A 57671-nucleotide genomic window follows, 5' to 3' on the forward strand; every position below is an offset into this window, starting at 1 on the left:
TTGCCCGATATCCTTGCCGCTCGTATCCTTCGAGATGATCTGTTTCCATTTTTTAAGCAGCAGCAATATGCAGCCGGGCTGCAGGCTGCTGTTCAAAAAATCACTGCAATCATGATCCGCAATGAACCCGCGGAGATACCGCCGGTTGGGAGCGAAGAGTTTCCCATTATCGTTGTGATTCTACTGTTCTTCGTTACGTCACTGTCTTACGCGACAGGAGTGCGTGTTCGGTCGAGCGGTGTGATGAGTGCCGTTCCAAGTGCCCTTTTTCCGGTGGGACTGGTCGGAGTTACCGGACTGTTTGGACACCCGATTGCTTCGTTCATTCTGGGCATGTTCGGGACGATCACGTTTTTCGCTGGGTTAATAAATGGTCCACAACGTTCCGGGCGAGGCGGACGACGTCGGTCAGGTGGATCTGGCGGCTGGATGATCGGTCCGTCTTGGGGCGGATCAGGCTGGAGCGGTGGCGGGTTCTCTGGCGGCGGTGGTGGCAGCTGGGGAGGCTTCAGTGGTGGAAGCTCCGGGGGTGGCGGCGCAAGTGGAGGTTGGTGAGGTGCTGAAGCAAAAATTGACAACTCCGGAGTTGTTCACGAGTGCGATTCACGGCCTTTTGAAGGAGCGGTTGAAATCGGTGGTCCTCTTCGGTTCCGGGGCGACCGGTGATTTTGTTCAAGGGACTTCTGACTTTGATCTCCTGGTCGTTCTAGATCGGGTGACGCCAGCGGAGTTACGCACTCTCGGTCCGGCGATTAAAAACTGGACGAGTCATGGAAACCCACTTCCGCTGATCTTTTCCGAACATCAGATTCAAAATTCAGTGGATACTTTCGCTGCTGAGTTCATTGAGATTCAGAATGGCCATCGTGTTCTTTTCGGGACCGATCCGGTTGTCGGGATGGAAATTCATCTTGAGCATGTCCGCATCCATCTCGAACGTGAACTCAAAGGGAAGCTACTCGCGCTGAGAAACCATTACGCACTCGCGTTCGGTCATCGCCAGAAGGTCGCGGATTTGATGACAGAGTCATTCTCGACGTTTTTGTCGCTGTTCCGAATCGCTTTACGGATCTATCAGCCGATTGTTCCACGCGGGAAAATGTGTGCGCTTCGTGTTCTCGCAACCTACATTCCGTTTTCGCTGTCTCCGTTTGAAACGATTGACGCCTTGCGTTGGGGTGGCATTCGATTGAAGGAGATTGATGTCGATCCACTTTTTGAAGAGTATATTCGGGCAGTTGAGTTGATCGTTGATAAGGTTGATACAGTTCTCCATCCACAGAGTTAAGGATTCATGATGCCTCTCCATCAGCAGCATCGCCGAGGGGCCATTGGCACCGCGGCCGTTATTGGAATCGTCGTTGTTGGCGCTCTTCTTGTATTCGGGGCAATGTTCGTTTCTATCGGCAATAACCTTGTCAGCCTGGATGAACGGACAAAAACACAATGGGCTCAGGTGGAAACGTCCTTACAGCGACGCTTCGATCTGATTCCGAATCTTGTTGCGACAGTGAAGGGGTATGCCGAACACGAACAGGAAACACTCACCAAAATTACGGAACTGCGCAGCCAATGGGGGGCCGCGAAGACCGTTGACGAGAAAGCTAAAGTCGCTGGTGAACTGGAAGGATTTCTGGGGCGACTGATGGTTATCTCGGAGAACTACCCGCAATTAAAAGCTGATCAGGGATTCCGCGATTTGCAGGTTCAATTGGAAGGAACGGAGAATCGGATTTCAGTTGAACGACAGCGCTATAACGAGACGCTACGAGAGTACAACACAAAGGTGCGTCAGTTTCCTGCGAGTCTGATCGCTGGCATTAAAGGGATGCATCCCAGTGATGCTTACTTTGAATCAGCGTCAGGAGCTGATGCCGCTCCGAAGGTCGATTTTAAATAGAAATCGATCGACACATAGAAAAAGAGAACAAGCCGCAATTCAGAGTTGCGGCTTGTTCTCTTTTCTCATCTGGAAAAGCCTGTTTCAGGTTCAATCGGAAACGGAATTCGGTACGATCGGGGTTTCGAAGGTTTTGAGACATCACTTTCCCTGAGGAGTCTGGTTATGAAGTGGTGGTTGCTAGGGACGATTCTCCTGGCACATGCGAGTATTGCGAATGCCAACGGGTGGCATGCGTGGCGTGGTCCACATGGCCGAAATATTGCGGATGAAGGTCAAAATCTGCCCGAGCGATTCGATTCTCAACGGCACCTCCTCTGGAAAACTCGACTCCCTGGAAGTGGTCATTCTTCGCCGATTGTTGTGAACGATCATGTGTTCCTCGGCACATCTGATCACGAAAAAGAAACTCAGTCGGTCATTTGCTTGAGCCTGAAGACCGGGCAAGTTGTGTGGCAGAGAGAGGTTAATCAAGGCGGGTTGCCGGAGATCTACGTCACCAACACTCATGCCTCATCAACATTGGCGAGTAACGGGACAGAACTGTTCGCACTCTTTGAAAATCGACAACGACTTCAACTTGTGAAGCTCTCTCTTGATGGCGAAATTCTGGATGACATCACAGCGTCGCCATTCACTCCGAAGCGTTACCGCTTTGGAAGCGGAATGTCCCCGCTGTTGTACGAATCGATGGTGATCGTCGCTGCCGAATTCGAAAAGGGAGCATTGCTTGCCTTTGATCAACACACACTTCAGGAAATCTGGAGAAACCCGCGTGAAAACGTCTCGTACTCATCGCCGATCGTCGCGAACATCGGAGGTCGAGATCAGCTGTTCATGACGGGGAATGAACTGATTCAATCGTATGATCCGAAAACGGGTGAGCTGCTTTGGAGTGTCCCCGGTGCGACAGAAGCAACCTGCGGGACTGTCTGCTGGGATGACGAGATCATCGTGGGAAGTGGTGGGTTTCCTGATGCAGACACGACCGCTGTCCGAGTTACGGAGAATGGTGCGGAGGTCCTTTGGAAGCATCCCGTTCAGTGTTACGAACAATCTCTTCTTGCCTTTGACGGGTACGTCTACGCTGTGAATGAAGCGGGAATCGCGTACTGCTGGCGTGCAGAAGATGGAAAGCAGATGTGGCGCGCCCGACTCTGTGCCGAGACAAGTGCTTCGCCTGTTCTGGCTGATGGTGTGATCTATCAGGTCGATGAAAAAGGGAAGCTGGTCGTTTTCAAAGCGAATCCGAAGAAGTTTGAGAAGGTTTTCGAAACTGTGTTGGGAGGAAGCGCCTACGCGACTCCGACTATCTGCCAGGGACGATTTCTTTGTCGGGTGGCTGATGAAACAGATGAGGGGCGCGTGGAGACGCTATACTGCTTCGGCGCCGAGTAACGATTCCTCGTCAGGATCACGTCGTCATGACGACTGGGAATGTAGGTGAGAGATGATTGATCGCGTCCTGATTGCATGTGCGATGGTACTGCTGGGGGGGACGCCACTTCTAGCGGACTCTCGACCGAATATCGTTTGGATTGTCGTCGATGATATGTCCCCGAACTTTTCGTGTTACGGTGAGAAGACCATTCAGACTCCTCACCTCGATCAATTGGTATCGGAAGGGGTGTTGTTTGAGCGAGCGTTTGTGACGGCACCTGTCTGTTCCGCGTGTCGCTCAGCGCTCATCACCGGGATGTATCAAACATCGATTGGTGCTCACAATCATCGTAGTGGACGCGGGGAGCGGAAGATTCATCTTCCCGAGGGTGTAGAGCCTGTCCCAGCGATTTTTCAGAGAGCCGGCTATTATACTTCAATCGGCAATCTTCAAAACGCGAATAACGGTCTGGGGAAGACGGATTACAATTTTGAGTGGGACCGGTCTATTTACGATGGCAATGATTGGTCTGAGAGGAAGCCGGGACAGCCGTTTTTTGCCCAGATTCAACTTCAAGGAGGGAAGCTCCGTGAAGGGGATGGGTGGCTCAAAAATCGACGGCCGACCTTGGGGGAGTTGACATCTCCAGAAGCGGTGACGCTTCCGCCGTACTATCCACGTGATTCGGTGTTGCTGGAGGATTGGGCCGCGTATCTGGATGCGGTTCGTTTCACTGATCGTCAGGTCGGTGAAGTCGTTGCGAGGTTGAAAGCCGAAGGGATTTTCGACCAAACCATCATTTTCTTTCTGACGGATCATGGGATCAGTCATGCTCGCAGCAAGCAGTTTCTCTATGACGCAGGGACACATGTCGCCCTTGTTGCATGCGGACCTGGCGTCCCTGCAGGTCATCGCAGTACGCAATTAGTCGAGCAGATTGATCTGGCACCGACGTCGCTGCGATTGGCCGGGATTGATGTCTCCCCAACAATTCAGGGGAGAGATCTATTCGATGAGTCCGCTCCACGCTTGGAAGTCTACTCCGCTCGAGATCGCTGCGATGAGACTGTTGACCGAATTCGAAGTGTCCGAACAAAGGATTTCAAATATATCCGCAACAGTTATCCACATCGTCCGCTGCTTCAGCCAAATCGGTACAAGGACAATAAAAAGATTCTTAACGCGCTGCGGCGCTTGTACCAAGCCGGCGAACTGACCGAGTTGCAGGCATCGATCCTTTTCTCCCCGGAGCGAGCAGCGGAAGAGCTGTATGACCTGCGTTCCGATCCAGATGAACTCAAAAATCTGGCAGGCGATCCGGCATTTCAGGATGTTCTAGCGCAGCTACGACAGAAACTCGAAGACTGGGAGGTGGCTACGAATGATCTCGGCCGTGAAGCAGAGTCATCCGAGGTTTACGACCTCGAAATGAAGAGTTTCATGGGGAACGGCCAGGGTGAGCAGCGAAACCGACTGCTCGACAACATCGATCAAATGAAAAAATGGGCTTCTGAAGGGAAGTAGTCCCTGTCGCGATGGTGTGTATCGCGGCGAATGGATGCCGATAATCGTTCAGTCGCTGCGTTTATCGCGGCCCAAACATCACAAACTTGCGAGAGCACTCTCGTTTCTCGAGTTCGAAGTGAATGCCTCGGCGGGGAATTGTTGGTGTCACAGGACCATTCCCCGCCGGGACGTTGAATTCACTGCCAGTTGAAGCCGCTGGCTCGATGATGAAGTTCCGTCGCCGAAGGTTCTATTGAGCAACGCTCGAGCTGAGCACATGCTGAAGATGTGCAAAGCAGAGTTGCGTCGTTTCGTCTGTCCGCTGCTTGATTCTCGCAAGATGCTCTTGAATCATCACCTCGCATTTTTCGGTCGTTTCTTGGGACAGATTCAACTCGCGAAGTGTTTTGCTGGCGGTTGAGAACGCGTTCGCAAAGCCGCCTCCAATGTAAATCCCTGTTTCGACAATGCGGTCGAACGCAGCACGTTGCAGTTGTTCATTGGACTCCTCAACGGATAGGAACCCATCGTGATTGGCATCTCCGTCGATGGCAAAACATCTCATGCGTTCTGGGAGTTCATCCGGGGAAATCGCTCCATCCTGGTTGGCGTCGTATAGGAAAATTCGAGTGGAGAACATCGCGACATCCGCTCCGCTTCCTGCAAGCTGGCCGAATCCCCCAGCCACTGTCGCAAGTCGTTTCGCGAGGAGAGCGATTTCATCCGGAGTGAATGTGCTGTCTTGATTGAGGTCGTATTTCCAAATCTCTGTAAGAGCATCTTCCCGGCTGATCGGAGGATTGGACGCTGTCGGATTGGCTTGCCTGAGTCCATCGACCAGCTGCCTTTGGAATCGATTGAATTCTTCCGGAGTCAGTGTCTCTTGCAGCTTGCGATGTAGCTCCTGGTCCATTTGCCTCGCCTCATCAATCAGGCTGTACCGCGATTCGCTTAGAAATGTACGTGCTGACTGAAGCTGGGAGCCGTTGAGTGGGAAGCGTCCCAGAACACGATCCAGAAAGACTTCTAGTCGTCCGCCTCCGGCCAGTTCGATAAAGCGCGAGAGCGATTCGTAATCCGCGGCTTCCTTCTCGCTGACGTCTCCATCTCCGTCAAAATCACCAACGCCCATCACTTGCGGTGCTATTGCATCACTCTGATTTGGGAGAGCGGGTTGATCGACCGGTGGTTGTGGAGCCCCTGCTGCTCGAGGTCCGCCCGGGGCCGTTCGACCGACGCGGGCAGCCGCAGCGCGAGTGCGACTCCGCTGCGTGAAAATATCTGTTCTTCGAATGATGTCGATGGCCGGCTCAAGCTTAGCTGCTGAGAGCGTGCCACTTTCATCAGTGTCGAGACTCATCAGCCATCGCGTTGTTTCGTCGAGTGAGAGCCCCTCACCGCGATTGAGTCGCTGTTGAATCTCGTCGATCGTTCGATTGCCCGTTCGAGTTACAGTAGTGACATCGCTCGTTTCGGAGAATGTTGGTTCCGTCTCGGTGCTCCAGGGATTGGAAAATCGGACATCGGTCAGCAGTTTTGTGTCACTCAGCGTTTTGAGAAAGTCGACGAGTGCCTGACTCTCCTCTTTGGAGAACTGGAAGCGAACCACTGGACCGAGATTCGGGTGACGATTCACACCGGTGCTGTAATGCTCAATCACATCTTCCAACGTCGCCAAACGTCCATCGTGCATGTAGGGGGCTGTGTGTTCGATATTCCGCAGCGAAGAAGCTTTGAACGAGCCGATTTCACTGGGGTCGAAGGTAATGTCTCCGCGACCACCATCGCGAACCGTTCCGCTTGGATCGATTCCGTTGTTCAGCGAGCGAAACATCGCAAAAATTGCGTTTTGCGGTGCCGTGCCAAGGTGATGGCAAGCTGCACATTTGTCGTAGAATAGACGCTTACCGAGGTTCTCTGAAGCAGTGAAATCCGGGAAATCGTCGGTCGAGTGATTCCCCTTCGTTGCAGCGAGATCGTATCTGGAATTGTAAGACTCGATGGATCGCAAAAACTGAGCGAGTGCCTGGCTGACTCTTTCCGAGGTCACATCTTCTGAGTCGAATGCGTTCTTGAAGAGCGAGGTATAGCGTTCATCCTGCTGAATTCGTTCGATGAGCATTTCTTCATTCAAACCCATTTCAACGTGGCTGAAAAGTGGAATGAGCACCGCATCTTCAAGAGTGGTGGCTCGTTCGTCCCAGAAAAAGCCGGCTCGAACGAACTTCAATTCTCCGGCCGACATTGAATTTCGGTCGGTCTGCTGGCCATCGAATCCAATGCTGAATTGTCGCGGATCGCTGAACGCATGAGACTGCTGATGACAGGACGCACAGGAAGTGCTGCTGTTGGCGGAGAGATTCACATCGTAAAACAAAACCCGTCCGAGAGTCGCACCGGCATTTGTCGTTGGATTCGATTTGGGCGTCGTGTCGAAATTCTCAACTCCGGCAGCCTCGAAGTACTCAGGCTGCGGGGTCGATGTGTAGTCGTAAGAAAACTCTGGGAGGGTCAGCTGACGCTGGGCAGGGAGACCTGCGTTAACGAATTGGCAGAGAAGCAAGAGGGCAACAAACGGGATCGGGCGGAGTCGCAAACGGGACCTCGTAACTGTGCATGAAAACTGACGTCCCGCTCCGAACATATCAACCGATCTCATGGTAAATGTTGGAATCACGATCACCTCTCTCAACGAATTTCTGAGGCGAGGGACCAAACGATTGTATGAGTACTAGTGATCTTCAAAAATGGGATTCGATAATTAAAACTCGCCGACAACCTCGCTGCCATTCCGGGTATGGAGATTGATCACAAGGTCGACGTCCGTGTTCGCGCCAAGGCTTCTCACGCTGCCATCGCCCATCAGAATTGTTGAGGTTCCGGTGTGGAAGCTGTAAATCCCCTCCATGTTGCAGCAGTTGATGATACAGCTACGTTGTCGCTGTGGCGCATTCGAAACGTATCGTTCTCCCTGATCAGTGCATCCCGGAGCATAAGAATACAGGTTGAGTGCATTGGGGCTGGACCATGCTGCCCACCCGGGCTGTCCTGTCTGAGTTGTTCCCTGTGCCACTGAGCCGATGTGAAGGGTTGGTCGTCCTGCAATCTCGTCAATCAGAATGGTGTTCGTCAGTCCGTCGGTGAACTCAGCCAGTCGAGTCTGCTTATTCGACGTCAGCGCTGCTGCTCCGGAGATTCCGTTGCTGTCAACGTGGTTCCCTGACTGCGGTGCTCGAGTGAAGTAGTCGGACGCTGCTCCAAACATGTCTGGTCGGAGCGTGGCTGCTGTTGGGCCGCTGGCGAGTTGAACCATTCGATCGCCATTTGGAGTCGTTGGGCAGGCGAAAAGAGGAATCTTCACTCTCACTACGGGTTGGTTGACCGGATCAAAATGGGGCAGGTTGTAATCGTATTTGTTCGCGATAGTGGCCTGGTCAATGTAGGCCAGTAGCGAAATGGACCAGCCTGACATGACGACGTTTTTCGCGGACCCATCGACAATCTTTGAAGCAGTGATTCGAGAGGGGGGAAACGCGTTATAGACGTCCGCGTAATTGTGGAATGCCAACCCCAATTGTTTCAGGTTGTTTTTGCATTGACTCCGTCGGGCAGCTTCCCGCGCCTGCTGGACGGCTGGCAGGAGAAGCGCAATCAAGACTGCGATAATCGCAATAACCACAAGTAATTCAATCAAAGTGAATGCGTTACGACGATGAAGTGCAGTCATGCGATCAGCTTGCTTCAGGAGAGCGTGACAAGGGGATTGGGATTTTTGTTCCAAGTTCTTCCTGCGAGTTGCAAACGCCGTTCCTCGAAGCGAACGAGTGTTTCAAGGCAGTATTTGGGAAGTTGGCGACCCACTGCAGCGGCGCGTTCGAGATTGCGGCGAGAAATTCGTGACGAAGGGGCGATAAATTCGCCATCGACTTGGCAGGTTTGAGTATGCGAGGTGGAAGAGACCACGACAGAGGGTGTTCATAAGGGAATGGTGACAGCTTTGTTGAAAATTCCGGCGTTTGTTGCAGAAATGCTCTCCTTTGTTATCCTGAATAGAGCCAATGGGTTTCGTCGACCCGATTGTCAAAATAAGCATTCCACATAGAAAAAACGTGTCGATCTCATCAGGTCAGCGGTTCACTGCAGTTCACGGTTTTTGCTGGATTGTTTTTCACTTCAACTTGTTGCTTCTACGGACTGATCTGTCCGATTGGTGATTCAATCGCGGTTGATTCGGTCGGTAATGCATCGCGGGACATGTCCCATCAGATTTGTGTCGAGTTCGTTGACAGGACCATTACATGGAGTTGGTAGAAGCGTTGATCTTCTGGCTGTCGATTCAGCTTGCTTGGGGACTCCGTTCCCTGGTGAGAGGGGTGGAGAAGCTCTGGAGTCGATTCGCTCTCAACTCGCTGTCTTGCAAAACGCTGGGTGTCGGGGGAGTGGAGGCTTCGGCTGATATTTCCGTTGCTGACCGCGTTTTTAGCGTTTTTGTAAGGCATGACGGAACGGAGGCGGATCAGAGTGCAGGAATGCAGCTTCTGAGTCGGCTTCGGTACTGGCTTCCGGATCGAGCGCAGTCTGCTTTGGGTGTCTCTTCTTGATGTGATTGCAATTCAGGATCAATCTTAGCGAGCTGGAGCGAGGCGAAACTGAACTGTTCGGAACGATTCCGGAAGTTGAAATATGCCCCTCGAAATTCTCTATGCCTTTTTCGGCCTCCTGTTTGGGGGTGCGATTGGCTACTTCGTTGATTACGTGATCAAGGGAAAGTCTCACCGCACCGCTGCCGAGTTGGTGGCCGACGCTGAAAAGCACGCGGAAGAGCTCAAACGCAAGGCGGAACTTGACGCCAAGGATGAATTGCTTCAGCGCAAAGACAAACTTGATCGCGAGTTAGAGAAGACTCGTAACGAAATTCGCAACTCAGAGAGGCAACTGGATAAGCGGGAGTCGTCGCTGAACGAGTTGGAGACAGGGCTGAAAAAACGCGAGCGGATGGTCGAGCAGCAGGTTCAGAAGTTCGGCGATCGTGCGAAAGTTCTCGAAGCGCGTGAGCGTGAACTCGATCGAATGCTGCAGGAAGAACAGGAAGAACTGTTCAAAATCAGCGGGCTGTCGAAAGCGGATGCGGAAACCCGACTGCTTGATCGCGTGGAAAAGCAACTGCGAAATGAGACCGGCGGCCTGATTCTCAAGCATCAGGCGGAAGTCAAAGCCGAGCAGGAGAAGATTGCCCGCGAAATTATCGGTATGGCTGTTCAGCGATATGCGTCCACACACACTGCCGAAACAACTGTCTCCACCGTCGATATCCCCAGTGATGAGATGAAGGGGCGAATCATTGGTCGGGAAGGGCGGAATATTCGTGCGTTCGAGAAAGAGACCGGGGTGGACGTCATTGTGGACGACACTCCAGGAGTTGTTGTGGTCTCCGCGTTCGACACCGTCCGCCGGGAAATTGCCAAGATCGCTCTGAACAAACTGATTCAGGATGGTCGTATTCATCCGGCCCGAATCGAAGAGATCGTCAAAGAGACTCGGGCGGAGATGGATGATCGAATTATGCAATTGGGGCGAGAAGCTGCTGAAGAAGCAGGGGTTCCCGGGTTGCACGATAAGCTGTTGTATTTGATGGGGCGTTTGAATTTCCGCGTCAGCTACAGCCAGAACGTTCTGCGTCACTCTATTGAAGTCGCACACCTCGCTGGCATGATGGCAGAGCAATTGGGGCTCGATGCGGATATGGCCCGTCGTTGCGGCTTTACCCACGACATCGGTAAGGCAGCTGATCATGAAATGGAAGGGGGCCACCCCGCCATTGGTGCAGAACTGCTCAAGCGTTACGGCGAAGGCCCTGAAGTGGTTCACTCGGCAGCGGGGCATCACGACGATATTCGGCCAGAATACCTGTATACCGTTCTCACCGCCGCCGCTGACGCCTGCTCGGCATCGCGTCCAGGTTCTCGTCGTGAGACCTTGGAAAAGTACATCAAACGCCTCGAAGAACTCGAAGCGATTGCGTGCGGATTCCCCGGTGTGAACGAAGTTTACGCAATTCAGGCCGGCCGCGAAGTTCGTGTGATTGTCGATCCGAAGCAGGTCAACGATCGAGCTGCCGCGAAAATGGCGCGAGATATTGCTCAGACGGTCGAAGAGACCATGACGTATCCCGGTGAAGTCAAAGTGGTTGTGATGCGAGAAATTCGAACCATCGGGGTTGCTCGCTAATGGGCAGATTTGGGAGGCCTCTGCCCGACTTTTCGGGGGTGGCCTCCACTGGGATTCTCAGAGTCCGTTGACCAATCACTTCCGGACCGATATTCTCTCCAGCTCGAACTTCCGGAAGATCATCCGGAATTATTTTTTTGTCACAATAGATTGAATGCTATCGACATGGGTCGTATCGAAAGATCTCGCGAAATCGCTCGTTCACGCGTCCGTAAGGTCAAAGTCAAAAAGCTGCGTGCACTGTTTGCATCTGCCAAGACTGAAGACGAGAAGAACGCTGTCCGTGCGAAGATGGCTCGCGTTAGCCCGCTGGTTGTACTCGAGTAGTACGCGTCGGCGAAAATTGTTTGCTTGAGGAGCTCGTTCATGGTGCGTGTTTTCGCTGCTGCGCTGTTGGCTCTTGTTGCGGGAGACGCTGTTTTAGCGTCTGAACCGGCAGGAGCATCCGGCCCTGTGTACGAGCTTCGGGTTTACACTTGTGAACCAGGCAAATTGCCTGCATTGGAAGAACGTTTTCGCGACCACACGCTGCGGTTGTTCGAGAAGCACGGGATGAAAAATCTCGGGTACTGGAATCCGGTCAGCGCAGAGGGCGAAAACAACGCTCTGATTTATCTGCTTGAATATCCAAGCCGCGAAGCCGCTGTCGCTTCATGGGAAGGGTTCCGTTCAGATCCAGAATGGCAGGCAGTTGCCGCTGCAAGTCAGGAGAAGCACGGTAAGATTCTGGCCAAGCCGCCCGGATCGACTTATCTCAAGGCGATTGATTTCAGCCCGGAAGTGAGTCTCCCTACCGCTGGCAAACACTACGAACTGCGGACCTATATCGCAGCACCGGGTAAGTTCGAGGCGATGAACGAGCGATTCCGTAAAGATGCGGATCGCCTTCTTCGCAAGCACGGGATGAACTCGATTGGCTATTGGGTGCCGACAGACGCTCCTGAGTCTGAAACAACGCTGATTTACGTGCTCGAGTTTGATTCTCCAGAAGCGGCTCGGAAGAGCTGGGCCAGTTTCTTTGCCGATCCGGAATGGCAACAAGTTTACGCTGAGTCGGAGAAGAACGGCACACTCTTGTCGAAGACTCCTGACTCCGTTTACTTAAACGTGTCGCCAGTCTCTCCGTTGGCAAAGTAGGTTTTGTATCTGCTTTGCTGACCTGAGGTGATGTGCTGAGTTCAATCTCCTCTGAATAGCGAGTCTTGGCCATCTGGCTGACTGCGTCGGTAGGACGCCAGTGCAATCTTCTCGCTTTGAAATTTGAACGGTCGATCGACTGCGCTCTGTCTGATGTCTGAGTCCGGCCAATCGGACTGGACGCCAATCGACTTCGATTACCTTCTTGCGGCGACCAAGGCGAATCGCCTCCGCGAACGCCACCTTGCTGGTTCCATTTTTTCTATCGCCTCGATTGTCGTTCCGATATCGAGATTTACCGGTTGAAAATGTGCCAGAGAGATTCTATTCAATTGGCATGTAAATGATGTTCAATTGAAGTGAAAGAGTTCATCTCCAGTTCATGAACCCTTCATCATTTTACGTTGAGATGCCGAGGCAAAATGCAATCTCGGTTTCAATCATGGCGTTCGCGATGGTGGGGAAAATGCTTTCCTGCCGCAGTCTCTTTTCGGAGTCCATTGACGATGCATTTTTCATCCATCCTGATTCGAGCCTGTTTCGTGGCAGCGTTCAGTATCGGCGCTATCGGAACTGTCACTGCTGCTGACAAAAGTGAAGTCCGGGTGATGTCGTTCAACATCCGGTATGGATCTGCTCAGGATGGCCAGGATTCCTGGGATCATCGCAAGGATTTTCTGGTCGAGACTATTAAGAAATACAGCCCGGATCTGCTGGGAACTCAAGAGACGCTCGCCTTTCAGATGAAGTTCATCTCCGACAATCTCCCTGGCTACACAGCCTTCGGAGTCGGGCGTGAAGATGGTGATAAAAAGGGTGAAATGACAGCGATCTTCTATCGAACAGATCGATTCACCAAACTCGATGGAGGCCATTTCTGGTTGAGTGAAACCCCGGATCAGCCCGGGAGCAAGAGCTGGGATAGCTCATTGCCTCGGATGGTGAGTTGGCTCAAATTGAAGGATAATGTCGCTCCAAACAATCCGGTAATTTACTTTGCGAACACTCACTTCGATCACCGTGGGCAAACGGCTCGTCTCGAAAGCGCCAAGTTGATTCGACAGCGAGTGGAAGTTCTTCCAGCAGGCTCGCGCGTTATTGTCACCGGAGACTTCAATGCGACGTCTGACGATCCTCCCTACGCGGCAATCTTCGGTGAAGTGAATGGAAAGAAGTCTGTTCGCGATGCATATCGCATCGCGAACCCCAAAGTTCTAGAGAACGAAGCGACGTTTCAAGGCTTTCAACTCGGCCGTGAAATCGGGAAGTCGATCGATTGGGTCGGCGTGACACCGGGGTTCAGCGTTAAATCCGCGGTCATCAATCGGGTTTCCAAAGACAAACGATATCCATCGGATCATTTCCCGATCGAAGTGATTCTGAAATACGCAGAGTGAGTAGAGCGATCACTCATGAATAGTGAAGAGAGGGGCGTTACCAATGTTGAAGGCGATATGTCTTACTGGAATCTTCGGTCTTGTATCGATGCTGCTCGGCGTGGGGTGTTCCGCGGCGCACGCTGCGGCTGATTCCGATCTTCGTGTGATGACCTTCAACATTCTGTACGCAACCGCAGCGAACTCGGTCGACGAGAATTCGTGGGATCACCGCAAAGATCTGTTGATCGACACGATTACCGAGTTCAATCCGGATCTGTTGGGGACGCAGGAAAACACAGCTGATCAACGTCGGTTCATGGAGTCTAAGCTCACTGACTACGAAACATTTGGCGTCGGAGTCGGGGATGGAAAACAGAAGGGGGTGATGAATGTCATCTTCTTCAAAAAAGATCGCTTCACCAAGTTGGACGGCGGTCACTTCTGGTTGAGCGAGACTCCAGATGTCCCCGGGAGCAAAAGCTGGGATACAGCCTCTTCACGTATGGCGACGTGGGTGAAATTGCAGGATCTAGACGCTCCGGGCAAACCGATTCTCTGGTTCCTCAATACCCATTTGGACCACAAGGGGAAGGAAGCCCGCGCTCAGGGGGCGACACGTGTTCTCGACTGGGCGAAATCTCTCCCAGCGAATTCACACATCGTGATGACCGGTGATTTCAATGCCCAGCCAAACACGCTTCCGTATCAGAACCTGTTCAACAACCCCGCAGAGGCCCCGCTAATGAAAGACGCTTTTCGCGATGCCAACGCTGAGGTGTCGCCGAATGAGCGTACTTACAATGGATTTGTTTTCGGGCGAGTTGATGGCGGATACATCGATTGGATCGGGATCAGCCAAACCTTCAAAGCGAAGACAACTGTCGTGAATCGCACATCACGAGAAGAACGCTATCCATCAGACCACTGGGCCGTTGAATCGGTGGTCTCCTACCTGAACAGGTAAACGTCGTTTCGTCAAAATTGGTTCGGCCGACAACATTGCAGAATGTTGCCGGCTTTTTTGTTGTTCGAATTGTGCTGGGGGAAGTTCGCTTAGTGACTCCGCGCTGGGCCACTGAATCGCGGAGATTTCCACGCCATCAAGAACAAGCATGGTGAGATTTCGGTTGGTCGGCCTCGGTGCTTACAGCTTTGATTCTACTTCAAACTTGCTCTGTTTGATTCGCTCGCGGTTTTCAGCTGCGCCCGTTGTGATGTCCCCGCGACGCTCCTTGTTGACAAGGACCATCTGTGTATCGGTGACTTCAACATGGTCGCCTGGTTTGACTGGTCCGCAATCGACGCCGTTCACGTAGATACGGCCGTTTTCAGTGCTCATTGTCAACTCGGGGGAGTCGTACATCAGACGACCATCTTTCCCTTTTTCAACTTTGCTGAAGCGGTTGTCTTCGTAAAGAGTGTAGCGGACTCCACCGTGTGTTTGGTAAGGAGCACGGAACGCTGCACACGAAAATGCGCTGACGAGTATAAAGAGGCCCGCGAACAGGGTGAGTTGATATTGTTTTGAATAGAGCTGCATGGTGAATTGCCCGGTCATGAATTGAAGGAAGATTTTCCTGTCGGGTGAGCCTTGTCAGGCGGGGTGTGCTATTGAAGTTTCAGGCTGACCATTCCGAGGATGGCCAGCAGTGCTGATCCAATCCAGAATCGGGTGACAATTTTTATTTCGTGCATTCCTCTGAAAACGAAATGATTGTGCAGCGGGCTACAGGCAATCAGGCGTTTTCCAGTCAGTCGATAACAACTGATCTGCATGATGACGCTGAGTGTTTCAATGACGAAAACTCCTCCGATAATCACGAGCAGTGCTTCTTGCCGAGTGACTAAAGCTGCAAAAGCGAGCAGTGCTCCAATCGGGAGAGAACCGGTGTCTCCCATGAATACTTGAGCCGGGTAGCAGTTGAACCAGAGAAATCCAAGCATTGAACCGACGAGAGCACCGACGACGATACTTAACTCACCACTTCCTGCCATAAATGGAATGTTCAAATAGTTTGCCAGAGTGTGATGTCCAGCGAGGTAGGTCAGAGCAACAAATGCTGTCCCGCAAAACACCGCGCATCCTGTGGCCAATCCGTCGAGTCCATCGGTGAGGTTAACTCCGTTCGATGTGCTGACGATGACAAATGCTGCCCAGGGAATTAATCCTGCGCCCAGCCACACAGTGTATGATCCAACTGGCCACATCAGCTCAAGTCCGTTGGGTTTGTCCTTCTGGACGTAGTACAGCCAGCAGGCAGTGACCATCGCCAGAACAAATTGGACAGCGAGTTTCTGGCGAGCCTTCAGGCCACGTTTTGTCGTGCTGAGCTTGATCCAATCGTCGATGGCCCCGAGGGCGGTGAACGAGATAATCAGGAATGTGGCAATCTGTACGTAAGCAGCAGTGAGGTCACCCCAGAGCAGGACAGACGCCAAGAGTGATCCCATGATAAACAGTCCCCCCATCGTTGGGGTTTTCTGTTTGCCGGCGTGGAGTTTGTTGAGTGTTTCCGAGGCGCTGTCAATTCGCTCCCCGCAGTGAACACGGAGCCAGCGAATTGCGTACGGGCCGACCAGAACTGCGATCAGAAACGCGGTGATGGCTGCAAGAGCTGTACGAGCGGTCAGGAACACGCGAGTGTCCCCGGAGACACGAATGTCCATTTGATCCGCATAGGGAAGCATATTGTGAAGCAGCCAGGGAATCATAAATGAATAACAGGTTAGAGGGGCGAGCTGTTGTGTCGTGGAACGCAAAAAAGCACACGTGTCCGTGTGCGGAAATGTTGATTGTTTGGCAGGAAGTAAAATGTGATGGATGGGGTCGTCTGCTTCCGTTGAATCTATTGGAATCAAGCGACCCGACGTTCATCTCCTTGCGGGTGATGTTTTTGTTGGGCAAGTCGGTGAAGTCCTTGGATGATCGCTTCCATTCGCATGCCGCGAGATCCTTTCACAAGAACAACATCACCCGGTTCCAGCCAGCAATCCAGTAATAACATTGCCAAATCGTGATCGCGTGCGACTCCCAGGCAGCCGGCATCCATGCCATTTTTGCGTGCGCTTCCTGCGACGATTGCCGCCTGTGAGCCGACCGCGATCAATCGATTGAGTTTTGAACGTGCAGCTTCCTGACCAAAAAGACGATGGAAATCCTGGCTCCATTCGCCAAGTGAAAGCATGTCCCCAGTCACGAGTATCCGCTTGCCGTCTGTTGGCCAGTCTCTTAAGACCATGCAGGCAGCAGACATCGAAAGGGGGCTCGCGTTGTAGGTGTCGTCGATGACTGTCCAGTTTCCGATCGGGACCGTCTGGCACCGTCCGGGGGCTGGGACGAACTGGCGGAGTCCCGCCTGAATTTCCCCTGATGAGAGGTCCAGTTGTCGACCGACAGCGACTGCGATGAGGGCGGAATACAGGTGGTGGCGACCGGTGGCTGATACTTCGAATCGATCATTCCCAACGCTGAAGGAAATCAGGTTTGCGAAGTGTTCAATATTTGTCGCCTGCAAGTCATTGCGGTCCCGCTCGCCCACAAAGATCACGGGGCAGGATGCTCGATCCGACATCTGGCGGACGAGTCGATCATCCCCATTGAGCACAGCAAAGCCGCTTGAGGGGAGCACTTCCAGGAGTTCACCCTTGGTGCGAACGATGGCTTCAAGACTGCCGAATTCGTCAAGATGAGCGGGGCCGACAGCAGAGATTACGCCGACTTCTGGCTCTGCAATTTCGCAGAGCGCACTGATGTCGCCGACTCGCGAGGCTCCGAGTTCGAGGACCGCATATTCATGGTGCGGTTCAAGCTGCAGTAAGCTGAGTGGCACTCCGAATTTATTGTTGAAGTTTTGCGGGCTCTCAATTCCAGAAAATCGGTTCGACAATACCGATGAGATCATACGGCGTGTGGTTGTCTTTCCGACACTTCCTGTCACTCCGATGACGAGTGCTTCAGTTTGGCGTCGAATCCAGAGAGCAAGTTGCCACAGTCCGAGAAGAGTGTTTTCGACTTGAATGACTGGTCCATTGAGATCTTTGTTCTTCTCGCTTTCCACAATCGCAACAACCGCGCCGTTCTGGAATGCTTGCATCACAAACTTGTGGCCGTCGTGTTTCGTTCCTTCGAGAGCCCAGAAGAGATCGCCTCGCTGAATTTTTCTGGAGTCGGTCTCAATGCGAAGAATTGGGACATTCAAGTCCGGTATTGCGACCGGCGTCCCGCCGATGATCGCAATCAGATCTTGATATGTCATCTCCAGCATGACTCGAAATCTTTCTGAAGAAGCCCATCGGTGAAGGTGTCGGATTGACGTGCGGGGCGTTGGAAATTCGTCTCAGTTCGAAGCGATGAAAGGAATTTGTACAGTCAGCAGGGGAGTCGGGATCAATCGATGTTAACTGTGTTAACTGTTGGTTCTGACTGAGTGACTCTAGTCGGCTCGTATTCGGTTGGGGGATTTGTGCATCCCTTTCAGGCCGTGCAACATACTTGAGAGAATCAATTGGCAGACTCCCGCATCATCAAATGGTGTCTGACGGTCGCCGATGATCTGGACCTTCTCGTGTCCTTTTCCTGCGACGATCACTGCATCACCGGCGCGAGCCATGCGGATCGCTTTGCGAATCGCTAGATCTCGTTCAATTTCGATTTCTGGCTGCTTCGCCGATTCCGGGAATCCAGCCCGAATTTCATGAATGATCTGAATCGGTTCTTCTGACCGTGGGTTGTCGCTGGTCAGAATCACTTCATCCGCAGCAGTGGCTGCGAGTCCCATGAGTGGACGTTTTGATTTATCTCGGTCGCCCCCTGCACCGAACACAACAATCACTTTTCCGGTGGTCAGTTCGCGAACCGTGGAGATGGTGCGTTTGAGTGCGTCGTCGGTGTGAGCGAAGTCGACATAGACATCAAAATTCTGTCCGCATTCGACTTTCTCCAGACGCCCGGGAACGGAATCGAGAGTGGCAAGTCCTTCCTGGATTTGGCGCGGTGTCAATCCGAAATGAATCGCTGCCGCCGCCGCGGCCAGGCAGTTACTGATGTTGTGTTGACCAACCAGTCGGGTGGTGCATTCGATTTTCTCGACACCGTATGCCAGTGTGAACCGTGATCCGTGTCGTGAGACTTGAAGGTTCGACGCTTGAATATCCGCTTCCTGATCAATTCCAAAAGTCTTGACCTGTACATTTCTGTCCAGTTGTTCAAGGATCTTCTGTTGAATTGGATCGTCCGCATTCAATACCAGCAGACCGCCGGGCTTGATGTGATGAGCGATTCGGGATTTCGCGCGGATGTAGTCGTCCAGATCGAGATGGTAGTCCTGATGATCGCGAGTGATATTGGTGATCATTCCGACATCAAGTGTTAACCCCGCAGTTCGCGACTGCTTCAGAGCATGGCTTGAGAGCTCGATTGCGACATGTGAGGTCAGTCGGTCTCGAATGGCAGCCAGTGTCCGGGCCAGTGTGAGGGCATCCGGTGTGGTGAGTGTCGCTGGCTGCGACTCGAATCCATCGTTGTATTCAATCGTCCCGATGACGCCGGTCGGATATGAGGCAGACTCAAGAAGGGACCTCAAGATCCAGGTTACAGTTGTCTTACCGTTGGTGCCCGTTACCCCCGCTACTCCCAGTCGCTGGGAGGGGAAGGCGTAGAGTCCATGACAGAGTCGACCGTAAACCTGACGTACATCGGGGACGATGCATTGGGGAAGGGGAACATTTGCGAGTGGGCTATCAGTGAGGATCGCCGCGGCCCCGCGCTGAAGTGCTTGTTCAATGTGCTTCTTGCCGTGCGTATGGGTGCCGGGCAAGGCAGCAAAGAGACAGCCGGGCGTGCAGTGCAAGCTGTTTTCGGTGATCGCCGAGAAGGTGATATCCGCACAGCCAACGAAGCTGGCTGAAGGGATCAGCCCGCGAACGCTTAGCAAACCAGGTTGTCGGAGTGGAGTGAACATAAGGAAAAAAGGGGCATCCTTGCCCCACAAGCGGCCAAGGTCGCTTGCGTCTTCCATGACTTAAGTGAAAGTGCCAAAACGAGCCGGGAAGCGACAGTTGCTCGGTGAGTAACTGATTGTTTTGAAACAACTTATGGTCTTGGTTAGGGGCACCGTTGCAGTGCCGTTGGGGAGACGGGATTCTTCCCCGTTTGGAAAAAATCGTCAATGAGACTTGAGTCCTTTTGAATAATTTCGCAGTCGATTTGTAACAGTTACCAAGCGAGGGGGGAGTGCTGCATCTCGATACCCAGCGGCGAACAGGTGGGCGGCCGCTCCACCGCAGGAAAGAGTCTCGACCATGTCTCTCTCGCCGGGGACTGAGTGGAGTGAAGTACAACAGTCTGGTTTGATACGATGGGCGGCTGATGAGTTTTTGTTTGACTGTCTGATGGAGGGGAAAATGAGAACATTGATCGCAAGCTGTCTGTGTCTGCTGACTGCAGCGACAACCACTGCCGGAGATCTCAAATTTCGCGAACAAACCATCGACCCAGCAATCGGTCGTGTCTGTTATGCAGTCAGCGTTGCGGATGTGAATGGAGATGGGTTGCAGGATGTTGTCAGTGTTTCAGAGAACCAGGTCTTCTGGTACGAGAACCCAAGCTGGAAACGGCGAGTGATCATTTCCAATCAGACTGCGACCGATCTGGTTTGCATCGCGCCCCATGATATCGACGGCGATGGACAGGTCGATTTCGTTGTTGGAGCAGGTTGGCTCGGTATGAACACCGGGACGATCCAATGGCTCGGGCGTGGAGAATCGCTCGAGCAACCATGGCACGTCTATGCGATTGGAGCGGAACCATCGCTTCATCGAGTCCGATTTGCGGACGTGCTTGGAACCGGAAAAGACCAGCTGACAATTACACCGTTGCTGGCCAGTCAGGGGGAAGGGGTCCGAATTCTCGCGTTCGAAATTCCTTCGAATCCCAAGGCGGATCGTTGGCCTGCAACGCTGCTCAATCACCAAATGAACCGGGTTCACAATCATTGCCATGTTGATCTGAATAGCGATGGTCAGCTTGACACGCTCGCTGCCGGACGGGAAGGGCTTTATCACATCGTCCGTGATGGCGACGAATTTCATTCTCAAGTGATTGGCAAGGGGGCGACTGCACCAGACATCAATCTCAGTGGGGCGGGGGAGGTCAAACTGGGGCGGCTCAAAAATGGTAAATACTTCATCACTTCAGTTGAGCCCATGCACGGGACGATGCTCGCCGTTTACTTGCCTCCTCAAGAGGGAGAGACGCTCTGGCAGCGCCATGTGATCGACCAAGGGTTCGCACGTGGGCATGCTCTTTGGACTGCCGACATGGATGGAGACGGGTCTGATGAGATCGTCTTCGGGCATAGCGACACACCTCGCGTACCCGGAGTGAATGTGTACACAGCCGGAAATGACGCTGGCACAGAATGGGAAAAGCAAGTTGTCGATGCTGGGGGGATTGCGACCGAGGATCTGGTCGTTGCCGACCTCAATGGCGACGGACTCTTGGACATCATCGCTGGGGGGCGACAGACCCAGAATGTGAAGATCTATTTAGGAATCAAGTAGAAGGCGATTCGAGATGACGACGACTCGATGCGAGTTCGAATCGTAAGTTGGATCGAGATATTGACTTGAAAATTGAACCAGTGAAGAGGGGAAGCAGCGAACTCGCTGGTTTAGCTTAAGAACGGCACTGCTGTGCTGGAACTTCTGTTCTTGAGTCCAACCAGCAGAGTTGGAGATTGGGATTGCGGTACGAACCGCAGGTCGGGGGCATTTGTACAGAGCGACATCTCGCTCACTCCGAGATGAGCTTCAGGCAAATGAACTGGGGTTAGTACGGAGACGGCCCTGGAAAGCAGAAATGGAGTCCCGCTCACGTGCATTTCCGGTGGATGGAAGAGCAGTTCAATCCAGATCGAATTCATTTCGTCACCTCATCACAACGTCAGAAGGATGATTTTTCATGGATCGCAGAGAGCATGCGGATGTATCAGTTTTAGTTTATTTCCGGTCGCTTCCTGTCGTCTTCAATAAAAATTGATTAATCCGAAAAGAAGTGAAAACATTTGCTACAGGTGCCCGCGAAGTCAACGTATTTGCCGACTCTTGTGGGTTTTTACTCATTTGTGAATTCTTCTCATAGAGCAGATTCGCGGCAATATGTTATTCGAAGAGAAACGTGAACTTGCCGATATGCCATGAGTTGTGTCAAAAAGTTCTCGGGATGGTTTTGGTGGAAATTCGGCTCTTTCGATCGATGATTGCTCCGGAGAAGCGAAACGGGGTGGCATTCCCTCCGTGAAATGAAACAGACCGGAAACGCGACGTTACCGGTCTGGGAGGTTTAGAACTGAGATAAGTGAATCGTGATGGATAGGCGGTCTGAATCTCGAAGCATTCAGTGAGTCTCGTTGTTGCCAACAATTCGTAAGACCTAGATTCTCCACTCTCCTCTCTTGAACGACATCAGAAGGGCCTTCAGACTTCAGGTTGAGGAAAGGGGGCAAAGCCGCATCGTCTTAACCGCTTTCTCGGTGGTCCGCTTTACTGGTGCGACTTGAGTTAATTGAACCAAGGGGATTGGTTTCGGTACTGCTCTGGGAACTGCTGGCCGGGCAGTGCTGGCAGAACTGCAGGATGTGTCGGGGAGACCTGCCCCGGAAAGTAATCCTGAGGGCGTGGTGGCACAGGTTGCTGATTCCAGTGCTGGCTCCCTACCGGCTGAATACCGAACTGTCCATCTCGAGAACGCATGTTTGGCTGTCCCTGATTGTTCCAGTTTGCAGGCCGAGGGGCACCTGGTTGACCGACCGCCGGCAGCAGTCGAGGGTCAGTGTTGGGGTGAGGAATTGAGGCTGCTCCGTTCCAACCTCTGTTGTTCAATTGGTATGGCGGGTTGGGGCCGAAATTAGGAGGCACTGATGCAGGGAAGTATTGAGCCTGCATTGTTTGATTGGCCTGGATTCCAGCCTGCGGCATCACATCGAGTTGCTGGAAGACGCCACCTTGAAGCGAGAGTCCCTGTGGGGTAGCCCCCGGATGAGCGTCAGGCAGGAAGCATCCGTTTTCGTTGCAGATCACACCGTTTGGCATGTTGCTGTAGTCACCGTTTTGCGGCCAGAAATCTTGAGCGGAAGCAGCGACGGACATGGTGGATAGGACAGCGAGAGTGGCAGTTGCGTGGAGCATCTTCATGATTTGTTCTTTCAAATTTGGTGGAGAATTCAAGACACTTTTGTGTTCTCGAAAGGATGACTAAGCAGTCTCCGTGCCAAACTCTTGGTGGTGTCGGTTTGACTTTTTTAAGCTGTTGTAGGTAAGCTTGTTGTGGAGATTGTGTTGTCTTTTTGCGTGATTGGATGATCTGGATTGTTGTCGGAATGACAATATTTAACTCGTGCGCGAGAATTGTTTACAAAGGGTTGGAGTCAATTGGATTTTTCTCAAGGTTGTCAGCTCCAGCGTCAGTCTTAGGATGCCGTGCATTCACTCCCCCGCCCACGAACTAAGGATCTTTCCGTGAAGCACTCCGCAGCATCTCGCCTTCAGCAACTTTTATTGAGTCGTCGTGGCTTTCTGGCCGCCTCTTCTGTACTGGCGTCGCTTCCGTCGCTGAATTGGAGAGGCGCGCAGGCTGCAGATCGCACCGTCAAATTGCCCGCGTATCCTTTTCAGTTGAGTGTGGCGTCCGGCGATCCAGTTCCTGATGGCGTTGTGCTATGGACTCGACTCGCTGTCGATCCCCTCAACGGTGGGGGGATGTCTGGCGAGGATGTGCAGGTTCAATGGGAAGTCGCTCATGACGAAAAGTTTGCCGGCATTGTTCAGCGTGGAGTAGAAACTGCACGGAGTGAATGGGCGCATTCGATTCACGTAGAGGTCTCAGGGCTTGAGCCTGACCGCGTCTATTTCTACAGGTTTATTGCCGGCGGCGAAGTGAGCCCCGTCGGACGCACTCGTACTGCTCCCAATGCGAATGTGATGCGCGATCGTGTCCGTTTTGCCTTCGCTTCCTGTCAGCATTTCGAGACCGGTTATTACACGCCCTATGAGCACATGCTCAAGGATGATCTCGATCTGGTGATTCACCTCGGGGATTACATCTACGAGGGGAAAGCAGTTTCGGGCAAGAATGCGGAAGGGAAGCCGCGTCGTCACATTGGTGGCGAAATTATGAGTTTGGAGGACTACCGAAACCGTCACGCTCTCTATAAGACAGACCCGCATTTGCAGGCTGTTCACGCGGCGTTTCCGTGGTTGGTCACTTGGGATGATCACGAGTTTGACAATAACTACGCGGACGGAATCTCAGAAAAGCTCGACGCCGATCCGCAGGAGTTCTTGCTGCGTCGTGCGAACTCCTACAAAGCGTACTACGAACATATGCCGCTCCGTCGGAAGCAGACTCCTCAGGGGGCGCATCTTGAGTTGTATCGAAATGTCGGGTACGGGCGTTTGGTGAACTTCAATGTTCTGGATACGCGGCAGTATCGAACCGATCAACCTTGCGGGGATAAATCTGGGCCACCATGTGAAGGTGTTTACGATCCTGAAGCGACGTTGCTCGGTATGACACAAGAATCATGGTTGCAGGACCAGTTGATTGGCTCGAATGCTCGCTGGAATGTGCTTGCACAGCAGGTGATGGTCGGTCGAGTTGACTACGGCCCCGGCGATGAGCAGCGTTTTAGTGTCGACCAGTGGGGCGGTTATGACGTCGCACGTCGTCGTTTGCTGCAGTTCCTCGATGATCGGATGGTCTCCAACCCCATCGTGATTACGGGCGACATTCACTCCAATTGGGTCAATAACCTGAGGGTCGACTTTGACGATCTCGATGGAAAAACGGTGGCGACAGAATTTGTCGGAACCTCAATCTCTTCGGGAGGAGATGGCGTTCAGGAACGCAAGGAAACGCCGCGGATTCTATCGGAAAATGAGTTTGTGAAATTCTTTAATGCGGAGAGGGGCTATGTTCGCTGCGAAGTGAATCAGGACCGGTGGGTGAGCGATTACCGAACCGTTGAGTACGTCTCTCGACCAGGGGCCGATTGTGTGACGCGAGCCAGCTTTGTTGTCGAGAATGGTGTGCCGGGGGCGGAACTCTCTTGAAACGAATCCTCTAAGTCAGCATGCTGGGTGGAAGAAACTTCAAAGTATGCTGTGATCAAGAGGGCTTCTTTGAGAAACCATCATCAAATTGCTTGTTTGTTGGCGTTTGTCGCTGCCACAGTTGGGTGCCAAGAACGCAATGAGTTCAAGCCACCGCCGACTCCATCTGTCACGGTGGCGAAACCATTGGTTCGCGAAGTCCAGGAGTTCTTCGAAACAACCGGGCAAACGAGAGCTGAGCGTGAAGTGCAGCTCGTTTGCCGGGTTGGGGGGTATCTTGAGGAGTTCAGCTTTAAGGACGGAGACCTCGTCAAAAAGGATGACAAGCTCTTCCTCATCGACCCTGATACTTACGCTGCTTCCGTCGATTCTGCGAAGGCTGCTCTCAAAAGAGCTGAAGCCCAACTGCTTCTGGCAGAACAACAGCTGACTCGAACGGCTCAGTTGACGAGAGAAAACGCCTCGACGGCGAGTGCGATGGAAACTCAGCAGGCGATGCGAGATTCAAGTGCAGCGGATGTCGAGGCCGCCAAGGCTGCACTGAAACAGGCTGAACTGAATTTGAGTTATACCGTGGTCACTGCCCCGTTTGACGGACGCATGGGGCGGCACCTCATTGATGTTGGGAATCTGGTAACAAGCGGGACCACTATTCTGGGGTCGCTGCAGTCTGTCGACCCCATTCACGCTTACTTCAACGTCAGTGAATCAGACCTTCTCCGCTTCATGGAGCGAATCCGCTCAGGCAAGATGGCTTCGGCGGATGTCGGACCGATCCCGCTGGAGATGGCGTTAGGAAGTGTCGGCGAATTCAAATATCACGGCAAACTCGATTTCCGCGCTTTCGGAATCAATTCCGCGACCGGAACAACAGAACGACGTGGTGTCTTCGATAACGAGTCTCTGGATCTCGTCCCCGGAATGTTCGTTCGGATTCGGGCAGCTCTCGGCGATCCTCGCAAGATGATTCTGATTGATCCTGAAGCCGTTGGTCGAAGCCAGGCGGGGGATTATGTGCTGGTTGTCGACGCCGAAAAGATCGTCCGGATCCGCCCGATTAAATTGGGGCCTCGCGACAATGGTTTGCAGGCGGTCGAATTTGGTTTGCTCGAGACCGATCTTGTGATCATTAATGGGCTTCTCCGCGCCCGACCTGACAGCAAGGTTGAATTCGTCGAGTCGACGATGGACGCCCGGTTGCTGGAGCTCAAAAAACGTCGAGAATCTCTTCTGAATGGCGGACATGCACCCGTCAAAGATGAGGCTCCCGAATCGAAGCCGGTTGAAACCGCGACCTCGCCTGCTACGGAGACTTCACCCGCCGACGCCAAAGTCCCGGTTGAAAAGTCTTCAGAAGAGCCTGCCAAGTAATCTCTGCTGTTTGAAACGGATTCGGAATCGGGAGATTCCGAGATTCATGAGTCGGCCCGGGTACCAGTGATCAGCGTGGTATGGCGAAGCTGACGTAAGAACGAAGTTATCCCTGAAAAGAAGCGTTCTATGCTCTCCAAGTTCTTTATCGACCGACCGGTTTTTGCAAACGTCATTGCAATTGTGACGGTGCTGATCGGTGCGGTGGCTCTCTGGGGCTTGCCGGTAGAACAGTACCCGGAAATTACGCCACCGACGATTCGGGTGACAACAGCGTATCCTGGTGCGAATGCTCAGACTGTGGCCGATACGGTTGCGTCACCGATCGAGCAACAGGTCAACGGTGTGGAAAACATGCTGTACATGAATTCCACAAGTTCTGGTGACGGGACGTACTCGCTGACAGTCACTTTCGAGATCGGCACGGATCTCGATGAGGCGCAGGTTCTGGTGCAGAACCGAGTTGCTATCGGGGAGCCGTTGCTTCCAGAAGAGGTGCGACGTCAGGGTGTGACTGTCAAAAAGCAGTCGACCAGCATGATTCTGATTCTGGCGCTGACCAGCGATGATCCCTCGAAAGACATGCTCTTTCTCTCAAACTTCGCGACTCTGAAATTACGCGACGAGCTGAGTCGTATTAAAGGGGTGGGAGACGTCACGGTCTTCGGTGCTGCGAACTACAGCATGCGCATCTGGCTTGATCCCACGAAACTGAAAAATTTCAATATGACCAGCAGCGATGTCCTGGCAGCGCTGCAGGAACAGAACGTTCAGGTGGCTGCGGGACAGACAGGTCAGCCGCCCAATCAAGGGGAAATGTCCTTTCAGTATGCGATCACGGTTCTCGGTCGCCTCAACGAACCCAAACAGTTTGAAGACATCATCGTCAAAACGGGGACCGGAACGAACCTCGTCTATCTTCGAGACGTCGCCCGGGTAGAACTTGGGTCTCAGTCTTACGATCAGTTCACTGAGAAAGAAGGCCAGCCAAATGCCAATATCGGGATCTATCAGTTGCCCGGTGCGAATGCTTTGGAAGTGGCTGACAACGTCAAAGCTGCGATGGAGCGATTGAAGGAAAACTTCCCTGCGGGAGTCCAGTACAGTATCCCTCTCGATACCACGAAATTTATCGATGCTTCCGTCCATGAGGTTTATAAAACCCTGATCGAAGCGGGTATTCTCGTTCTCGTCGTCATCATGGTCTTCCTGCAGGACTGGCGCGCAGTACTGATCCCCGCAACCACGGTTCCAGTGACGATTATCGGCGCGTTCGCTGCGATGTATGCACTGGATTTCAGTGTGAACATGCTGACGTTGTTCGGTCTGGTCCTTGCGATCGGAATCGTGGTGGACGACGCCATTGTGGTGGTTGAAAACGCGGTTCATCACATTGAACGAGGTGAACCTCCGCGTGAAGCGACGATCCGGGCGATGAGCGAAGTGCTCGGGCCGATCATCGGGATCACTTTGGTGTTGCTCGCTGTGTTTATCCCCGCAGCGATGCTCGGCGGGATTACCGGTCAGCTCTATCGCCAGTTCGCACTCACCATCGCCGCTACGGCGCTCATCAGTGCGATCAACGCAGTGAGTCTGAAGCCGACGCAGTGTGCACTTTGGTTGAAACCGATTGATAAAAGCCGGAAGAAAATGTTCCTGTTCCGTTGGTTCGAGGCGATCTACGGCCCAATCGAAAAGCTCTACACCTCGATCGTGTTTGTGTTGGTTCGGCAACGCATCCTCAGCACAATCGCGTTTATTGGACTGCTTGTCCTGACTGCAGCCTGGTACATCAAGTTGCCTACCGGATTTATTCCAACTGAGGATCAGGGGTATATTCTGATTGCGGTTCAGTTGCCTGATGCCGCTTCGCAGCAGCGAACTCGTGAAGTGATGGACTTGATTGACGAGAAACTCGCAAAAATTGATGGGCTGTCAGACCGAGTTGCGATCGGCGGGTTGTCTCTGCTCGACAATGCGAGTGCTTCCAATGCGGGAACATTCTTTGTCACGTTTAAGGATTTCGAAGAGCGACACGAACATGGTCGCACTCTCGAAGTGCTTCTGGGCGAAATTGGAAAATCACTGGCATCCATTCAGGAGGCCCGCATTATCCCATTCCCTCCTCCGGCGATTCGCGGCCTTGGAGTGAGAAGTGGATTTGAAATGATCGTTGAAGACCGGGAAGGGGTCGGTCTCCAGCAGCTTTCAGCCGCGGTTCAACAAATTGTTGAGGATGCTCAGGGGCAGGGAGGGCTGGCAGGGGTCACATCGACCTTCCGTCCTGGGGTTCCCCAGCTGTTTGCTGACGTCGATCGTGAGAAAGCAAAAGTTCTGGGCGTCCCGTTAGGGATGGTCTTTGGTACGCTGCAGTCTTACCTCGGCTCGGCGTACGTTAACGACTTCAACAAATTCGGGCGAACCTATCAGGTGCGCGTTCAGGCAGATCAACAGTTTCGCCAGACACCAGAGGACATCGAACGACTGGAAGTTCGCAACCTGAAGGGGGAAATGCTCCCGCTGGGAACACTGGTCAGAGTCGAGAGTTCGTTCGGGCCTCAGAACATCAACCGGTATAACCTGTATCCGAGCGCGACGGTCTCAGGAACGTCTGCTCCCGGGTTCAGTTCCGGAGACGCGCTGACAATCATGGAGCAATTGGCGAAATCGGTCTTACCTGCTCAAATGGGATTTGAATGGACGGGAATGGCCTATCAGGAACGGAAAGTCGGCAGTGAAGCGATCTTTATTTTCGTGATTGCGATTGCTCTGGTTTATCTGGTGCTGGCCGCTCAGTATGAGAGCTGGATTCTTCCAATCGCGGTGATTCTGGTCGTCCCGATCGGTCTTCTCGGTGCTGTCGCTGCGGTGGCCTTCCGGGGAATGGATAACAACATCTATACCCAGATCGGAATTGTGTTGATCATTGCACTCGCAAGTAAAAATGCGATTTTGATCGTCGAGTTCGCCCGAGAGATTCGGGCACGCGGGAAGACTGTACTTGAGGCAGCAGTGCAGGCCTCACAAATGCGTTTCCGCCCGATTGTGATGACCTCGTTCGCCTTCATTCTAGGGGTTGTACCTTTGGTTCTTGCAGATGGAGCAGGGGCCGCGGGGCAGCGAGCGTTGGGAACCGCTGTCTTCGGTGGAATGTTGGCTTCGACATGTATCGCGATCTTCTTCATTCCGGTCTTTTACGTGATGATGCAGTATCTCGATGAGGCCCTGCGTGGTGGCCCTCAGAAGATCCCTGGGCAGGATGATCTGGCGTCGAAGTCAGATCACTGAATCAGCTCTTCGGTGAGATAGCAGTCGAATTTTTGTTGATCCCTTGAGTCGTGCCGGCTCAAGGGATCTTTTTTATTCTGCAGCTGAATGTCACCATCGTTTCAGGCAAAGGGGTGCGTCTCGCCGTAACGCAGACAGTTTTTCCGCGTTTTACCAAGACTCGACAAATTTTCTTGAGATTTGAAAATCTCTGGTGATATTGGGGGGATCAAATACAGGAGTCGACCTAGGGGATGGCGTCCTCAACTTGGTGTGTTGCTCATTGAGCCAGATGACGTTGAAGCTTCAGCGAGGGGAGTAGGGTATGTTGACATGTTTTTTCAGGCTGGCGATTTGTTTCGCACTTTCACTTGCTGTTGAAGTCACTCAGCTGAGTGCAGCAGATGCTGACGTTCCAGCAGTGAATCCAGTTGACAAGCTTGTCGACCTCTTGAAAAAGTCTCCTGAAACCCGGGAAGACATCCAGCAGCAGGATTTTTCCACGCTCCCGCTGACGAAGGAGCAGGCAGAAGATGTGAAGAAGGCTCTGGTCGCGGATCGTGTTCAGTTGATCAAATCCGATCGTGCGCAGGAGATGAAAGACAAGGTCATCAAGCTGGGTGAATTGTCGATGAAGTTCGAGTATTTCACCTATGGGAAGAAACCCATGAATGGCCGATCCCTGTTTATCTCGATGCACGGAGGAGGCGGGGCACCTCCGCAGGTGAACGATCAGCAGTGGCAGAACCAAAAGAAACTGTACAAACCCGAAGAAGGAATCTATCTGGTTCCTCGGGCTGCGACCGACACCTGGGACCTTTGGCATCAGTCACACATCGATCAATTTTTTACTCGACTGATCGAGAACATGATCGTTCTTGAAGATGTCGATCCGGACCGAGTTTATATCCTCGGTTACTCGGCCGGCGGGGACGGTGTGTATCAGTTGGCGCCACGCATGGCAGATCAGTTGGCTGCTGCTGCGATGATGGCTGGTCATCCCAATGAAACAGAACCAGCCGGATTACGAAACCTTCCTTTCATTCTGCAGATGGGAGGAAAAGATGGGGCTTATGATCGAAATCGTCATGCGAAAGAGTTTGGTGCAAAGCTGGCTGCTCTTGCAGAGAAGGATGAAGGGGCTTATCCGCATCTTGTGAAGATCTACCCGGAGCATGCTCACTGGATGAATCTTGATGACAAAATCGCACTTCCCTGGATGGCGAAGTATAACCGAGTGACGCATCCAACGAAGGTCGTCTGGCGTCAGGACGATGTGCTCCATGATCGATTTTACTGGCTTCGTGTCAAACTCGAGGAAGCAAAAGCTGGGCAAGAGATTGTGGCGAGTCGCGATGGCAATCGATTTTCTGTCGAACAGATACCGGAGAACCTTACCGAACTGACGCTGATGCTGGACGATTCTTTCTGTCAGCTCGATGAGCCGGTTGTTGTGTCGCTTCCTGGGGGGAAAGAATGGACAGGAACACCGATTCGGAATATCGCCACGATCAACAAGACGCTGTCGGAACGGGGTGATCCGAACGCTGTGTACTCAGCGGAACTTGTGATTCCGTTGCAGGATCTGAAGTGATTTGCAGAGGCTGATCGCATTGGTATCGGCAGAACCCGCTATTGAGACGGCGTGTCAAAGAACCCCTATTGACCCAGTTTTCAAACCGTCTTACTGTTCCCCGATGCCGATACACCCATTGTGTCGGTGAGTTCGTTTGCTCAAGGAGGAGCGGACCGACCGATGTCAGTTTCGCATGATGCACCCATAGTGAATAAAGATACGCTTCCGATCGCACCAAACACTGCCTCGTTTGATGCGACTGCGGTTCCGCAGACATGGGGATTTGCAGAAAACGCAGCTGGCATGATGAGTCAGGTCAAAGGGCTCGCTGCTGCGATTGGACTCCCTGCGAAAGTGCAGGAAATTACACTGGCGTTTCCCTGGAATCGGTGCTGGCCAGGACTGGTTCCATTGGGGCAATTTGTCTTTCCTCAGCCGGAAGTTCTCTTTGCCGGTGAAGCTCCCCGCGTGGTGATTTCCTGTGCGCGACAGGCGATCATGGCATCGCTGTGGCTGAAAAAGAAATATGGGGACCGCGTTTACACGGTTCACATTCAAGATCCGAAAATCGATCCACGAAAATTCGATCTGGTGGTTGCTCCGGAACACGACGGTCTGACTGGACCGAACGTCTTTCAGTCACGCGGAGCACTCCATCACATCTCTCCGCAGGTTGTGCAAGCTGCCCAGAATCTTGGCCCTGTCGGCCCATTGAAACAATTTCGAAGTCCGTTTGTCACCGTGTTGCTCGGCGGTCCGAACAAGTGCTACAGCTTCAGCTCATCGGATCTTCAGCCGATGGTCACGTTGTTGAAGTCGATGGCGAAAAAGTACGGCGTTCCTTTGGCGATTCTCCCTTCTCGCCGCACACCTGATGACGTCCTCAAGATGTTTCAGGACGAGTTCGGAAGTGACCATTACGTCTGGGATAAGAAGCAGGATAACCCGTACATTTCTGCTCTCTGCTGCTGTTCACACCTGATTGTGACGGGTGATTCTGTCTCCATGCTTTCTGAGTGTGCAGCGACAGAAAAGCCTGTGTTTGTTTTCGAGCTTCCGGAGCGACGCAAGTCCGAGCGATTCCGTCAGTTTCACAGATCTTTCATGCAATGCGGGATCTCACGTCCGTTCACAGGGGACCTGGACGTGTGGCAGTATGAGTCCCCAAACCCCACACAACGAATTGCGGAGCTGATCCGCCAGCGCATTGGAGAGAATGATGTCGTTTCTGCACGCTCTGCAGCATAACAGTGTTTGTTCAGAAGACCCGTTTCTGCACTGGATGATCGATCAGCCGTTTAACGAGCAGATCGTTAAAGAGGTCGCCTTCACTGACGTTCCGAAGATTGTTCGTCAGTATGATGGAACTCGCGCTGGTGACATGGGTGGGGGTGAGGTTAAGACCCGCTGCTATATTGATCAGCAAAATGTCAATTCATTCCCCGGGATCGCCGGTCTGATCGATGAATTGATGTCCCGGGAAACAATCGACCTCGTCGGAGAGATGCTCCGCCGGCCGATTGATGGTTATCTGCGAGTTGAGGTCATCTCCGATCGAGAAGGCTTCTGGCTAGCACCGCACAAAGACATCAAAGAAAAGCTGATGTCGATGCTGTTGTATGTGAACCCCTACAACGAGTCCGAAAATCTGGGAACCGACTTTTACGACATGGATCTCAAACTCGTGAAGACCATGCCGTACCGCAACAACTTCGGTTACATGTTTGCTCCGTCACACGACACATGGCATGGACTCGAGAAGAAGGCGATCCGGCAGGAACGTCGTTCGATGCTGATCAACTACGTGACATTCGAAACCGAATGGAAGTTGCCATCACGTAAAGCTCATCGCCGGGCAGCCTAGTGCAAGTCTCTTGAGCGATCGATTTCAACAAAGGGGGGGAACACTCGAGTGTTCCCCCCCTTTGTTCTTTTAATACCGAACCAGACTTGTGGACTCGGCGCGACGATCGTCAGTGAATCGAGTGAAACCTACCTGAGTCGATTTCTGCGAGCGATCAAGATCAATGGCTTTCGCGTCGGAGTTCCCTCGTTGGCCACTGCTCTCGACGTTTTTCTGCTTTGTATTCCGGCTTGCGTTCTTTTACAGCCAGGATCAGAAACAACAATACCGTCGCAGGGGCCCCCGGAAGCGACACATTCTTGAACAGCAACGCGTAGCCTTCCAGTCCTTCAGTTGCAAAGCTCGACAAAGCGAGGATCAGGCCGATCAGTGTCGACATTAACAATGTCACCTTACTACGGCTGAGTATTGTCGTCACGCCGAAGCTGAAGGTGATGGCACCGAACAGACAGAGAGTGGTGCGGGCGAGGGAAAGGCTTGCTGAGTCGTCAGAAAGAAAAAGGAGTTCAACTGCTTTCTGCGTGGCATCCAGAAAATCACCCCCTTCGTGGTACTGCACGAGAAGTAGGTAGCCATGCGAGATCAGCGAGATTCCGATGGAGAGTCTCATTAAGGTTGTCGCTGCAAGGCAGATTGGCAACGACGCTTTCATGCGAGGCGGCCAAAAATCGATCATCAAGAGAGCGAGCGGGGCGGCAATTCGTGTTGCCTGAAGGGCTGGCTCCAGAACTGGTAACGGTCCGATCTGAGTGATCGCCGCTGCGATGGAGACACCAAGCTGATAGAGAAACAGTAGCATCAACATCATGTTGATTGGGCGTGCCAACGTGACTAACGCGCAGCCGATCATCCCATGTGCAATGAAGCCCGCGAGGTATTTCGCCTTCGCTTCCGACACCGGATAGGATTGAGCGATGAGGTCACAAAGCAGATCGGGATGACCTCGATGGATGTAAGTGGCAGCGATCCCCAAGCACTGAACTGCGACAACCGCCCTCAGCGCCAATTGGATCAATCGCACTCCGCGAGGGCGGGGCGTATCGAACGGGTTGTGCCCCGAGACATCCATTAATCCGAGATCTCCAGTTGCTAAAAATCAACGACGCAACGAGGAGATTCTGCCCGTTTTATTCAACTCTGTCGAGACGGGTTCGGACGCTTGACCACGCTCAGGTGAATTTTATTTCGACCAGTCGATGGCGTAGTACAGGTTGAGGAGCTTTTCGCCGCGTGCAGCATTCGTACTCACGTTCAGTACATGAGTGATGCGCCCGAGTAGATGGTCGCGGAAGTTGGGGTGATTTTTGCGGTTTTGCGTGGAAGGGCCCTGTTGAACGCAGTTGTGCAAGGTCGCTTTCAGGCGATCATAGTCCGTGCGGGAAATATTCAGTTGATCGTTGACGACGAGTCCCGTGACTGTCTGTCGCTGACCATTCCGAATGATCCGGAACTTCTTTCGATTGGCGATGAATCGTTCTGAGCCAATGATCTGCCGGATCATTGGAATCAGTTCATGCAGGGCTGGAATCGCTTTCCCCGGGCCCGAAAATGTGAGGTCATCTGCATAGCGGGTGTAGTTGAGATGATACGCTTCTGCGAGTCCGGAAAGTCGGACGTCCAGGCTGAACGCCGATAGATTCGCGAGTGCTGGCGATGTTACTCCCCCTTGTGGGAGATGCCGCGCATAGTAGCGCAGTTTCTCCAGATCGCTGACAGGCGATTTTACGTCCCAAGGAAGATTTGATGTGCAAAGAGATGCCAGCCAGATCGCGACTTCTCGGCTGTAACCGAGGCTTCGGAAAATCGCGACGACACGCGAGTATCGAACGTTGCTATAAAAGTCTTTGAGGTCCATCTTGAGGATGAACCGCTTCCCAACGTGTGGGCGTGCATTTGTCAGGATTGATCGATCTGCGACAAACCCGTGAGCTGCTGTGTGAGGTGGGATCCGATCGAGAATCTCGCGAAGTATTTTCGACTGCGCCTGTTTCAGCTCCGCTTTTGGAGCTTCGATCAATCGCCATCCGCCGGATCGCTTTTGGATCCATTGATAGTGGTAATGGCTTTTCTTGGCACTGTCGGCGCGGTGACGGCGTTCTGTGCGATGTGTCAGCCAGGCGAGCTTCCCTAGGCTGATCCCCAGCCAATCAGCGATCTGCTCAGGCGTCTGGAGTTTCGGGATTCCAAAGTACTCAATCCAGCGGAGGTCAGTATCTTTAGAAAGATTGAGGTATTCACCCGGATTCGACGTTGCCGTTGCGAAGGCATACGGACGGCCACGTACCAGTTCCAGTCTGGAGTCCGTCGGAATGAGGCTCGATTGGTATCGCAGCGGTTTCAGCTCGACACAATGCGTCGGGTGAGGAAGCGGATTGGGAGTCGCTTGGCTCTGCTTTTGTGGTGTGACAGCAGACTCTGCGGTCACGTGCTCAGGAGCCGTTTGAAACGGGGGCTGCTTCTCTGAAACCGCACCGAGAGAAACGGAAGGTGTCGTTTCTTGTCGCGCCTCGCGAGCGGACTCAGCAACGCGATTGCCTCCGCCAAACAGTCGCCAAAAAAAGTCGAACAATCCCATAGAGTTACGATTACCAGTAGTCGGGCATGTTCGACCGAACTTCAGGGTGAGTATTGGAAAATCGGCTTTTGAAAGAATTGGCCAGCGGGCAGCACAACGTATCCTGTAGCGAATGTGGTGGAGGTAACATGCTTACCTACGTCACATTCATCCGCGGAATGCGGAGCAAAATCTCTCCCACGGGGTAACCCCGCAGTGTCCATTGGACCGGGCTTGTGCTGCCCACTGGCCAACAAGGAGATTATGAGACGGATTGTGAGGTTGCGTCAATGGTTCTGGTTAGTGGGATGCCGCGTTTCTCCAACACAGGATTCTCGAAATCTCCTTCTGTTGAATCAAACTTACCCGTTGTCTGAGGTGACGGGGTGACGTAAGCTGGAATCAAGGATGATTTTATTTAATGGATTTCTCCGTCTCTCGGCCTTTCGGCTCGAGGAGTGGTCCCAGTGCCGTATGTTGAAATTGACCGCCGTATTCTGAACCGATGTCTCAAGCGAGAGCCCAAGGCATGGGAGGAATTTGTAGACAGGTTCATTGGCGTTTTCGTGCACGTCATTCGCCATACCGCACACTGCCGAAGTATTGAGATCACCAATGACGACGTGGAAGATCTCTGTGCGGAAGTCTATTTGACTCTCCTGAAAAATGACTTTGCGGTTCTGCGGCACTTCAAAGGGAATTCGTCGCTCGCCACTTATTTGACAGTCGTGGCACGTCGGATTGTCGTTAAAGCGATCACGACCCGACGCAAGTCAGAGGCACTCGGTCACACGTACGTCCATCAGCATTCTCTGGCTCTGAGTACGGGTGATCCGCCGCGATCAAATGCTGACGTGGAAGAAGTCCGAAGTTTACTCGGTCACTTATCGGAAACTGATGCGTCGTTGGTACGCATGTATTACCTCGAGGGGCTGAGCTATCAGGAAATCAGCCGGCGTCACGGGATTCCGGAAAACTCGATCGGGCCCACACTCCATCGACTCCGCGAGCGGATGCGAAGAGGTCGCCATCAAGGGGCTCACTAGTCGTTAGATGCGACCATGAGGGGCTCGGTTCTGTTTGCTCTTTGTGGTCGCTCAGGGCTGGTTGGCTGAACGGTTCAGGCTGTTGAGGGATTGTTCCGCGAAATGGAGCCCGATTTTCTCAGACCAGAGTGCGACGAGCTTCTGGGTCACCGGGCCGGGGACATCTTCGCCAATACGCTGTTGGTTGAGCTTTCCAATGGGAAGGATGCAGTAGGTGGAAGATGTCAGGAAAGCTTCCTGTGCATTCAGGACTTCCTCAACAGTGAGTTGTTTGTGAATGACTGTCATTCCAGCCTCTTCCGCGATTTCGCAAACCGTCGCCAAGGCAATCCCGTTGAGGGTTGCCTCGGATCTCGGAGTAAAGAGGGTTCCATCATTGAGGATGACGATATTTCCTGAACTGGTTTCTGTCACAAAATCGCCGTTGTCGAGCAGAAGTGCCGTTGCAGTTGGATCGATTTGTCTCGCCTGATTCTCTGCGATAAACCAGTTGAGCCGACTGCGGTGCTTGATGCGAGGATCGATCGAGTCCGCGGGAATTTGTCGAGTCGCAGGAACAACGAGACTGACTCCCAATTGATGGCTTTTTGCCCAACTGCTCAGCGGGAGTGGAGCCGAATAAACGCAAACCGTCGGTTTCCCTTGCGCGCACAGACCATTGGAATCTCCGAGGAGTTGCCCAGCGGTCACGAAGACGACGACGGAAAGGTCGTCTTGTGCATCGATCCATTGAGAGTTTGTCGAAGCGACGTGTGCAATCGCCTCTTTGAATTCGTTCCGATCCAGATCGACGGAGACTCCGATGGAATTCAAGGAACTAAAGAGTCGGTCGAGATGCTCTTCGACGAGATACGGTTGATGCTTCACCGTCCGCAAACGCTCGGTGACGGTCGCACCCTGTGCCAGCCCGAGATCGTAAATAGGGATTTTGGCGTCATTAAATGGAATGTAACTTCCATTCAGGTAGGTGATTACGTTGCATTCTTTGTGCGGATGGGGCATGCGTCACCTGAAATGATCTGATCATGAGAACTCAACGACTCAGATGCGAGATCTCCGTGTTCATCACCGGGGGCCATCAGCGACTCAGTGCTGACAGATGGGATTCGTACCGGTAAACTAAAGGAATGATCACATCCATGACAGCCACACGCAATTATCTGATTCGACACGGTGCGATTCCCGAAGTCGTGAAAGCATCCTGGGAAGGCGAAGTCCCGCTCCAACGCGGGGCTAAGGTGGTCGTGCGGACTCACCGCGGGGAGGGGATTGGGGTGGTTTTGGAAGCGGTTCGTCCCGCGAGCGAACCGGGATCAGAAGAGATCGCTGCCAACTCGGAAGTGCTCCGTCTGGCAACTGCGGACGATCTTGCGTTGCAAGCAGAATTGGCTCGTCAGTCGAAGTCAGAATTCTCCACTTGGGATCAACGAATCCTTGGATGGGGGCTGGATCTTCAATTGATCGATCTGGAGTGGACTCTCGATCGTTCGAAAATTGTACTGTACGTGCTGAACGAACGCGGTCCGGAATGTACGAAACTGGCACTTCAAGTCGCAGCAGCGGGCCTAGGGAATGTTGAAGTTCAGCCAGTGTCGCTCGATGGTCTGGTGACGCTTCCTCCGCCGAAGAAATCAGGAGGAGGCTGTGGATCCTGCAGCGCCCACTGATGGGGATCGTTCTGGTCAGGGAAGTTCGGTAACTGGTGCAGGGCCGTCTGTCGCCGGCGTACGGGGGCCCAGACGTGGAATCCAGTGGGCAGTGGAAGTTGTTTTTAGCTCCATCCTGATCTCCGCAGTTCGCCTTTATCAGGTGACATTGCGAGCGTTTCTGGGGGGGCATTGCCGGTTTCACCCCTCCTGCAGCACCTACTTTATCGAAGCTGTTCGGAAGTACGGGCCATTTCGAGGGGCATGGAAAGGGGTGTGGCGCCTTCTTCGGTGCCAACCTTTCTGCGATGGGGGCTACGATCCCCCATGACGTTCTAGTTTTAAAGCCAAGAGTGAAGAGGCTGCAGAATCTGATCAATCGTCACATGCAGGCGAAGCGGAACTCAACCTGTCCAAGAAGTCGATTCGCAGTCAGTTCGGTCTTTGGCTTTGTAGTGGCGATGCCGAAAAGGAGATCAGGCAAATTCATTTTTCGAGATGATCCGGGCTGCGCGTGTTGACACTGCAGTTTTGGGAGTCGTAGGATAAATTACGCCTGTTGTCTATTGTGAAATGAAGTCGGAAATCAAAGCGGCTTCGGATTTTGGCAATCGACAGCGTAGCACTGAAAACCTGCGTCGGGATTTCAGTCTGGATTTGACCGGTTTTGGGGAATCTGTCGTCTCACAATGACTAAAATCGCGAAAATTCTGGCTGTATTTGTGGCGTTGGTCAGCTTGGCCTTCGCAGGGTTCGCTGTGACTTCCACATTCGGTGGTCCAGATTGGAAAACCCTGACCAGTGCAGAGTATTTTCAGCATTATCATTTCACGCAGGGGGGAGCCCCTGATTACACGTGGACCGCGACTCGAGCAGATGATGGAAATCAGGTTGCGGCTTCAAAGCGTCTGCCTGAAGTGCTCGTCAAGGTGATGGATGACATCGTTCGCCGTCAGGGTGAAGTCACCACTTCACTCAATGATCGCGAATCCTTGCTGCAGACACGCGTTGAGACTTTGATCGCTGCAAAAGAAAATGACGAAAAGGCGATCGAAGCTTATCTGACTGTTCAACGAGAACGGTTGGCCGCTGTTCGAAAAGAATATGATCGAGTCGCTGCGGAAGTCGTGGCAGCGACAAACCAGGCACAGGCTCTGCAGACTGAAGTTGGCCTACGCCGAGACGACGTTTCGATTCTGCGCCGGCAAGTGGAAGAGTTGAAAACAGAACAGTTCCGGTTGAACGCATTGCAGGCGAATCTCGAAAGTCTGGTTCAACAGGTTGAAGGGGATCAGCTGCGGGCCAGTCTGCGAAAGCAGGGCTTGGAAAATCAGGTTCCTTAATCCGGGACATGACTTGACGAGCTGAGTTGGCCATCGGACCATGATTACTTTGGGCCGTTAGAATAGAGGGAAACCGCTTTAGCGGAGTCAGAATATGTCCTACGTCGGTAAGATTCTGGTCGTCGTACAGGTCGTTTTGAGCCTGTTGTTCATGACCTTTGCAGGCGGCGTTTACGCGGTTCATCAGAATTGGCGTGCGAAGTACAACACATCGCAGGACACATTGAAGAAAGCTCAGAGCGACCTTTCAGTGGCGCGAGAAGAATTGGTTCAGGCCAAGCGTGAGCACGAATCTCTTGCCACCGAACTGACTCAGAAAGCTCAGAAGTTTGAGCGGCTGACAACAGATCTGCAGATTCAAGTCGCAGGGCTTGCCAAGGACAAAGAACTGCTCGTTACCCAGAGAGCCACGCAGACTGGACTCGCTGAGAAGAATTCAAACGAAGCCAAGTTTCGTCAGGAAGAAGCAGAAAAGCAACGAGCAGAGAACGCCAAGCTGCAGAGTCGCGTGGATGCACTCGCCAGTGAAAATCGAGATCTCCACGATCAGATCTTTACCAAAGATGAGTCTTACAATCAGTTGAATTCCACCTACGAACGTGGGTTGGCTCAGCTGGCCTACCTCAAAGAGTTGGTCGTGAAGCAAGGGTTGGAAACTGATCCTGAGAAGGTCAGTAAGATGAACCTGCCACCACCACCAGTCGAAGGCCTTGTGACAAGTATTCGTAAGAATCGTGCTGGCCGTGTTCAATTCGTTGAACTGTCGATTGGTAGCGACGATGGTCTGATTAAAAGCAATGAACTTGATGTTGTTCGTGTCTTCGGTAAGGAAGACCGTTCTGAATGGCTGGGACGGGTTAAGATTGTTGACTTAGGCCCGAATTGGGCAGTGGCGGAAGTCATCCTCCCCTCGAAAAATGGTATCATCCAGGAAGGCGATAATGTCACCTCGAAACTCGGTATCTGAAGATCCAACTCCGGACATTTACGTCGGCCTGCTGTTTGTGGCTGTTGGTGCACTCATCACCGGGTGTGTCTTTCTGGCACTCGAGTTGAGCAGCTACGGCTGGCAGGTCACATGAGTTAAGCTGACAGACGAAGTCAGGACGAAGCCGCACACAAGACGTGTGCGGCTTTTTTTGTTGAGAGATCTTCGTCAACGGCCGGAACAGTAACCAATCGTTACGGCTTTTCCTCGATCCCGCATGCGCAAATCATTTGTTTGCAGCCAGGGCAGCCGTTTCCATATTTCTCCTGGACAGCTTTCTCCAGATCGACTCCCGCAACATTGGCGATCGTCGCGAGCCACGCCAGCACATCGGCGAACTCGTAGGCGAGTTCCTGTGGAGTTCCTTCTCTGAGTGCCGCAGCGAGTTCGCCCACTTCTTCCATCAGCCACATGAAGGTTCCATCAACCCCGCGCTGTTCATCTTTCGATGAATACATGGTCTTGATCAGGGATTGAAGGTCGGACAGAGTCATGGGAGTGTTGTGGGACATGGGGTGAATCGTTCAGCAAAAAAGAATTCGTCATTCAGTTCAAGTGGAAGATCTGCATCGCCGCCACGCGACACTTCGATCTCGGTAATTTGAGTTTTTCGGATCGGTCCAGATCGCGTTTTTCAGCACGACACACAGAGGGTTTTCAGCTCGTATGTCAATTTGAAATACGGACCGGCAGAGGGACAGTGCGTCGACCGCCACCGGACCGGAGACCGTTCCCGATCCGCGAGTTTAGAATTCGGCGTTCTTTGGAGTTCGAGGGAATGGGATCACGTCGCGAATGTTCTGCATGCCTGTGAGGAGCAGAATCATTCTTTCGAGGCCGAGGCCAAATCCGCTGTGCGGAACCGATCCGAATCGGCGAAGATCGAGATACCACCAGTATGGTTCTGGTTCAAGATTGCATTCTTTGAGTCGCGATTCGAGAACATCCAGCCGATGCTCTCTCTGGCTTCCACCAATAATTTCGCCGACTCGCGGGACGAGCACGTCCATGGCCCGGACAGTTTTTCCATCATCGTTGCAATACATGTAGAACGGTTTGAGAGTGCGCGGGTAGTCGTACACGATAATCGGCTGTTTGAAGTGTTCTTCGGTCAACCAGCGTTCGTGCTCTGCCTGCAGGTTCATTCCCCATTCCACCGGGAATTCGAATTTCTTCCCAGAACCGGTCAGAATCTCGACAGCCTCGGTGTAAGAAATTCGTTTGAAGCTGTGTTCCAGAATATTGTTGAGTGTATCGAGAACGGTGTTTTCAATTCGGTCATTGAAGAACTGCATATCCTCCGCACAGTGCTCCAGGCAAGCTCTGACCACGTGTTTGATGAAGTCTTCAGCAAGCTGCATATTGTGTGTGAGTTCAAAGAATGGAATCTCTGGTTCGATCATCCAGAACTCAGCGAGATGACGCGTTGTGTTCGAATTTTCTGCTCGAAACGTCGGTCCGAACGTGTACACCGGCCCCACAGCAGTCGCGAAAATCTCCCCTTCGAGTTGTCCGGAAACAGTCAGCGAAGCCTTCTTGCCGAAGAAATCATTTTCGTAATTGATCTCTCCGGGGCGAAAGCCTTTTTCTTCCCGACCATGCTCGAGCAAAGTCGTGACGGTGAACATCTCTCCCGCCCCTTCACAGTCGCTCGTGGTAATGAGTGGCGTGTGGACGTAAAGGAACTCTCGCTCTTGAAAGAACTCGTGAATGGCTCGTGAGACGCAGTTGCGGACTCGGGCGATGGCGCCGAATGAATTGGTGCGTGGACGCAAATGGGCGATCTCTCTGAGAAACTCAAAGCTGTGTCGCTTCTTCTGGAGAGGGTAGGAGTCCGGGTCAGCGACGCCCAATAGTTCGAGTGTTTTCGCGTGCAGTTCGACCCGCTGGTTGGCTCCGGGTGACTCTTTGAGTTCTCCAGTCACCCGAACGCTGCTCCCAGTGGTGACGAGTTTGATCGTTTCGGCGTATCCGGGAACGCTGGAATCGACAACGACCTGCAAGTTGGCCATGCATGACCCATCATTCAGTTCAATGAATGAGAATGCTTGTTTGGAATCCCGTCGGGTTCTTACCCATCCAGAGATCTCAATGTTGCTTCCGGGTGGAGTTTGCTTGAGGAGCGTAGCTACGCGAGGTGGGAATGCAGACATGGACAAACTCACTGGATCGTAAGGAAATGCTGAGAGATCTGGTTCCGGTAATCTCGCTGGAAGTTTTCGGTCCAGCTTCACGCAGGCTGTCACCAATCGCGTTTCGAGTGTGGCGGTTAGGGGACCCCTGCGAGTCGAAATCTGATGAATCGCTGTCTTCGGGATCTTATCGTAGGAGGGGTTGAGAGGGACAGGGGAACTCTTTCAGGAGACGGTAGATTGAAGCGTGGAACTTCGCGGACAGCTGCACTGCGAATGCAGTTTCGGCAGTGAATTGTCGATTTTCATGAACTGGGCACGTTTGGTCGTCGCAGCGAGATGAGATCACTATGCGCTGATGCGATGTCGCTGGTTTTGCTGTCCAACTCACTGAAATGCAGGCTTACTTGGATTGCGGGTAAATTGCGTAACCTGCGTCATTGAAGGGGATTGCTTCCCTTGGAATGTTTTGAAGGACTGCAGGATCGGCAGTTTTTGCTTGGAATTTAATATTCCCAGTGATAAATTAAGTGTTGAACGGACTCCGGTGGATGGCTGCTTCTGGTTGGGGAACTAAGAAGTGGCTGCTCTGATTGGAACAATTGGTCGTTGCGTTCGCTGATCATTGAGGTTCGTTTAATTGGGTGCAGTTCACGCCGGGGGGCCGGTTATGGTGCTGCCACCAGTTTTTGAAGCGTGTCACCGTGGTGAATGATGATGTGGGTCATCTTGCCATGATGTCCTGATCGTATTGCAGTCATCGTCAGCGAAATCCCGGATTGGATTCTGCTGAATTTGGGCATTTTTGCCCGTTGATGAAGCTCCAGCGTGCCAGGTACTCAATGGAACTTTTGCTTCAGGGATACGACGTCAATCAACCGACGTGGTTTTACCTGTCTCTATTGCTGATTGTCGCGGTCTACTTTCGTTTTACTCGCATCATCTCATTGCGAAACGTGGACTTAGCGCTGCTGCTATCGGCATCTCCGGGCCTCATTTTCGTCGGGGCGGAAGATTCTGCGACACAATCGCTCGGTCATCTCTGGTTGTTTCTGATCGCCTGCCTGTTTCTGGTGCGGCTTTTCATTGACCCCTTTTTGCATCGTCGGCCATATCTCGGGCAAAACCTGAATCCGCAAGGGCTCGGTTTTTTGTGCTTTGCCTGTTTTGCGTTCATGATGACGAAAGCGATCACTGAATCGCTTCCTCAAGCAACTGAGACGACGATGCAGCAGGCCGGGGATCTCCTCAGCGCGACTGCGACGACTCGTCCCGATGAAACAGCGCCTCAACCGGCAGCAGGTCCAGCGGCCTCCCTCATTTCCTCACCTGCAGTGTTACTGTTCAATACGTTGGCTCCGCGAATTCTGGCGATCCTTGCCCACGTAGCTGTGATCAGCGGTCTTTGGTTTGTTGGACGAAACCTCTTTGCGGATCGCGGGCTGGGGATGGCCATGGCGACGCTGTATCTGTTGCTTCCATGTACTTCGTATAACGTCGGTGAGTTCAATCACGTTCTCCCTGCTGCACTGATCGTCTGGGCTTTCGTCTGTTTTCGAAAACCGGTCGTTTCTGGAGTCCTGCTTGGGTTGGCATGCGGAACGATGCTGTTTCCGCTGTTCCTGTTGCCAATCTGGTCTGCCTTCTATGGACGCCGTGGAGCAGGACGCTTCGCAGCTGCTCTTTCCGGAGTGGCTGTTCTCCTTCTGGCGTGTTTGGCAATCACTTCTGCAGACTCCGATTCTTTTGTTCAGCGCACGATCGGCCCGAACAATGTGATCCTTTCGGCACTGTCGAATAAAACAAATACCAGCGGATTCTGGAAAGATCTGGATTACCTGTCAGTGTATCGACTGCCAGTTATGGTCGCTTACTTCATCATGTTGACGATCATGACCATCTGGCCGAAGTCTCGGACAATGGAAGTATTGCTGGCACAATCGACTGCTGCCGTTGTGGGAACGCAACTCTGGTATGAACAGCAAGGGGGAGTGTATTTGCTGTGGTATTTACCACTGATGTTGATGGTGGTGTTCCGGCCAAGGCTGCTGCATTTGCGTGCTCCGGGACAGGAGGGGCAATTGCTTGAGCAAACAAGCATTAGTCCCGGAAAAGCTCCCGTTAGCGGGGCGACAGGCCGCGCGATGACTCACCGTCATCTCCAACTCTTCCGTTAAGTCTGTTTCAATTGACGAAACGGGGGGTGAACGGAAGTCAGGCACATGATGACCTCTCTGATCTGAATTGCTTCCTGCGATCTGCCCCCAACATTGCACAATGCAGACGGCTCAAATGTGACATCGTGAAAGAAAAAAGAGGACGCCCAATATGAGCGTCCTCTTTTTATCTCGAATGAAAGCTGCCTTCACTCGTCCTCATTGCAGTCGATGAAAGCGAACGGAGGATGTGTTAATGACAGACATCTCAGGAATGTGAGCGAAACGTTTGTCGGGGATCGCTACTTCAAGTCGAAGTCGTGTTTTGGCGTCTTGTCCGTCACGCTTGCGGTCAGTCCCGATTTCTTAAAATCGGTGTACTTCTCCGGAACCGAAGTTTTCGCTGCCTTAAATTTCTCGCCTTTTTCGGCCATCTTCATTCCAGCATCAAACGTGCGCACGCAGACTTGGTACTCTCCGGCTGGAATTCCCTTTGCGTCGACATTTGCCTTCGCTTGATATTGTCCATTCACAACATTCGCAATGAATTGTTCCTGTCCGTCCCCTTTGACGAATGCAATTACTCCATCGTCGAGCGGGGTTCCGTTTATAGAAACTGTACCAGTCACGGGGATCATCGTCGGCCCGTCAGTGCTGCCTCCGCCGCATCCAGCGAACGCAATAGCTGCAAAAAGACAAGCTGAGAGAGTAGAGGTGCGGTTAGAAGTCATTGGCAACCACCTGTCCGTCTGCTTTGTCGCCTAAGAGGCACCAAGATCTGAAGTCAATGTTGTTGCTGATGAATTTCACTGATCCATCTGCGAAGACAGCGTGAAGTCCGCCCACGTGGTGACTAGCAAAACCACAATTCCGATACCACAGCATTGTGTCAGTGGTTCGAGTGGGGCTGTTGGGCTTCATCCCGGTGTAGCCGCCGGGGAAGTTGAAGGAAAATGCACCGCCCCAATGGCATGATTCCGCGTTTCGTTCGGCCAAAAGCATCGTGTTGCTGGTCCCGTCCGCTGCCATCGCAAAATTAATTTTTGTGATTCCTCGGCCGGCGAAGAGACCTGGGTGACGTGGTCCACCATGGCGATGAGAATCGGGCCACAGAGCATCGCCGGAGTCGCAATAGGTGTTCGCACCGGTGATGCAATCAACCGGGATCGCATCTGGTCGGTATGAACCTCCGGAGGCGGCGTAATGGAGCGGTTGTGTCGGTGTCGACATTGCATCGAAGTTATTTCCAGCGGTTGTCTGGCCAGTGTTTCCGTGCGGATTGGAAGGACATGTCAGGACTGGAAAATAGAGTGCTCGAATCAGTGCTCCGTTATCCCCCTCGTTGTTGTGCTGGCTGAAGTTGATCTTCTGGAACAGAGGGGCTTGGTCGATGTAGGGAAGGATGAACTCCACCCATGTGTGACGGTATGCTCCAATTGCATCGTATGTCGCATAGGTGCTTGCGAAGGGAAGAACATTCGCTGTGTCGTGGTAATTGTGCAGTGCCAGTCCGAGTTGTTTGAGATTGTTCTTGCACTGGCTACGACGAGCAGCCTCCCGAGCCTGCTGGACAGCAGGCAGAAGCAGGGCAATCAGCACTGCAATGATTGCAATCACGACGAGCAGTTCGATCAGCGTAAATCCAGTCTTTCTACGGGGCGTTTTGGTGTGGCCCAGCGATGCTGGCGAGGCGTATGTGTCGTCCTGTTGTATTGGCATTGAGGTCTCCTGTTTGTACCCCTGAAGGGGAGAATAAGAAGGGAGATACGTTCGATGGGGCTAGTAGAATGCCGCAATAAATTGGAAAAACCGCACGAATTCATTTCACAAGGGGAGCAGATGTCGTTGCATACAGAAAAGGAAATTGAGATTGTCTTAGAAACGTATTTAGATGTGTAGTGGATGTTATATATTCGGCAGGCTAGGGTCAACTACGTATACATTTCGGGCAACAGGGGACAGCCGTAGCGCTGCGATGGGGACTGGCTGGCTGGTCGAATGTGTCGGTGAGGCGATCCAGAATTGACAGGACGAACCGCGTTAAGCTCTCTGTTGAAAAGGAGATAAGAGGTGCGGCTTGGGCAGTCGCTTGCGACGGGTTAGTTCGCGAATCAGCTCGTGAGTATCAGCGATGGCAAGCGGTATCGTTGAGCAAAGTTACGATGCAAATATGCAAGGATATTACTGGTTGGTGGACTCGGCGCAAGGTGTATTGGTTGGCGGTGGTTAATGTTTGCTATAAATGTATTTGAAAATTGGGTATGCGCACGATAACCATCAGCCTTGGTCCGAGTTGCGGGGCTTCCATGGGACAAAACGAAACATCATAGCCTGATGTGGGGAGGGCTTTTCCCCAGTTCTCAACCGCGTCTGCTTCTTCCGCTCCCCCCTCGTGCCCACGATAGGTGATCACGGTGAGCACCCCTTGAGGCTTGAGAAACTCTACTGACGCTTGGAGAGCAGCGACGGATTTCTGAGCGTCTGTTGTGATCAGGTGGTCACCGCCGGGGAGATAACCGAGGTTGAACATGATGGCGCATGTGTTGCCGACCAGCGATGAAGGCACGAGCTCTTTCAGTTGGGAGTGGTCACCCTGAACGAGCGTGGCGTGAGTGATGTTGTTTGACGCCAGGCGTTGTCCGGTTTTTTCGATTGCTTGCGCTTGGAGGTCGATTGCCCATACGTGTCCAGCAGATGTGACTCGCTGCGCCAGTCGAAGTGTGTCGTGCCCGTTTCCCGCTGTCGCATCGATCGCAATCCCGCCTGCACTGAGTGAGTTGTGAACTGCGTCGTGAGCTAGTTGGGTGATCGGAACCATCGCTGGACATTCATTTCTGCTGGGATTGGTGAGGAGTGATCGAGGTTGTCAAGCAACGTCTTTGCCAGCCACGGAGCAAGGAGTGATCCGCGAGTTCCCAGCCCGTTTAGGATCGAGAGCTGAGGGTATTCGGGGTGTCGACCGATGACCGGACGAAAATCATTCATCGTCGGGCGAACAGCAGCATGGTGCTCAATCACTTCAGGAGATTTTCTGAGCCATTGTGCTAATTGGTTGAGAATGATGGATTTGCCTGTAGCAGTCGGAACGGAATTCAGTTCTTTCCATTCAAACGTTGACCCAGCCATGTAATTTCCGTCGTTCACTTCGGCAAGCCAACCCGTTGCATGCACCGAGCGTGGTTCAGCGTAGTTTGGAATGCTGAGTGTCAGGATCTCACCTTTAGACGGTTGGAAGCGGACGCAACCAAACCACGGGTGATCTGCATTGTGGAACCCATTGCAGAAAATGAGTCGCCTCGAGCGGACATTCAGTGACGGGATTTCTATTCCATTCGGTGTCACCCGAATGTCATTTTCCGGATCGACGGTCGCTTCGATGAAGGAGTTGTCGGATGAAGACATCTCGCGAGTTGCTGTCAGGTACAGAGGGATATTCAGTCGGCAGGCATGAGGCATCAAGAAGAGCCCGAATGGGGCTGCTTCTGCGGGAATTTCGGGCGGTCGTTGGACCTCGCAGACCAGACTGCGGAATTCCGGGAGTTGGAGCTTCTTCTCGTACAGCTGTTTCTCGGACTCGCTGCGAAACAGATGTAATGCCGGCTGCTGAACGAGTAGTGGCTGTCCAATCTGCTCTGAAACACGATTGTAGAATGTGGTGGCAGACTGGATTCCAGCATGCCAATTCCATGTGATCGCCAATTTGGGACCAGTGATCGGAGTGATCAGTCCAGCGGCGATTCGGGAGGGAGTTGACGGAGACCCCTGATCAATCAACAGGAATGACTCGTGTCGTAAGTGTAATTGCCAAGCCAAGGTAGCGCCGGCGAGCCCCATTCCGATGATGACAGTCTCATAATCCCCGTTTTTCATAAACGAGATGATGGCAATCCACGAGTGCGTGTTCAACCTGACGATCCCCGATTGCCGATTGGTCGAAACTTGGGTATGTTGACCGGTGTATCATTTCGTATCCAAGTTGTGTCCGAGCTCAGTTTTCACAAGTTCGGTCTGAGATCATTGATTGGTGCTGAGTCCCTCGCATGGCCAAATCGGCATCCACCGAATCGTCAACCGCTCCGTTGACGAGTTCCCCCTGTCTTCAAGGCGAGAGAGTGACGTTTACCGGAACTCTTGCTTCGATGACCCATGCGCAGGCATTTGATCTAGTTGCACAGCATGGGGGAGTCGCGACAGAGCATGTCAGCCGAAATACGACCATGGTTGTCGTCGGTGAAGAAGGTTGGCCGCTGGAGGACAACGGACAGCCAAGCGTCAAATTGCAACAAGCGGAGCGACTTCGTTTTGCGGGCAATGACATCGAACTTCTGAACGAATCGAACTGGCTCACTTTGTTGGGGCTGAATGACCACCGCGAAGAAGTTCATCGTCTCTACACGCCAGCGATGCTTTCCTCGATCCTCGGAATCTCGGTGCACGTGATTCGTGGATGGGCCCGCGTTGGCTTGATTCGGCCGGTGCGAAAAGTGTTTCGACTCCCGTATTTTGATTTCCGGGAAGTGAGTTCGGCCAGGCGGTTGAACGAACTGTTGGAATCCGGTGTTCCTCGCAAGGATCTTGAGGAAAGTCTTCGGCGACTCCCAAGCGTACAACGGGGCGATGACCGGCCTCTCGAACAATTGCAGATACTCGCTCATCAATTGGGGGTCGTGATTCGTGACAAGCATGGTCTGGTGATCGCTGCGAATGGTCAGCGTCTCTTCAATTTCGAGTCGACTGAACCAGCTTCTGAACCACAGGAGGAGTCGGAAGAATGCACTTCACTCCGGTTCGAGGCCGACGCCATTTCCGATCAGGAGCCGCGTGATTGGCTCGTGGAAGGGTGCCGCCTGTACGACTCCGATCGTCTGAAAGATGCTCTGGAAGCCTTTCGACTGGCAGCCCTTGCATCCCCGAATTCCGCCGACGTTCATTTCCAGATCGGTGAGTGCCTGTACCGCATGGGGCACGTTGAGTCTGCGATTGAACGGTACTACGCAGCGGTTGAGCACGATCACGACTTTCTGGAGGCCTGGACTCAGATTGGGTGTCTGCATCGGGAACTCGGCGATTCTGTCGCTGCGAGAAGATCCTTCGAGTCTGCGCTGAAACTGCTCCCGGAGTATCCAGATGCGCATTTCCATCTCGCAGAGACACTGTACGATCTGAACGACCGAAATCAGGCAAAATATCACTGGCAGGAGTATCTGAAGCACGATTCCCGTGGCCCGTGGGCGGACATTGCTCGGCAACGTCTGGAAATTCCCGAGCAAGTTGAATAAGCGGGTGTTTCAGAGTTTACGCTGTTTGGTGAATGCTCGAGCGAAGTTTTCGCGAGATTTGCCTTGGTGATCAGCCATGTTTGATCGATTCAGGCTTCAAGTACTGCCGCGAACTCGCGATAATCGTCGGCAGACTCTTTTTACCTTGAATCCCTGCTGAACACATGCATCGTCTTTATATTGAAACTGTTGGCTGCCAGATGAACGTGCTGGACAGTGAGCTTGTCGTCGCTGCATTGCGACAGCAGGGTTACGAACTCACCGAAGATCCCAAGCAGGCAGACACGATTCTCTTTAACACCTGCAGTGTTCGCGAGAACGCGGAGCATAAGACTTACAGCTCTGTTGGACGGTTCAAATATGGCAAGCGTAAGAAGCCGGATCTGGTGATCGGTGTCATCGGTTGCATGGCTCAGAAAGACCAAGAGCTGATCTTCGAGAAGGCGCCGCACGTCGATTTGATTGTCGGAACCGGCCAGCTGGGTGAAATTCCATCCTTGGTGGAGGAAGTCCGCCGCACTCGCAAGAAAAAGGTCGCGGTTTCTCTGGATCGAAAAGAAGGATCCCGCGCGGAAGTGGCGGGAAGCTTTGAAAGCTACGATCCGTTAAGAGATCCAGCGATGCGCCCCAGCCCCTGGCAGGCGTATGCCCGCATCATGTTTGGGTGTGATAAGTTCTGCACCTACTGCGTCGTTCCAACAACAAGAGGTCCAGAACAGTCACGCGCCCCCAGTGAAATTCATCGGGAAGTGATTGCACTCGCAGGTCAGGGAGTGAAGGAAGTCACGCTGCTTGGACAGACCGTGAATTCCTACAAATACACGGAAGATGGGAAGAAATCGCGGTTGAGCGATCTCCTGTATCTCATTCACGACACGCCGGGGATCGAGCGAATCAAGTTCGTCACGAGTTTCCCGAAAGACATGACCACTGACTTGCTCGAAGCAATTCGTGATCTCCCCAAATGCGCTCGTTATCTGCACGTCCCGCTGCAACATGGATGCAATGATCAGCTCAAGCGAATGAAGCGCGGATACACTGTTGAAGATTACCGCGAGATGATGGGGCGAATCGGGGAGATTCTCCCAGGGTGCGCCGTCAGCAGTGATTTCATTGTTGGTTTTTGTGGTGAGACGGAAGAAAGCTTCCAGAAAAACATCGACGCCATTCGAGAGTTCCGCTTCAAGAACAGCTTCATCTTCAAATACAGCCCTCGCCCCGGAACCAAGGCCTACGAGTTGTATGAGGACGATGTTCCCGATGAAGTCAAACGTCGACGAAACGTGGAACTGTTGAACGTTCAAAACGAGATCAGCGAAGAGGACAACGCGGAGTTCATTGGCAAACGCGTTCAGGTTCTGGTCGAAGGTCCGAGCAAGCGTGGGCGTAGTTCGAACGTCGACTCAAAGGAGTCGAATGCAGTGGCGGAAGCGGCAGTAGCATTACCCGGCTGGCACAGCGGTCCGGAGCCTGTGAACTACCCGCAATCTCATGCTGAGGCAAACGACCTCGTTTCGCTAGGGAGCACAAAATCAACTGCATCAACTCCACCGGTGGAAACTCGACAAGCTGTTGAGGAAGATTTTGGTCCACGACAGCTGATGGGGCGCACATTGTGTGATCGAATTGTCGTGTTTGACGGCAACGTGCGATTGGCTGGAACGATTGCAGAGGTCGAAGTTTCTGATGTCACTCCAACGACTCTCATTGGTGAAATTGTGACTCGAAATGTGCAGCCGGGTTCAGGTGGCCTGCTTCCAATCCTGATTTAGTCGAAGTTTGTTGCCTGATCGGTGGACGCCGGAGCGGTGTAGGTGATATCACGTAAACAGTCGAGACCAGCGGAGTCGCTTTCGGCACTCCGTTTGATCCCGGACTTGCAACCGTGACCCGCCTTGCAGTTTCGTCGATGCACTCACTTTGGTCGATGGGGCTGCGCACTGAAGAAGGACGACACATGACCCAGAATTTCTCTCGTCGTGGATTTCTGAAGACAGCCGCCGTTGCATCAGCGGCGACCGCTCTTCCACTCTCGGCTTCTATTGCTCAGGCAGCGGAGCAGGGCAAGAAGTTTCGAACTGCACATATCGGCGTGGGGGGAATGCAAGGGTTATCAGATTTGATGGCGATCAAGTCGCATCCAAATGTTGAAGTTGTCGCTCTGTGCGATATCGACAGCACCTTCCTCGAGAACGCTGCCAAGGAACTGCCAAACGCGAAGAAATATCGCGACTACCGACAGATGTTTGAAGAGATGGCAGACGAGATCGACGGCGTTGTGATTTCGACTCCAGACCACATGCACGCACCGCCAGCAATGGCAGCGATGAATCACAACAAGCCGGTCTACTGCCAGAAGCCACTGACTCACGAAATCTACGAATCACGTCGTCTGCGTGAAGTGGCAGAGGAAAAAGGTCTCGTGACCCAGATGGGGACGCAGATCCACTCTTCACGAGAATACCGTCAGGCAAAAGCGATTGTTCAGTCGGGAGCAATCGGAAAGGTCAGCAAGGTCATCGCCTGGAAGACCGGCGGATGGAACTATGATGGCGGACCATTCGAAGACTTCGCAGAGGTGCCACCAAACGTTGAGTGGGATCTCTGGCTCGGAGTGACCGCTGATCGCAAGTACGTTCCAAAGGTCTACCACCCAATCGAATGGCGCCGGCTGATTGACTTCGGAACCGGAACTCTCGGCGATATGGGGGTTCACATCTTCGATACCCCATTCGGTTCATTGGAACTGACCGCGCCCAACTGGGTGAAGACAGAATGCCGCGAGCCAAACGGGCTCGGTCATCCATCGATGTCTGTGACTTATGAGTTCCCTGGAACAAAGTACACGACAGATACATTGGAATGGGTGTGGAAAGACGGCGACTACGCCCCACGTAAGGGTGAAGAAGTCGGACTTCCTGAAGGCTTGGAACTGCCAGGGGCCGCTTCGTTGTTCATCGGCGAGAAGGGGATGCTCCTTCTTCAGCACATCGCCGAAGCGAAACTCTTCCCAGAAGAGAAATTCAAAGATTACAAGAAGCCTGACGTCGAAGGTGGTAACCATTATCACCTGTGGGTCGACGCAGCCATGAACAACACCAAGACAACTTGCAGCTTCAGCTATGGTGGTCCACTCACCGAAGCACTGCTCTTGGGAGTCGTCGGGTCTCGCTTCCCCGGTGAGGTTCTGAAATGGGATTCCAAGAAACTGGAAGTCACCAATAAGCCAGAGGCCAATCAATACATTCGTCGCGAATATCGCGACGCATTCAAGACAGAGAATTTGTCGTAACGATTGATTGAGTCGATGTTTCTGGAGGGGGTTGGCGTTCTCGCCGATCCCCTCTTTTTTTGTTTGGGCCGATCGCGCGCCTCGAGTAGCATCAAAAATACTAACAAGTCATTACAAGTTCGATTGAATCGATTTTGCGGATGTTGACTTTGCTCCACTGATGCGGATGATGGGGGAAGATGGGCATTTCAGAATCACGCAGGGGGGAAGAGCCGTGTCGCGATCAAATCGAATGTTACTCGCAGTTGGAGCTTTAGCTGCTTTGATCGTTGCTGTCGAAGCGGCACCGGCCCAGGCACGCCATTGGCACGGAGGTGGAGGCTATGGCGGCTGGGGCGGCAGTTATTACGGTGGTTGGGGCGGCGGATATCGTGGCTGGGGCGGATACGGTCGCGGTCTCTCAATCAGTATTGGATCCCCCTACTACGGAGGCTGGGGTGGCTATGGATACCGCTACCCCTCGTACGGACTTGGCTATGGCTCATATTATGGGTATCCAAGGAGCAGCTACGGTCTGGGCGGAATCTACGGCGCGTCCTATTACCGCCCTTCGTACTACTCGTACCCATCTTATGGATACGGCTCAACGTACGTGTCTCCATACAGTTACAGCAACGTCTACAGTGCTGGGTATAGCCCTTCCTACGTCTATTCCGGGTACTCCGCTAATCCGGTCGTCAACGTGTCTTATTCGACGCCAACCACGATCATGACGAATTACGGTTACCCCGTGAACTACTCGTCGAATTACTCGACAGGCTATTCCGGTTACTCTCTGGTTTATCCCGCTTCCTATCAGCCCTCTGTTTATTCGGGGAACTATGGGTGCTGCGGAAGCTACGGCTATTCGCACCTCGGCTGGTAGAGTTTCTGGTGGAATGAGTCTACTGCTGAAGCCCCAAGGGTGACGTGTCTTGAACGCGTCACCCTTTTTGTTTGTTCCGATGATTGATGAGGAATCTCTGGTCGGGGCACAAAGGCGTTGTGCCGGCTTGAGGTGTGTCGGTCTCGTCGGAGGAACTGCAGACGTTTGTGACGTCGCAAACTGTTCCGAGGAGAGCTATTTGTTGCGTTTTGAAATCACTTGGAGAGACGCTTAAAACCCCTACCGAGCGACGAATACGTGAGAAATTTCGAGAATCAGAGGCTTGAGGCTGAGATTTTCGGCGCGCTGGTTGCAGAACGACGGATCATCTAGTACATCCAGTCAAGATTCTCCAGATTTCCAGAGTGCTGGCTTGTCGCAGACGACTGGGATTCCTGTTTAGCGAGATAACTGAACTCATGAAAGTTCATCAACTACTCGATCATTTTGGGATTACGGAAAACCCGTTCGCTCAAGAAGATGCAGCTTCGGATCAGGTGTTTCGAGACCATTGTTTGAATGGGACTCATCATCCAGCCTGGGACAAAATCTACGGGAATCCTGCTAGCCCAGCGACATCCGTCGTCTTTGGAGAGCAGGGGAGTGGTAAGACGGCGTTGCGATTGCAAATCGTCAGTCGACTTCAAAAATACAACGAAGAAAACCCCACCAAGCGGGCTTTCATCATTCAGTATGAAGACTTCAATCCATTTCTGGATGCATTCCGTGACAGGCTTTCCGGTCGCCAACGCAAACCGGAACGAGCGCTGACAAATTGGCGGTTGATGGATCACATGGACAGCATTTTGACGCTGGCTGTGACTCGACTCGCCGATACGATCCGAAATGATGGCTACGACAAAGATGCCACTCAGAACATTACTTTAGATGCGATGGCGAAGCTCTCGCGTACTCAGCGTCGCGATGTTCAGCTACTCGCTGCATTCTATGACCAGAATCGCGAAGTGGCTCCCGCCGACCGTTGGGGCGCGTTGCGACGCAAACTGAAGTTTTCGACTTGGCGGTCCTATTGGGATTTGGGACTCGGCGCTGCAGGGACGATCCTGACACTTGCCTTTACGACTTGGCTGAAGAAGGACCTGAGGGCCGTTTTCAACGTCTGGGTGCTGTTGGTCGTTATCGCTTTTTGGTTGCCATTCGTCTGGAGACAACTGAAATGCTTCTGGATGGCTTGGCGGGTCAAGCGACAGGTCCGGGTGATTGACCATGAGGTCGGTTCTCTCAGGCAGATCCTCAGTCAATTCCAGCAGACCGATCTCATTGGCCAACCGTTTCCAGGGCGAACTCGTGGCGATGATCGATACGAATTGCTGACACGTCTACAGTCTGTGCTGGAAACGCTGGGCTTCGGCAGCATCGTTGTGCTCGTGGACCGGGTGGATGAACCGCATCTGGTTCATGGCTCACCAGACCGAATCAAGGATCTTGTCTGGCCGTTGTTTGACAACAAGTTCCTGAAGCATCCCGGCATCGCGTTCAAGCTGTTGCTGCCATCCGCAGTCGTTGGCTTCCTGAATCGTCAGGAGAAAGAGTTCTATGAGCGCTCACGCCTCGACAAGCAGAACATGATTCTCTCGTTGAGCTGGACTGGGCAAGGCCTGTACGACGTTGCGAACGACCGTATCCGAGCCTGTGCTCGGCTGTCTGAAAAGCCGATTTCAATTCGCAGCCTGTTCGATGACTCCATTAGCGAGCAGGAATTGATCGCAGTTTTCGACCGACTTCGAGCACCTCGTCACCTCTTCAAGTTCCTGTATCGCTTGTTCATCGAGCATTGCAGCAAGTACACCGAAGAGAATCCGACCTGGAAGATTCAGCGCGACACGCTGCAGTCGACATTGGCTCTCTTCATGCGAGATCTGGATGCCTATGACCAGAAGCTGGGAACAGGCTGATCGGTTCGAAATATGACCCAAAGTTAACGGCTGCTCACTCAAATTGAGCGGCCGTTTTTGTTTTATCGGAAGGTGGAGAAGGTCATCTGATACCTGGGATCGATGGTGATGTTGCCCAGCGAGCGTTCTGTCTGCATGAGGCTCACATGGTGTGAATCGCCCGATTCGGCAGGTTCGTCTTAGGATCACTTTCGATGTGAAGCCATCAAAAACAGAGAAGACCCCGAAATCGGGCTTCGGGGCCTTCTCAAACTGAGCCTGTTGTGTGGTCACTCTACTGAGCGAGTGCCATTTCCTGCAGTGCTTCGATGCGGCCCTGGTAGAGCTCTCGAATGTCGCTGAGCCCATAACGGATCATCGCGAGTCGTTCGAGTCCCAGTCCCCAAGCCATGACAGGGTGTTTGCATCCGAGTGGTTCTGTCACTTCCGGACGGAAGATTCCCGATCCACCCATCTCGATCCACTTTTTACGGCTTTCGAGATAGACGACCACGTCAACACTCGGTTCGGTGTACGGGTAGAACGCTGGTTTGAACTTCACTTTGTTGAAGCCCATTTTCTTGTAGAACGTTTCCAGCGTGCCGAGCAGCGATGCCAGTGATGCATCTTTGTCGATCACAATGCCGTCGACTTGATGGAAGACGGGAAGGTGCTTGTAGCTCATCGTCTCGTTACGGCAGACCCAGCCCACACAGAATGCCTTCAGGGGCGGTTCTGGATGTCGGGCAAGGGCACGAATTGTGGATGCCGTCGTGTGAGTTCGAAGCACCACTTGCTGGGCGCGTTCAGGGGACCATTTGTAACCCCAACCCTCGGAGCCAGTGTCGCCGCCATCTTCATGTGCCCGGCGAACCCGCTCAACCAACGATGCATCGGCGGGCAGTGCTGTCGTTGTTGGTTCGTCCATATAGAACGTATCCTGCATATCGCGTGCAGGGTGGTCTTGTGGCTGGAACAGGGCATCGAAGTTCCAGAAAGAAGACTCCACCATTGGAGACACGACTTCAGTGAAGCCCATTTCGAGATAGGCTCGGCGTGTCTGTTCTGCGATTTTGCGAAGTGGATGGATCTTCGCAGGGCGAACGGTTTCCGCCTTGAGTGTGACGTCGTAGGGTCGCAGGGTCATTTCTGCCCAGAGGCCACTTCGCAAGTCTTCCGGAGTCAGTAGGTTCTTCTCCTTCTTGACCTGCACCTTTCCTGAAGACAACAGATCGGCACCTGTAGCCGTCAGCGAGAGCGAACGACGGGTCCGTGGCTTGAGCTTGGCAAGTTCGGTTCGTTTGCCAAGGAGGGCTCGAATCCGCTCTGGATCAGCGAGGCGGTCCACTTCGATGATGTTGCCATCCGCTTCGATGAGGGCCGTTTCGTCGACATCATAGGTCTTGACTCCCTGAGCAGCACGGCCTGCTTCGGTGATGCGGACCCCTTGTTTGTTACGCTCGATCCAACCGCGGGCGACTCCCCATTTGAAGACTTCGTTCACAGCGATCTTGGCATCGGCGGCAGCTTTCGCGAACTCGCCTGTCGCAATCTGACCACCAGCCTCGATGAGCAGACTCAAGGCACGGCGTTCTGGAAGCGAATTCCGAACAAGTTCCGCAGCATTTTCTGTCGGGACGAGTTCATCAATCGAAGACTCTTCGATCGAAATCCAGCCTTGATTGGCACCTTCTGTGGCGGCCGCCATCACGCGGGACTGGTCCAGACTCAGGCTGGCTGCCAGCTCAGCGACACCC

Annotated in this window: 48 protein-coding genes (2 of these 48 only partly in view); 30 read left to right on the forward strand and 18 right to left on the reverse strand. The window is 52.9% G+C overall.

Translation table 11 applies throughout. The features are described 5' to 3' along the window. From SH668x_RS07395 to SH668x_RS07415, 5 genes are all read left to right on the forward strand, one after another. On the forward strand, positions 1-555 hold the 3' portion of the coding sequence (locus SH668x_RS07395; protein ID WP_437188050.1) for a TPM domain-containing protein. Its footprint begins 429 nt before the window's first position; the window shows 555 of its 984 coding nt (coding positions 430-984); the start codon falls outside the window, past its left edge; it ends in the stop codon at positions 553-555. 1 nt (position 556) lies between these two features. Continuing rightward, positions 557-1288, forward strand: coding sequence for a nucleotidyltransferase domain-containing protein (locus SH668x_RS07400; protein WP_437188051.1), 732 nt, complete (start codon positions 557-559; stop codon positions 1286-1288). Between the two features lie 6 nt (positions 1289-1294). Then, positions 1295-1900, forward strand: a complete 606-nt coding sequence (locus tag SH668x_RS07405; protein ID WP_437188052.1) for a LemA family protein — start codon at positions 1295-1297, stop codon at positions 1898-1900. A gap of 165 nt (positions 1901-2065) precedes the next feature. After that, positions 2066-3298, forward strand: coding sequence for an outer membrane protein assembly factor BamB family protein (locus SH668x_RS07410; protein WP_437188053.1), 1233 nt, complete (start codon positions 2066-2068; stop codon positions 3296-3298). 52 nt (positions 3299-3350) lie between these two features. Continuing rightward, on the forward strand, positions 3351-4805 hold the full coding sequence (locus SH668x_RS07415) for a sulfatase family protein (RefSeq protein ID WP_437188054.1): 1455 nt from the start codon (positions 3351-3353) through the stop codon (positions 4803-4805). Between the two features lie 232 nt (positions 4806-5037). Here SH668x_RS07415 and SH668x_RS07420 read toward each other — a convergent pair whose 3' ends face one another. Both SH668x_RS07420 and SH668x_RS07425 read right to left on the reverse strand, forming a co-directional pair. Further along, complete coding sequence (locus tag SH668x_RS07420; RefSeq protein ID WP_437188055.1) at positions 5038-7383, reverse strand: cytochrome c peroxidase; 2346 nt, start codon at positions 7381-7383, stop codon at positions 5038-5040. Between the two features lie 165 nt (positions 7384-7548). Further along, positions 7549-8514 carry a DUF1559 family PulG-like putative transporter gene (locus SH668x_RS07425; protein ID WP_437188056.1) on the reverse strand — a complete coding sequence of 322 codons (966 nt, stop codon included), beginning with the start codon at positions 8512-8514 and terminating at the stop codon, positions 7549-7551. A 571-nt stretch (positions 8515-9085) separates the two neighbouring features. On the opposite strand from SH668x_RS07425, the gene SH668x_RS07430 reads away from it, so the two are divergent. The 6 genes from SH668x_RS07430 to SH668x_RS07455 all read left to right on the forward strand — a co-directional run bounded on the left by SH668x_RS07430 (position 9086) and on the right by SH668x_RS07455 (position 14495). Then, on the forward strand, positions 9086-9388 hold the full coding sequence (locus SH668x_RS07430; RefSeq protein ID WP_437188057.1) for a hypothetical protein: 303 nt from the start codon (positions 9086-9088) through the stop codon (positions 9386-9388). Between the two features lie 82 nt (positions 9389-9470). Further along, positions 9471-11015: a ribonuclease Y gene (gene rny, locus SH668x_RS07435; RefSeq protein WP_437188058.1), complete on the forward strand. Its 1545-nt coding sequence runs from the start codon at positions 9471-9473 to the stop codon at positions 11013-11015. A 165-nt stretch (positions 11016-11180) separates the two neighbouring features. Beyond that, positions 11181-11342, forward strand: a complete 162-nt coding sequence (locus SH668x_RS07440; protein ID WP_437188059.1) for a DUF6800 family protein — start codon at positions 11181-11183, stop codon at positions 11340-11342. 39 nt (positions 11343-11381) lie between these two features. Beyond that, complete coding sequence (locus tag SH668x_RS07445) at positions 11382-12152, forward strand: NIPSNAP family protein (RefSeq protein WP_437188060.1); 771 nt, start codon at positions 11382-11384, stop codon at positions 12150-12152. Positions 12153-12658: 506 nt separating this feature from the next. Continuing rightward, a complete protein-coding gene (locus tag SH668x_RS07450; RefSeq protein ID WP_437188061.1) occupies positions 12659-13549 on the forward strand; it encodes an endonuclease/exonuclease/phosphatase family protein in 891 nt (296 codons plus the stop codon). A gap of 43 nt (positions 13550-13592) precedes the next feature. Further along, positions 13593-14495, forward strand: coding sequence for an endonuclease/exonuclease/phosphatase family protein (locus SH668x_RS07455; protein ID WP_437188062.1), 903 nt, complete (start codon positions 13593-13595; stop codon positions 14493-14495). A gap of 180 nt (positions 14496-14675) precedes the next feature. Here the strand turns inward: SH668x_RS07455 and SH668x_RS07460 are convergent, their stop codons facing one another. The 4 genes from SH668x_RS07460 to SH668x_RS07475 form a co-directional block, all read right to left on the reverse strand. After that, the gene (locus tag SH668x_RS07460; RefSeq protein ID WP_437188063.1) at positions 14676-15071 is read right to left on the reverse strand and encodes a hypothetical protein; all 396 of its coding nucleotides are present in this window, start codon (positions 15069-15071) and stop codon (positions 14676-14678) included. Positions 15072-15139: 68 nt separating this feature from the next. After that, positions 15140-16243 (reverse strand): phospho-N-acetylmuramoyl-pentapeptide-transferase, encoded by a 1104-nt coding sequence (gene mraY, locus SH668x_RS07465; RefSeq protein ID WP_437188064.1) that lies wholly within the window; start codon positions 16241-16243, stop codon positions 15140-15142. Positions 16244-16386: 143 nt separating this feature from the next. Beyond that, on the reverse strand, positions 16387-17796 hold the full coding sequence (locus SH668x_RS07470) for a UDP-N-acetylmuramoyl-tripeptide--D-alanyl-D-alanine ligase (protein WP_437188065.1): 1410 nt from the start codon (positions 17794-17796) through the stop codon (positions 16387-16389). Positions 17797-17964: 168 nt separating this feature from the next. Next, positions 17965-19548, reverse strand: coding sequence for a UDP-N-acetylmuramoyl-L-alanyl-D-glutamate--2,6-diaminopimelate ligase (locus SH668x_RS07475; protein WP_437188066.1), 1584 nt, complete (start codon positions 19546-19548; stop codon positions 17965-17967). Between the two features lie 385 nt (positions 19549-19933). Here SH668x_RS07475 and SH668x_RS07480 point away from each other — a divergent pair, with 385 nt between their 5' ends. Beyond that, positions 19934-21091, forward strand: a complete 1158-nt coding sequence (locus SH668x_RS07480; RefSeq protein WP_437188067.1) for an FG-GAP repeat domain-containing protein — start codon at positions 19934-19936, stop codon at positions 21089-21091. Positions 21092-21201: 110 nt separating this feature from the next. Here SH668x_RS07480 and SH668x_RS07485 read toward each other — a convergent pair whose 3' ends face one another. Continuing rightward, positions 21202-21453 (reverse strand): hypothetical protein, encoded by a 252-nt coding sequence (locus tag SH668x_RS07485; RefSeq protein WP_437188068.1) that lies wholly within the window; start codon positions 21451-21453, stop codon positions 21202-21204. A 637-nt stretch (positions 21454-22090) separates the two neighbouring features. Next, the gene (locus SH668x_RS07490) at positions 22091-22723 is read right to left on the reverse strand and encodes a hypothetical protein (RefSeq protein ID WP_437188069.1); all 633 of its coding nucleotides are present in this window, start codon (positions 22721-22723) and stop codon (positions 22091-22093) included. 324 nt (positions 22724-23047) lie between these two features. Between SH668x_RS07490 and SH668x_RS07495 the strand changes: the two genes are divergently transcribed. The 6 genes from SH668x_RS07495 (at position 23048) to SH668x_RS07520 (ending at position 32718) form a co-directional block, all read left to right on the forward strand. Beyond that, positions 23048-24640 carry an alkaline phosphatase D family protein gene (locus SH668x_RS07495; RefSeq protein WP_437188070.1) on the forward strand — a complete coding sequence of 531 codons (1593 nt, stop codon included), beginning with the start codon at positions 23048-23050 and terminating at the stop codon, positions 24638-24640. 69 nt (positions 24641-24709) lie between these two features. Continuing rightward, positions 24710-26011, forward strand: coding sequence for an efflux RND transporter periplasmic adaptor subunit (locus tag SH668x_RS07500; protein WP_437188071.1), 1302 nt, complete (start codon positions 24710-24712; stop codon positions 26009-26011). Positions 26012-26140: 129 nt separating this feature from the next. Beyond that, a complete protein-coding gene (locus tag SH668x_RS07505; protein WP_437188072.1) occupies positions 26141-29299 on the forward strand; it encodes an efflux RND transporter permease subunit in 3159 nt (1052 codons plus the stop codon). A 304-nt stretch (positions 29300-29603) separates the two neighbouring features. Further along, on the forward strand, positions 29604-30872 hold the full coding sequence (locus tag SH668x_RS07510) for a dienelactone hydrolase family protein (protein ID WP_437188073.1): 1269 nt from the start codon (positions 29604-29606) through the stop codon (positions 30870-30872). Between the two features lie 162 nt (positions 30873-31034). Continuing rightward, a complete protein-coding gene (locus tag SH668x_RS07515; RefSeq protein ID WP_437188074.1) occupies positions 31035-32102 on the forward strand; it encodes a mitochondrial fission ELM1 family protein in 1068 nt (355 codons plus the stop codon). Continuing rightward, on the forward strand, positions 32074-32718 hold the full coding sequence (locus SH668x_RS07520; RefSeq protein WP_437188075.1) for a hypothetical protein: 645 nt from the start codon (positions 32074-32076) through the stop codon (positions 32716-32718). Before SH668x_RS07515 ends, SH668x_RS07520 begins: the two co-directional genes overlap by 29 nt. A 160-nt stretch (positions 32719-32878) precedes the next feature. Here the strand turns inward: SH668x_RS07520 and SH668x_RS07525 are convergent, their stop codons facing one another. Next, complete coding sequence (locus SH668x_RS07525) at positions 32879-33787, reverse strand: hypothetical protein (RefSeq protein ID WP_437188076.1); 909 nt, start codon at positions 33785-33787, stop codon at positions 32879-32881. 111 nt (positions 33788-33898) lie between these two features. Beyond that, complete coding sequence (locus tag SH668x_RS07530) at positions 33899-35293, reverse strand: reverse transcriptase family protein (protein ID WP_437188077.1); 1395 nt, start codon at positions 35291-35293, stop codon at positions 33899-33901. A gap of 446 nt (positions 35294-35739) precedes the next feature. On the opposite strand from SH668x_RS07530, the gene SH668x_RS07535 reads away from it, so the two are divergent. After that, entirely contained in the window at positions 35740-36318 is a 579-nt protein-coding gene (locus SH668x_RS07535; protein ID WP_437188078.1) for an RNA polymerase sigma factor, read from the forward strand. A 51-nt stretch (positions 36319-36369) separates the two neighbouring features. Here the strand turns inward: SH668x_RS07535 and SH668x_RS07540 are convergent, their stop codons facing one another. Next, complete coding sequence (locus SH668x_RS07540) at positions 36370-37320, reverse strand: aminotransferase class IV (protein WP_437188079.1); 951 nt, start codon at positions 37318-37320, stop codon at positions 36370-36372. 137 nt (positions 37321-37457) lie between these two features. On the opposite strand from SH668x_RS07540, the gene SH668x_RS07545 reads away from it, so the two are divergent. From SH668x_RS07545 to SH668x_RS07565, 5 genes are all read left to right on the forward strand, one after another. Continuing rightward, complete coding sequence (locus SH668x_RS07545) at positions 37458-37985, forward strand: PSP1 C-terminal domain-containing protein (protein WP_437188080.1); 528 nt, start codon at positions 37458-37460, stop codon at positions 37983-37985. A gap of 91 nt (positions 37986-38076) precedes the next feature. Further along, complete coding sequence (yidD, locus tag SH668x_RS07550; RefSeq protein WP_437188081.1) at positions 38077-38295, forward strand: membrane protein insertion efficiency factor YidD; 219 nt, start codon at positions 38077-38079, stop codon at positions 38293-38295. A 358-nt stretch (positions 38296-38653) separates the two neighbouring features. Next, complete coding sequence (locus SH668x_RS07555) at positions 38654-39307, forward strand: hypothetical protein (RefSeq protein ID WP_437188082.1); 654 nt, start codon at positions 38654-38656, stop codon at positions 39305-39307. Positions 39308-39401: 94 nt separating this feature from the next. Beyond that, a complete protein-coding gene (locus SH668x_RS07560) occupies positions 39402-40274 on the forward strand; it encodes a hypothetical protein (protein ID WP_437188083.1) in 873 nt (290 codons plus the stop codon). Beyond that, the gene (locus SH668x_RS07565) at positions 40249-40389 is read left to right on the forward strand and encodes a hypothetical protein (RefSeq protein WP_437188084.1); all 141 of its coding nucleotides are present in this window, start codon (positions 40249-40251) and stop codon (positions 40387-40389) included. The genes SH668x_RS07560 and SH668x_RS07565 overlap by 26 nt, the downstream gene beginning before the upstream one ends. Positions 40390-40489: 100 nt before the next feature. On the opposite strand, the gene SH668x_RS07570 is transcribed toward SH668x_RS07565, so the two are convergent. After that, the gene (locus tag SH668x_RS07570; RefSeq protein WP_437188085.1) at positions 40490-40807 is read right to left on the reverse strand and encodes a MazG nucleotide pyrophosphohydrolase domain-containing protein; all 318 of its coding nucleotides are present in this window, start codon (positions 40805-40807) and stop codon (positions 40490-40492) included. A 234-nt stretch (positions 40808-41041) separates the two neighbouring features. Further along, positions 41042-42448: an asparagine--tRNA ligase gene (asnS, locus tag SH668x_RS07575; protein WP_437188086.1), complete on the reverse strand. Its 1407-nt coding sequence runs from the start codon at positions 42446-42448 to the stop codon at positions 41042-41044. A gap of 821 nt (positions 42449-43269) precedes the next feature. Between asnS and SH668x_RS07580 the strand changes: the two genes are divergently transcribed. Further along, positions 43270-44604: a hypothetical protein gene (locus tag SH668x_RS07580; RefSeq protein WP_437188087.1), complete on the forward strand. Its 1335-nt coding sequence runs from the start codon at positions 43270-43272 to the stop codon at positions 44602-44604. A gap of 281 nt (positions 44605-44885) precedes the next feature. Here SH668x_RS07580 and SH668x_RS07585 read toward each other — a convergent pair whose 3' ends face one another. The 4 genes from SH668x_RS07585 to SH668x_RS07600 all read right to left on the reverse strand — a co-directional run bounded on the left by SH668x_RS07585 (position 44886) and on the right by SH668x_RS07600 (position 48489). Then, the gene (locus tag SH668x_RS07585) at positions 44886-45314 is read right to left on the reverse strand and encodes a hypothetical protein (RefSeq protein ID WP_437188088.1); all 429 of its coding nucleotides are present in this window, start codon (positions 45312-45314) and stop codon (positions 44886-44888) included. After that, entirely contained in the window at positions 45304-46302 is a 999-nt protein-coding gene (locus tag SH668x_RS07590; RefSeq protein WP_437188089.1) for a DUF1559 family PulG-like putative transporter, read from the reverse strand. The genes SH668x_RS07585 and SH668x_RS07590 overlap by 11 nt, the downstream gene beginning before the upstream one ends. 517 nt (positions 46303-46819) lie before the next feature. Continuing rightward, a complete protein-coding gene (locus SH668x_RS07595) occupies positions 46820-47401 on the reverse strand; it encodes a tRNA (mnm(5)s(2)U34)-methyltransferase (RefSeq protein ID WP_437188090.1) in 582 nt (193 codons plus the stop codon). Beyond that, positions 47380-48489 carry an NAD(P)/FAD-dependent oxidoreductase gene (locus SH668x_RS07600; RefSeq protein ID WP_437188091.1) on the reverse strand — a complete coding sequence of 370 codons (1110 nt, stop codon included), beginning with the start codon at positions 48487-48489 and terminating at the stop codon, positions 47380-47382. The genes SH668x_RS07595 and SH668x_RS07600 overlap by 22 nt, the downstream gene beginning before the upstream one ends. Positions 48490-48623: 134 nt before the next feature. On the opposite strand from SH668x_RS07600, the gene SH668x_RS07605 reads away from it, so the two are divergent. The 5 genes from SH668x_RS07605 (at position 48624) to SH668x_RS07625 (ending at position 55935) form a co-directional block, all read left to right on the forward strand. Next, a complete protein-coding gene (locus SH668x_RS07605) occupies positions 48624-49862 on the forward strand; it encodes a tetratricopeptide repeat protein (RefSeq protein ID WP_437188092.1) in 1239 nt (412 codons plus the stop codon). A 164-nt stretch (positions 49863-50026) separates the two neighbouring features. After that, the gene (miaB, locus tag SH668x_RS07610; protein ID WP_437188093.1) at positions 50027-51634 is read left to right on the forward strand and encodes a tRNA (N6-isopentenyl adenosine(37)-C2)-methylthiotransferase MiaB; all 1608 of its coding nucleotides are present in this window, start codon (positions 50027-50029) and stop codon (positions 51632-51634) included. A gap of 185 nt (positions 51635-51819) precedes the next feature. Continuing rightward, a complete protein-coding gene (locus SH668x_RS07615) occupies positions 51820-53154 on the forward strand; it encodes a Gfo/Idh/MocA family protein (protein ID WP_437188094.1) in 1335 nt (444 codons plus the stop codon). 232 nt (positions 53155-53386) lie between these two features. Then, complete coding sequence (locus tag SH668x_RS07620; RefSeq protein ID WP_437188095.1) at positions 53387-54019, forward strand: hypothetical protein; 633 nt, start codon at positions 53387-53389, stop codon at positions 54017-54019. A gap of 419 nt (positions 54020-54438) precedes the next feature. Next, a complete protein-coding gene (locus SH668x_RS07625; protein ID WP_437188096.1) occupies positions 54439-55935 on the forward strand; it encodes a hypothetical protein in 1497 nt (498 codons plus the stop codon). 274 nt (positions 55936-56209) lie between these two features. Here the strand turns inward: SH668x_RS07625 and pheS are convergent, their stop codons facing one another. Continuing rightward, positions 56210-57671, reverse strand: partial view of a phenylalanine--tRNA ligase subunit alpha gene (pheS, locus tag SH668x_RS07630; protein WP_437188097.1) — the 3' portion only. The gene runs 71 nt beyond the window's last position; the window shows 1462 of its 1533 coding nt (coding positions 72-1533); the start codon falls outside the window, past its right edge — the gene reads right to left on this strand; the stop codon is at positions 56210-56212.

It is taken from the genome of Planctomicrobium mucosum, from assembly GCF_051466335.1.
In the GTDB taxonomy this organism is placed as follows: Bacteria; Planctomycetota; Planctomycetia; order Planctomycetales; family Planctomycetaceae; genus Planctomicrobium.

What these genes read in the sequence shown, in the direction of transcription:
- asnS (WP_437188086.1), bottom strand. Translation starts at nt 42,448, where the DNA reads ATGTCTGCATTCCCACCTCGCGTAGCTACGCTCCTCAAGCAAACTCCA.
- SH668x_RS07580 (WP_437188087.1), top strand. Translation starts at nt 43,270, where the DNA reads ATGGAACTTTTGCTTCAGGGATACGACGTCAATCAACCGACGTGGTTT.
- SH668x_RS07475 (WP_437188066.1), bottom strand. Translation starts at nt 19,548, where the DNA reads ATGGAAGACGCAAGCGACCTTGGCCGCTTGTGGGGCAAGGATGCCCCT.
- SH668x_RS07520 (WP_437188075.1), top strand. Translation starts at nt 32,074, where the DNA reads ATGTCGTTTCTGCACGCTCTGCAGCATAACAGTGTTTGTTCAGAAGAC.
- SH668x_RS07485 (WP_437188068.1), bottom strand. Translation starts at nt 21,453, where the DNA reads ATGAATTCGATCTGGATTGAACTGCTCTTCCATCCACCGGAAATGCAC.
- SH668x_RS07615 (WP_437188094.1), top strand. Translation starts at nt 51,820, where the DNA reads ATGACCCAGAATTTCTCTCGTCGTGGATTTCTGAAGACAGCCGCCGTT.
- SH668x_RS07585 (WP_437188088.1), bottom strand. Translation starts at nt 45,314, where the DNA reads ATGACTTCTAACCGCACCTCTACTCTCTCAGCTTGTCTTTTTGCAGCT.
- SH668x_RS07625 (WP_437188096.1), top strand. Translation starts at nt 54,439, where the DNA reads ATGAAAGTTCATCAACTACTCGATCATTTTGGGATTACGGAAAACCCG.
- SH668x_RS07555 (WP_437188082.1), top strand. Translation starts at nt 38,654, where the DNA reads ATGACTAAAATCGCGAAAATTCTGGCTGTATTTGTGGCGTTGGTCAGC.
- SH668x_RS07425 (WP_437188056.1), bottom strand. Translation starts at nt 8,514, where the DNA reads ATGACTGCACTTCATCGTCGTAACGCATTCACTTTGATTGAATTACTT.
- SH668x_RS07470 (WP_437188065.1), bottom strand. Translation starts at nt 17,796, where the DNA reads ATGCTGGAGATGACATATCAAGATCTGATTGCGATCATCGGCGGGACG.
- SH668x_RS07510 (WP_437188073.1), top strand. Translation starts at nt 29,604, where the DNA reads ATGTTGACATGTTTTTTCAGGCTGGCGATTTGTTTCGCACTTTCACTT.
- SH668x_RS07490 (WP_437188069.1), bottom strand. Translation starts at nt 22,723, where the DNA reads ATGAAGATGCTCCACGCAACTGCCACTCTCGCTGTCCTATCCACCATG.
- miaB (WP_437188093.1), top strand. Translation starts at nt 50,027, where the DNA reads ATGCATCGTCTTTATATTGAAACTGTTGGCTGCCAGATGAACGTGCTG.
- SH668x_RS07445 (WP_437188060.1), top strand. Translation starts at nt 11,382, where the DNA reads ATGGTGCGTGTTTTCGCTGCTGCGCTGTTGGCTCTTGTTGCGGGAGAC.
- SH668x_RS07595 (WP_437188090.1), bottom strand. Translation starts at nt 47,401, where the DNA reads ATGGTTCCGATCACCCAACTAGCTCACGACGCAGTTCACAACTCACTC.
- SH668x_RS07405 (WP_437188052.1), top strand. Translation starts at nt 1,295, where the DNA reads ATGATGCCTCTCCATCAGCAGCATCGCCGAGGGGCCATTGGCACCGCG.
- rny (WP_437188058.1), top strand. Translation starts at nt 9,471, where the DNA reads ATGCCCCTCGAAATTCTCTATGCCTTTTTCGGCCTCCTGTTTGGGGGT.
- SH668x_RS07440 (WP_437188059.1), top strand. Translation starts at nt 11,181, where the DNA reads ATGGGTCGTATCGAAAGATCTCGCGAAATCGCTCGTTCACGCGTCCGT.
- SH668x_RS07570 (WP_437188085.1), bottom strand. Translation starts at nt 40,807, where the DNA reads ATGTCCCACAACACTCCCATGACTCTGTCCGACCTTCAATCCCTGATC.
- SH668x_RS07515 (WP_437188074.1), top strand. Translation starts at nt 31,035, where the DNA reads ATGTCAGTTTCGCATGATGCACCCATAGTGAATAAAGATACGCTTCCG.
- SH668x_RS07605 (WP_437188092.1), top strand. Translation starts at nt 48,624, where the DNA reads ATGGCCAAATCGGCATCCACCGAATCGTCAACCGCTCCGTTGACGAGT.
- SH668x_RS07430 (WP_437188057.1), top strand. Translation starts at nt 9,086, where the DNA reads ATGGAGTTGGTAGAAGCGTTGATCTTCTGGCTGTCGATTCAGCTTGCT.
- SH668x_RS07480 (WP_437188067.1), top strand. Translation starts at nt 19,934, where the DNA reads ATGAGAACATTGATCGCAAGCTGTCTGTGTCTGCTGACTGCAGCGACA.
- mraY (WP_437188064.1), bottom strand. Translation starts at nt 16,243, where the DNA reads ATGATTCCCTGGCTGCTTCACAATATGCTTCCCTATGCGGATCAAATG.
- SH668x_RS07525 (WP_437188076.1), bottom strand. Translation starts at nt 33,787, where the DNA reads ATGGATGTCTCGGGGCACAACCCGTTCGATACGCCCCGCCCTCGCGGA.
- SH668x_RS07545 (WP_437188080.1), top strand. Translation starts at nt 37,458, where the DNA reads ATGACAGCCACACGCAATTATCTGATTCGACACGGTGCGATTCCCGAA.
- SH668x_RS07460 (WP_437188063.1), bottom strand. Translation starts at nt 15,071, where the DNA reads ATGCAGCTCTATTCAAAACAATATCAACTCACCCTGTTCGCGGGCCTC.
- SH668x_RS07530 (WP_437188077.1), bottom strand. Translation starts at nt 35,293, where the DNA reads ATGGGATTGTTCGACTTTTTTTGGCGACTGTTTGGCGGAGGCAATCGC.
- SH668x_RS07590 (WP_437188089.1), bottom strand. Translation starts at nt 46,302, where the DNA reads ATGCCAATACAACAGGACGACACATACGCCTCGCCAGCATCGCTGGGC.
- SH668x_RS07560 (WP_437188083.1), top strand. Translation starts at nt 39,402, where the DNA reads ATGTCCTACGTCGGTAAGATTCTGGTCGTCGTACAGGTCGTTTTGAGC.
- SH668x_RS07620 (WP_437188095.1), top strand. Translation starts at nt 53,387, where the DNA reads ATGTTACTCGCAGTTGGAGCTTTAGCTGCTTTGATCGTTGCTGTCGAA.
- SH668x_RS07505 (WP_437188072.1), top strand. Translation starts at nt 26,141, where the DNA reads ATGCTCTCCAAGTTCTTTATCGACCGACCGGTTTTTGCAAACGTCATT.
- SH668x_RS07455 (WP_437188062.1), top strand. Translation starts at nt 13,593, where the DNA reads ATGTTGAAGGCGATATGTCTTACTGGAATCTTCGGTCTTGTATCGATG.
- SH668x_RS07450 (WP_437188061.1), top strand. Translation starts at nt 12,659, where the DNA reads ATGCATTTTTCATCCATCCTGATTCGAGCCTGTTTCGTGGCAGCGTTC.
- SH668x_RS07410 (WP_437188053.1), top strand. Translation starts at nt 2,066, where the DNA reads ATGAAGTGGTGGTTGCTAGGGACGATTCTCCTGGCACATGCGAGTATT.
- SH668x_RS07415 (WP_437188054.1), top strand. Translation starts at nt 3,351, where the DNA reads ATGATTGATCGCGTCCTGATTGCATGTGCGATGGTACTGCTGGGGGGG.
- SH668x_RS07565 (WP_437188084.1), top strand. Translation starts at nt 40,249, where the DNA reads ATGTCACCTCGAAACTCGGTATCTGAAGATCCAACTCCGGACATTTAC.
- SH668x_RS07540 (WP_437188079.1), bottom strand. Translation starts at nt 37,320, where the DNA reads ATGCCCCATCCGCACAAAGAATGCAACGTAATCACCTACCTGAATGGA.